Source organism: Paenibacillus nasutitermitis, assembly GCF_014641075.1.
Classification (GTDB): Bacteria; Bacillota; Bacilli; order Paenibacillales; family Paenibacillaceae; genus Paenibacillus_Z; species Paenibacillus_Z nasutitermitis.
Window position 1 is genome coordinate 1 of record NZ_BMHP01000016.1, and the last position, 57,671, is coordinate 57,671.

General features: G+C 50.4%; 43 protein-coding genes, 16 tRNA genes and 1 pseudogene (1 of these 60 running past the window's edge). 55 read left to right on the plus strand and 5 right to left on the minus strand.

The window, feature by feature from the left end:
- Positions 1–134: 134 nt before the first annotated feature.
- The 39 genes from IEY46_RS34740 to IEY46_RS34935 all read left to right on the plus strand — a co-directional run bounded on the left by IEY46_RS34740 (position 135) and on the right by IEY46_RS34935 (position 38,749).
- Positions 135–210, plus strand: a tRNA-Asn gene (locus tag IEY46_RS34740).
- Between the two features lie 3 nt (positions 211–213).
- A tRNA-Ser gene (locus IEY46_RS34745) sits at positions 214–304 on the plus strand.
- Positions 305–322: 18 nt separating this feature from the next.
- A tRNA-Glu gene (locus tag IEY46_RS34750) sits at positions 323–397 on the plus strand.
- 77 nt (positions 398–474) lie between these two features.
- Positions 475–550: transfer RNA gene (locus tag IEY46_RS34755), tRNA-Val, on the plus strand.
- Between the two features lie 27 nt (positions 551–577).
- A tRNA-Met gene (locus IEY46_RS34760) sits at positions 578–654 on the plus strand.
- 35 nt (positions 655–689) lie between these two features.
- Positions 690–766: transfer RNA gene (locus tag IEY46_RS34765), tRNA-Asp, on the plus strand.
- Positions 767–777: 11 nt separating this feature from the next.
- Positions 778–853, plus strand: a tRNA-Phe gene (locus IEY46_RS34770).
- Between the two features lie 23 nt (positions 854–876).
- Positions 877–952: transfer RNA gene (locus IEY46_RS34775), tRNA-Thr, on the plus strand.
- A gap of 5 nt (positions 953–957) precedes the next feature.
- Positions 958–1,043: transfer RNA gene (locus IEY46_RS34780), tRNA-Tyr, on the plus strand.
- Positions 1,044–1,052: 9 nt separating this feature from the next.
- A tRNA-Trp gene (locus IEY46_RS34785) sits at positions 1,053–1,126 on the plus strand.
- 16 nt (positions 1,127–1,142) lie between these two features.
- A tRNA-His gene (locus IEY46_RS34790) sits at positions 1,143–1,218 on the plus strand.
- A gap of 31 nt (positions 1,219–1,249) precedes the next feature.
- Positions 1,250–1,324: transfer RNA gene (locus IEY46_RS34795), tRNA-Gln, on the plus strand.
- Positions 1,325–1,331: 7 nt separating this feature from the next.
- Positions 1,332–1,406, plus strand: a tRNA-Gly gene (locus IEY46_RS34800).
- 15 nt (positions 1,407–1,421) lie between these two features.
- Positions 1,422–1,495: transfer RNA gene (locus IEY46_RS34805), tRNA-Cys, on the plus strand.
- 17 nt (positions 1,496–1,512) lie between these two features.
- Positions 1,513–1,589: transfer RNA gene (locus tag IEY46_RS34810), tRNA-Arg, on the plus strand.
- A gap of 7 nt (positions 1,590–1,596) precedes the next feature.
- Positions 1,597–1,678: transfer RNA gene (locus IEY46_RS34815), tRNA-Leu, on the plus strand.
- A gap of 152 nt (positions 1,679–1,830) precedes the next feature.
- Entirely contained in the window at positions 1,831–1,998 is a 168-nt protein-coding gene (locus tag IEY46_RS34820) for a hypothetical protein (protein ID WP_189000582.1), read from the plus strand.
- A 784-nt stretch (positions 1,999–2,782) separates the two neighbouring features.
- The gene (locus tag IEY46_RS34830) at positions 2,783–5,002 is read left to right on the plus strand and encodes a DUF6259 domain-containing protein (RefSeq protein ID WP_189000587.1); all 2,220 of its coding nucleotides are present in this window, start codon (positions 2,783–2,785) and stop codon (positions 5,000–5,002) included.
- Positions 5,003–5,069: 67 nt separating this feature from the next.
- A complete protein-coding gene (locus IEY46_RS34835) occupies positions 5,070–6,782 on the plus strand; it encodes a sensor histidine kinase (RefSeq protein ID WP_189000590.1) in 1,713 nt (570 codons plus the stop codon).
- 2 nt (positions 6,783–6,784) lie between these two features.
- The gene (locus IEY46_RS34840) at positions 6,785–8,359 is read left to right on the plus strand and encodes a response regulator (protein WP_189000593.1); all 1,575 of its coding nucleotides are present in this window, start codon (positions 6,785–6,787) and stop codon (positions 8,357–8,359) included.
- 96 nt (positions 8,360–8,455) lie between these two features.
- Positions 8,456–9,847 carry an extracellular solute-binding protein gene (locus IEY46_RS34845; protein ID WP_189000595.1) on the plus strand — a complete coding sequence of 464 codons (1,392 nt, stop codon included), beginning with the start codon at positions 8,456–8,458 and terminating at the stop codon, positions 9,845–9,847.
- Between the two features lie 84 nt (positions 9,848–9,931).
- Positions 9,932–10,828 (plus strand): carbohydrate ABC transporter permease, encoded by an 897-nt coding sequence (locus tag IEY46_RS34850; protein ID WP_229750743.1) that lies wholly within the window; start codon positions 9,932–9,934, stop codon positions 10,826–10,828.
- Positions 10,829–10,834: 6 nt separating this feature from the next.
- On the plus strand, positions 10,835–12,166 hold the full coding sequence (locus IEY46_RS34855) for a carbohydrate ABC transporter permease (RefSeq protein ID WP_189000598.1): 1,332 nt from the start codon (positions 10,835–10,837) through the stop codon (positions 12,164–12,166).
- Between the two features lie 218 nt (positions 12,167–12,384).
- On the plus strand, positions 12,385–14,592 hold the full coding sequence (locus tag IEY46_RS34860) for a glycoside hydrolase family 36 protein (protein WP_189000600.1): 2,208 nt from the start codon (positions 12,385–12,387) through the stop codon (positions 14,590–14,592).
- Between the two features lie 60 nt (positions 14,593–14,652).
- Positions 14,653–21,045: an S-layer homology domain-containing protein gene (locus IEY46_RS34865; RefSeq protein WP_189000603.1), complete on the plus strand. Its 6,393-nt coding sequence runs from the start codon at positions 14,653–14,655 to the stop codon at positions 21,043–21,045.
- Between the two features lie 168 nt (positions 21,046–21,213).
- A complete protein-coding gene (locus tag IEY46_RS34870; protein ID WP_189000606.1) occupies positions 21,214–22,146 on the plus strand; it encodes a DUF4432 family protein in 933 nt (310 codons plus the stop codon).
- Between the two features lie 64 nt (positions 22,147–22,210).
- Positions 22,211–24,424, plus strand: a complete 2,214-nt coding sequence (locus tag IEY46_RS34875; RefSeq protein ID WP_189000610.1) for a helix-turn-helix domain-containing protein — start codon at positions 22,211–22,213, stop codon at positions 24,422–24,424.
- Positions 24,425–24,613: 189 nt separating this feature from the next.
- Positions 24,614–26,338 carry a type 2 periplasmic-binding domain-containing protein gene (locus IEY46_RS34880; RefSeq protein WP_189000613.1) on the plus strand — a complete coding sequence of 575 codons (1,725 nt, stop codon included), beginning with the start codon at positions 24,614–24,616 and terminating at the stop codon, positions 26,336–26,338.
- Positions 26,339–26,406: 68 nt separating this feature from the next.
- Positions 26,407–27,330, plus strand: coding sequence for an ABC transporter permease (locus tag IEY46_RS34885; RefSeq protein WP_189000616.1), 924 nt, complete (start codon positions 26,407–26,409; stop codon positions 27,328–27,330).
- A gap of 16 nt (positions 27,331–27,346) precedes the next feature.
- Positions 27,347–28,246, plus strand: coding sequence for a carbohydrate ABC transporter permease (locus tag IEY46_RS34890; protein ID WP_189000618.1), 900 nt, complete (start codon positions 27,347–27,349; stop codon positions 28,244–28,246).
- 63 nt (positions 28,247–28,309) lie between these two features.
- Positions 28,310–29,704: a GH39 family glycosyl hydrolase gene (locus IEY46_RS34895; RefSeq protein ID WP_229750744.1), complete on the plus strand. Its 1,395-nt coding sequence runs from the start codon at positions 28,310–28,312 to the stop codon at positions 29,702–29,704.
- Positions 29,705–30,027: 323 nt separating this feature from the next.
- Positions 30,028–30,990, plus strand: a complete 963-nt coding sequence (locus IEY46_RS34900; RefSeq protein WP_229750751.1) for a C-terminal binding protein — start codon at positions 30,028–30,030, stop codon at positions 30,988–30,990.
- A gap of 41 nt (positions 30,991–31,031) precedes the next feature.
- The gene (locus IEY46_RS34905; RefSeq protein WP_189000627.1) at positions 31,032–31,142 is read left to right on the plus strand and encodes a hypothetical protein; all 111 of its coding nucleotides are present in this window, start codon (positions 31,032–31,034) and stop codon (positions 31,140–31,142) included.
- 44 nt (positions 31,143–31,186) lie between these two features.
- Complete coding sequence (locus IEY46_RS34910) at positions 31,187–31,405, plus strand: hypothetical protein (RefSeq protein ID WP_189000630.1); 219 nt, start codon at positions 31,187–31,189, stop codon at positions 31,403–31,405.
- A gap of 181 nt (positions 31,406–31,586) precedes the next feature.
- Complete coding sequence (locus tag IEY46_RS34915; RefSeq protein ID WP_229750745.1) at positions 31,587–33,281, plus strand: sensor histidine kinase; 1,695 nt, start codon at positions 31,587–31,589, stop codon at positions 33,279–33,281.
- A 23-nt stretch (positions 33,282–33,304) separates the two neighbouring features.
- Complete coding sequence (locus IEY46_RS34920) at positions 33,305–34,915, plus strand: response regulator transcription factor (protein WP_229750746.1); 1,611 nt, start codon at positions 33,305–33,307, stop codon at positions 34,913–34,915.
- A gap of 95 nt (positions 34,916–35,010) precedes the next feature.
- Complete coding sequence (locus tag IEY46_RS34925) at positions 35,011–36,003, plus strand: ABC transporter permease (protein WP_373288948.1); 993 nt, start codon at positions 35,011–35,013, stop codon at positions 36,001–36,003.
- 92 nt (positions 36,004–36,095) lie between these two features.
- Positions 36,096–37,040, plus strand: a complete 945-nt coding sequence (locus IEY46_RS34930; RefSeq protein ID WP_229750747.1) for a carbohydrate ABC transporter permease — start codon at positions 36,096–36,098, stop codon at positions 37,038–37,040.
- Between the two features lie 128 nt (positions 37,041–37,168).
- The gene (locus IEY46_RS34935) at positions 37,169–38,749 is read left to right on the plus strand and encodes an ABC transporter substrate-binding protein (RefSeq protein ID WP_189000633.1); all 1,581 of its coding nucleotides are present in this window, start codon (positions 37,169–37,171) and stop codon (positions 38,747–38,749) included.
- 132 nt (positions 38,750–38,881) lie between these two features.
- Here the strand turns inward: IEY46_RS34935 and IEY46_RS34940 are convergent, their stop codons facing one another.
- Complete coding sequence (locus tag IEY46_RS34940) at positions 38,882–39,433, minus strand: C40 family peptidase (RefSeq protein WP_189000636.1); 552 nt, start codon at positions 39,431–39,433, stop codon at positions 38,882–38,884.
- Between the two features lie 258 nt (positions 39,434–39,691).
- On the opposite strand from IEY46_RS34940, the gene IEY46_RS34945 reads away from it, so the two are divergent.
- The 6 genes from IEY46_RS34945 (at position 39,692) to IEY46_RS34970 (ending at position 43,885) form a co-directional block, all read left to right on the plus strand.
- The gene (locus IEY46_RS34945; protein ID WP_189000639.1) at positions 39,692–39,982 is read left to right on the plus strand and encodes a LiaF transmembrane domain-containing protein; all 291 of its coding nucleotides are present in this window, start codon (positions 39,692–39,694) and stop codon (positions 39,980–39,982) included.
- A gap of 49 nt (positions 39,983–40,031) precedes the next feature.
- Positions 40,032–40,730 (plus strand): PspA/IM30 family protein, encoded by a 699-nt coding sequence (locus IEY46_RS34950; protein ID WP_189000642.1) that lies wholly within the window; start codon positions 40,032–40,034, stop codon positions 40,728–40,730.
- On the plus strand, positions 40,727–41,242 hold the full coding sequence (locus tag IEY46_RS34955; RefSeq protein WP_189000644.1) for a PspC domain-containing protein: 516 nt from the start codon (positions 40,727–40,729) through the stop codon (positions 41,240–41,242). Before IEY46_RS34950 ends, IEY46_RS34955 begins: the two co-directional genes overlap by 4 nt.
- A gap of 1 nt (position 41,243) precedes the next feature.
- Entirely contained in the window at positions 41,244–41,963 is a 720-nt protein-coding gene (locus tag IEY46_RS34960; protein ID WP_189000646.1) for a PspA/IM30 family protein, read from the plus strand.
- 136 nt (positions 41,964–42,099) lie between these two features.
- Positions 42,100–43,185 carry a sensor histidine kinase gene (locus tag IEY46_RS34965; protein ID WP_229750748.1) on the plus strand — a complete coding sequence of 362 codons (1,086 nt, stop codon included), beginning with the start codon at positions 42,100–42,102 and terminating at the stop codon, positions 43,183–43,185.
- 49 nt (positions 43,186–43,234) lie between these two features.
- Entirely contained in the window at positions 43,235–43,885 is a 651-nt protein-coding gene (locus tag IEY46_RS34970) for a response regulator transcription factor (RefSeq protein ID WP_189000705.1), read from the plus strand.
- Positions 43,886–43,987: 102 nt separating this feature from the next.
- On the opposite strand, the gene mobB is transcribed toward IEY46_RS34970, so the two are convergent.
- Positions 43,988–44,611 carry a molybdopterin-guanine dinucleotide biosynthesis protein B gene (mobB, locus tag IEY46_RS34975; protein ID WP_189000649.1) on the minus strand — a complete coding sequence of 208 codons (624 nt, stop codon included), beginning with the start codon at positions 44,609–44,611 and terminating at the stop codon, positions 43,988–43,990.
- Between the two features lie 164 nt (positions 44,612–44,775).
- Between mobB and IEY46_RS34980 the strand changes: the two genes are divergently transcribed.
- Positions 44,776–46,089, plus strand: coding sequence for a molybdopterin molybdotransferase MoeA (locus IEY46_RS34980; RefSeq protein ID WP_189000651.1), 1,314 nt, complete (start codon positions 44,776–44,778; stop codon positions 46,087–46,089).
- Positions 46,090–46,182: 93 nt separating this feature from the next.
- On the opposite strand, the gene IEY46_RS34985 is transcribed toward IEY46_RS34980, so the two are convergent.
- Complete coding sequence (locus IEY46_RS34985; RefSeq protein ID WP_189000653.1) at positions 46,183–47,454, minus strand: hypothetical protein; 1,272 nt, start codon at positions 47,452–47,454, stop codon at positions 46,183–46,185.
- Positions 47,455–47,592: 138 nt separating this feature from the next.
- On the minus strand, positions 47,593–47,964 hold the full coding sequence (locus IEY46_RS34990; protein WP_189000655.1) for a hypothetical protein: 372 nt from the start codon (positions 47,962–47,964) through the stop codon (positions 47,593–47,595).
- A gap of 118 nt (positions 47,965–48,082) precedes the next feature.
- Between IEY46_RS34990 and IEY46_RS34995 the strand changes: the two genes are divergently transcribed.
- From IEY46_RS34995 to IEY46_RS35030, 8 genes are all read left to right on the plus strand, one after another.
- Entirely contained in the window at positions 48,083–48,886 is an 804-nt protein-coding gene (locus IEY46_RS34995; RefSeq protein ID WP_189000657.1) for a YwmB family TATA-box binding protein, read from the plus strand.
- 141 nt (positions 48,887–49,027) lie between these two features.
- A complete protein-coding gene (gene zwf, locus IEY46_RS35000) occupies positions 49,028–50,578 on the plus strand; it encodes a glucose-6-phosphate dehydrogenase (protein ID WP_373288951.1) in 1,551 nt (516 codons plus the stop codon).
- A 128-nt stretch (positions 50,579–50,706) separates the two neighbouring features.
- On the plus strand, positions 50,707–52,296 hold the full coding sequence (locus IEY46_RS35005; RefSeq protein WP_189000663.1) for a peptide chain release factor 3: 1,590 nt from the start codon (positions 50,707–50,709) through the stop codon (positions 52,294–52,296).
- Between the two features lie 18 nt (positions 52,297–52,314).
- Entirely contained in the window at positions 52,315–52,623 is a 309-nt protein-coding gene (locus IEY46_RS35010; RefSeq protein ID WP_189000665.1) for a hypothetical protein, read from the plus strand.
- A gap of 300 nt (positions 52,624–52,923) precedes the next feature.
- Positions 52,924–53,982, plus strand: a complete 1,059-nt coding sequence (locus IEY46_RS35015; protein ID WP_189000668.1) for a LacI family DNA-binding transcriptional regulator — start codon at positions 52,924–52,926, stop codon at positions 53,980–53,982.
- A 50-nt stretch (positions 53,983–54,032) separates the two neighbouring features.
- On the plus strand, positions 54,033–55,196 hold the full coding sequence (locus IEY46_RS35020; protein ID WP_189000671.1) for a Gfo/Idh/MocA family protein: 1,164 nt from the start codon (positions 54,033–54,035) through the stop codon (positions 55,194–55,196).
- 30 nt (positions 55,197–55,226) lie between these two features.
- Positions 55,227–55,853: a ThuA domain-containing protein gene (locus tag IEY46_RS35025; RefSeq protein ID WP_189000674.1), complete on the plus strand. Its 627-nt coding sequence runs from the start codon at positions 55,227–55,229 to the stop codon at positions 55,851–55,853.
- Positions 55,854–55,938: 85 nt separating this feature from the next.
- Entirely contained in the window at positions 55,939–57,018 is a 1,080-nt protein-coding gene (locus tag IEY46_RS35030; protein WP_189000677.1) for a Gfo/Idh/MocA family protein, read from the plus strand.
- 82 nt (positions 57,019–57,100) lie between these two features.
- Here the strand turns inward: IEY46_RS35030 and IEY46_RS35035 are convergent, their stop codons facing one another.
- Positions 57,101–57,337, minus strand: coding sequence for a small acid-soluble spore protein SspI (locus tag IEY46_RS35035; protein WP_229750750.1), 237 nt, complete (start codon positions 57,335–57,337; stop codon positions 57,101–57,103).
- Between the two features lie 127 nt (positions 57,338–57,464).
- Between IEY46_RS35035 and IEY46_RS35040 the strand changes: the two are divergent.
- Positions 57,465–57,671, plus strand: a pseudogene (locus IEY46_RS35040) (potassium channel family protein); its annotated part runs 474 nt beyond the window's last position; the annotation flags it as partial.

The window sequence follows — 57,671 nt, forward strand, 5'->3', positions numbered from 1 at the left end:
TGGAAGCGCAGAAATGCGTGCAGCTGACGAATACTAATCGGTCGAGGGCTTATCCTAACATATTCAACCTTCTAAACGTTTCGCAAACGTTCGTATCCAGTTTTCAGGGTGTAACTTACCCGATGTATAACCGTTCCCTGATAGCTCAGTTGGTAGAGCACTCGACTGTTAATCGAGTTGTCACAGGTTCGAGTCCTGTTCGGGGAGCCATCTGGAGAGGTGTCCGAGTGGTCGAAGGAGCACGATTGGAAATCGTGTAGGCGCTAACCGTGTCTCGAGGGTTCGAATCCCTCTCTCTCCGCCATTATCCTACTTTTAGTAAGGCCCGTTGGTCAAGCGGTTAAGACACCTCCCTTTCACGGAGGTAACAGGGGTTCGATTCCCCTACGGGTCACCAATTTTTTTAAAAAAAATCAATTATGGACTTGCAAAAAGCACTTAATATGTTGTATAGTATTAAATGTCGTCCATTATGGAGGCTTAGCTCAGCTGGGAGAGCATCTGCCTTACAAGCAGAGGGTCGGCGGTTCGATCCCGTCAGCCTCCACCATTAACTGCATAAGCAGATTTACAATGACGCGGGGTGGAGCAGCCCGGTAGCTCGTCGGGCTCATAACCCGAAGGCCGCAGGTTCAAATCCTGCCCCCGCAACCAACTTTACCTTCGGAGTCATCCGAGAACCATAATGTGGAGCTGTGGTGTAGTGGCCCAACATGCCTGCCTGTCACGCAGGAGACCGCGGGTTCGAATCCCGTCAGCTCCGCCATTTAACCAAATGGCTCGGTAGCTCAGTCGGTAGAGCAGAGGACTGAAAATCCTCGTGTCGGCGGTTCGATTCCGTCCCGAGCCACCATTTTTAAATGAAGAATTGAATTTGCCGTTGTAGCTCAATTGGTAGAGCAACTGACTTGTAATCAGTAGGTTGGGGGTTCAAGTCCTCTCGACGGCACCACTCATGGAGGATTAGCGAAGTGGCTAAACGCGGCAGACTGTAAATCTGCTCTCTTACGAGTTCGGTGGTTCGAATCCATCATCCTCCACCAGTTTACCTTAGGGGCATAGTTTAAAGGTAGAACAGCGGTCTCCAAAACCGTTAGTGTGGGTTCAATTCCTGCTGCCCCTGCCAAAAATTGAATACTGTGGCGGTCGTGGCGAAGTGGTTAACGCATCGGTTTGTGGATCCGACATTCGGGGGTTCAATTCCCCTCGTCCGCCCCATTTTTATCCTTTAAAGTGAGAAAACAAATGTTGGGGATTAGCCAAGCGGTAAGGCAACGGACTTTGACTCCGTCATTCTCAGGTTCGATCCCTGAATCCCCAGCCATTTATATGCGGAAGTGGCTCAGCGGTAGAGCATCGCCTTGCCAAGGCGAGGGTCGCGGGTTCGATTCCCGTCTTCCGCTCCATTTTTTTATTTTTTTGGCGCCATAGCCAAGTGGTAAGGCAGAGCTCTGCAAAAGCTCTACCCCCAGTTCGAATCTGGGTGGCGCCTCCACAATTTTTTTAATTGATGTGCCCTTAGCTCAGCTGGATAGAGCGTTTGACTACGAATCAAAAGGTCAGGAGTTCGAATCTCTTAGGGCACGCCATGACTATGCCGGTGTGGCGGAATGGCAGACGCGCGCGACTCAAAATCGTGAGGGAAACCGTGGAGGTTCGAGTCCTCTCACCGGCACCACAACTACGTTGATATGACGCTGACTGTACGCTATGTACAGCGGCGTTTTTTGCGTTTTAGGACGGTTACAAACGTCTGTAAATATCACGCAGATGACCGCCTAAAATCCCTGCCTCTTCGTACGACTAAAATCGTAGAAATGGGGCGTTACCATGGCACGACGCAGCAATAAACTGTCCGAATCCGAACATTCTCCGCAACTCAAACCGCTGTATGTAGTGGACGATTTCGAATCCGCTATGCACTTGTTTCTCCGCGACTGTAAAATCCGGAATATTAGCGAGCATACCATCACGTATTATAAAAACGGAGTTGAATAAATTCCGCAAGTTACTCGAATCCCAAGATGTACCCACCTCTCCCGATCGTATTACCACCGATATCATTTTCGGGCTGGCCAGCAGTATGGTGCTGGATACGAATTTCCTGGATCCCAACAGCACGCTTGCGCAGATCATTATTAACACGTTTGAGAAGCGAGGAGAATGCGGCTTCTCCAGATGATGCTGGTTAGGACAGTTGGAAATGAATAGATTCTGGGACAATCCATTCCTCGCGGCTGGCTGGAGAATGGAAAAACAACAGAAGTGCTGAACGCGCCTTCCAAATTCGGTCCTTTAAGCTATACAATGAACTCCAATGTAGCAACGAATAAAATAACCGTTACCCTGACACCTCCTGCCAGAAATGCACCAAGTGCTATAAAAGTAAAATTGCGCCATCCGCTTGGCAACCCAATTCAGAGTGTGACGGTAAAGGGAACGACGTATACAAACTATAGCGGAGATATGATAACGCTGTCGGGACTCACAGGACAGACTACTATAGTAGCAAACTACTAAAAGAAAGAAAGCTTGTCCAAAATCATGTACGAAGGAACCTTCAAAGCCACCAAAAAGTGGACTTGAAGGTTCCTTTTATGTAAGCGTCAAACTGAATCCACCTGTTAATAGCGAAGCCAATTTCTATTTGACGCTCACTTAAAAAAGATAATTTAGTCATATCGAATAGTTAAGGCTGCATATAACCTGCTGGCGTGCATTCCCTATACAATGGTGGTTAGCTCTAAAGTAGAATACATGAAACAGGAAAGGAAGATGTCTGATGATTATTGGCAACAGTCAGATGACGATACGTCTGGATGAGAATAACGGTTCGATTATTTCATTAAAAAGAGGGATGACCGAACTGGCGGGTGTATCCACAAGGAGCATCCCTTTGTTTGCACTTCGCTTTCGGAATGCGGCGGGAGAGATCCTGCTGGCAAGTGCCCATGAAGCTGGACGCTTTGAAGTGATGCATAAAGAAAGCTCTGACGAAGACACGCTAGAGCTTGTGTATGCCGAGGTGGGAGAGCTGGGTGCCACAGTGCATGTAAGCGTGCGACTGCCTTATGGTGACAATCGCAGCTACTGGCGGCTTGAGGTGGAACATCAAACGGAACTGACGCTTGAATGGATCGATTTTCCCGGCCTGGCGGTGGTGAACGGGCTTACCGGCACGAAGGGCAGAAGCAGATTGTTATGGCCTGGAAATGAAGGCGTGTTGGTTGATCAGTTGGACATTCGCGATGCGAACGATTGGATCGCTTACCAGGAGGCGGAATACCCGAGCCGAAGTATTGCCAGCATCTATCCGAGCGCCGTGCCGACACAATTTATGGCTTATTACAACGAGCATGCCGGTTTGTACATAGGGGCGCATGATGACAGAGGGCATGTGAAGATGATTGATTATTACGGGCTGGAAAAAGATATTCGGCTGCAATTCCGGCTTTACCCCGCAGCGGAAGGGCCGGGGCTGTACCGCATGGATTACGATATGGTGCTGGCGGTGTTTGAGGGCGACTGGCACGACGCTGCGGCGATTTATCGGTCGTGGTACCTGAGCGAATCAAGTGCGCGGCCGACTGCGCTTGCCAGTCGTCCCGATTTGCCGGAATGGTACGAAGATTCACCGGTCGTCGTGACCTACCCGGTACGCGGGACGCAAGATCTTGACAATATGGAGCCGAATGGCTATTTCCCTTATGTGCAAGCGTTACCCTATTTGGAGCAACTGGCAAATGTGTTCGACAGCCGGGTAATGGCGTTGCTGATGCACTGGGAAGGCACTGCTCCGTGGGCGCCGCCTTATGTTTGGCCGCCATACGGCGGTGAGGAGCCGCTTGTCGAATTTGCCAACGGGCTGCACGCCAAAGGGAATTTGCTGGGGCTTTATTGCAGTGGCATCGGCTGGACCGAACAAAGTCATCTTGTGCAGTCCTATAACAAAAAAGAGCAGTTCAATAACCAGCAGCTGGCTTCCGTCATGTGCTTGTCGCCGGATGGGAAGCTGCCTTATTCGGCAATCTGCACGGGACAGCGGAGCGGCTACGATATGTGCCCCACTCAGCCATTTGTTAGCGAGACTGTATTGAACGAAACGGAGCGGATGATTGCCGGCCATTGCGATTACATTCAATACTTCGACCAGAATCACGGTGGCAACTCGTATTTCTGCTACAGCCGCGAACACGGCCATGTTCCGGCGCCAGGACGCTGGCAGGTGGAGGCAATGAAGCATCTCATCACACGAATGAACGAAGCGTCGGAAAAGGCCGGGCGCAAGGTGATTTTCGGGTGCGAGTCGGCGGCTGCTGAACCGTTTATTGAAGGTCTGCTGTTCAATGATTTGCGTTTTAATATCAACTATACGATCGGACAGCCTGTGCCGCTCTATGCTTACGTGTATCACGAATATATCAATAATTTCATGGGGAATCAGAATCCTACGCAAGCAATTGTAGATTATGAGCATAGCCCTGAAAACTTATTGTATCGTCTGGCTTATTCCTTCCATGCCGGCGATATGCTTACTGTCGTGCTTAAGGACAAAGGGGAAATCACCTGGAGCTGGGGCACCGAATGGAACGTTACCGCTCCGAATCAAGAGGCTGTCATCACCTTTGTCAGAGCGGCAAACGCTTGGCGCAGGGGAGCGGGCAAAGCTTACCTGTTCTCCGGGCGGATGGAAAAACCAAACGAGTTGAAAAATGTTGCCCAGCTCGACATCGTCATGTTAGACGGGCGCCGTCTGACAGTACCAAGCGTGCTGACCAGCAAGTGGAGTGCGCAGGATGGAGGCCTGGTGCAACTAGTCATCAATTACACGACAGAGATAAGTGAGACGGACGTTGTGCTGCCCGAGCTGGCAGGCGCCGTGCTGACTGTTGTGGAAGATGCAAGAGGAGAGCGGATTAGAAAAGCCAAGGTATCTGCGGAAGGGCTGCTGCGATTGACGCTGGCTCCGTTACAAACGGTAATGATTGTTTTTCTGAAATAACGTCATCTTCTTCTCCAGGTTACTGATAATTGCTATATTGTAAGTAAAAAAGAAGGTAGGGGCATTCATGGGCGTAAGGTATCAGTTTCGCACAAAATTGCTGCTTTTGTTCCTGTCGATCATTTTGCTTACGCTTGTATCGATTGGGGTTATTCATTCCTGGAATTTGAAAAAAGAAGTGGAAAAAAGAGTGCGCGCCAGTGTCGAGCATATTATGCAGCTTCAAATCAACTCGATAGAGAGCAGCATGGTCAATACGGAGAATGCGGCTTGGCGGCTGTCCTATGACAAAAGTGTTCAGAATTATATGTCAGAGTTGGCGAATCCGCCTGCAGAGTTGTCAAGCCAGCTCGACCGCCGCATTCAATTTGAGCAGCAGCGTTCTCATATCGGTCGGTTTCGGTTGTTGGATTATAACGGAAACGGCAAGTCGTTTGGCACCAGTTTGTTCGTGCGATCCGAGGCAGATGAAATCCGTGATGCGGAAAGCATCCGGATTATGTCGGAGATGGACGACAAGAATAATCACTGGCGCATTGCCTCCTCTAGTCATTCGATCCTAAAAGAACTGCTCTTTATCAAGCCCGTCTTTGTCGTATCCAATTTTAAGCCGGCCGTGAATGTCGGTATATTACAGGTTGAGCTGAAGGCAGACTGGATTGTGAATAGTCTGAAGGATTTGAAAAAGCGGAATATTGGAGACCTCTATATCACCGCAGCGGACGGTCAGGTACTGCTCGCGGCGGATTCGGCTGGAATGGCGCTGACCAATGTACTTGCCAAAGGCGAGGATGACTTGGTCATGACTTCACGGTTTTCAATGACGGACTGGTATCTGGTTGCCCAGATCGATAAAACAATACTACTTGAAGGCTCACGCAAGGCGATGTGGCAATCGATTACGGTAGTGGGCGTCATCTTTCTCTTGGCAATTGGCATCACTGTAGCATTTTCCCACAAAATTACTAGACCTATCCTGCAATTGCGCCAAGCGATGAAGCGAATGGAAAATGGAGTTTTTGATGTGACTGTGCCGGTGAATACGAAGGATGAGATTGGGTATTTAGGCGCCAGCTTTAATCGGATGACGGAGAAAATAAACATACTTATTCTTGAAAAGTACCAGGTTGAGCTGGCTGGCAAGGAGGCGCAATGGAATGCGCTGCAGGCTCAAATCAATCCCCACTTTTTGTTCAATACGCTCAGTTCGATCGAAAGTTTGGTCATAAGCGGTAATGACCCCAACAAGATCAGCAAGATTATTCATTGTTTGTCGGATATGTTTCGCTATAGCATCAGCGCAGGAAAATACGGACAAATTGATGAGGAACTGGATCATATCCGAAATTATCTTTATATACAAAAAATCCGCTTTGGAGATCATTTGAGTTACGTGGTTGACATTGAGGAACAATTGGCAGGTATGCCGATGATCAAGCTGCTGCTTCAGCCTTTGGTGGAAAACGCGATCATCCATGGCATCGAGAAAAAGCAGGACGGCGGGTATGTCAGTGTGCAAGTATTCTCGTTGTCCGAGGACGCTTATGCGATTGAAATCGAAGATAACGGGGCTGGCATGGAAGAAACGGAGCTGCAGGAGCTATTGCAGAGACTTGGCAGGGCTGAAGAAATCGAAACGGATGGGCGCAGATCGATCGGCCTTAGAAACGTCGTACAGCGGCTATCCTTACATTATGGCGGAAATGCAGATTTTCAGATGACGAGTGCAATTCAATTCGGGACAGTCATGCGTCTGACGATCCCCAAGAGGGAGGGATGAGCATGTACAAGCTGTTGCTTATAGACGATGAACAAATCATTCTGGACGGTCTCGTTCAGAAAATAGATTGGGCCGGCCTGCGTATGGAATTGGCCGCCGCCGCTACAAATGCGGTCTCTGCACTGCAATTGGTTATTGAACTGAAGCCAGATATCGTATTAACTGATATCCGCATGCCGGGCATGGACGGCATAGAACTGATCAAGCGCCTGAAGGAGCTTCAGCCCCAGCTGCTTTGTATTATTTTGAGCGGATATGGAGATTTTGATTATGCCAAGCGGGCCATCCAGTATGGTGTCGAAGCCTATTTGCTGAAGCCGATCAAGGATGCAGAGCTAAATCGGACACTGGCTGAGATGGTTGGCAAGCTGGAGAGAAAAAAGCTGGAGGAAAGTTATGTTTCGGGTCTCAGGAAAAATTATCTGAAGCAGCAGCAAAGTATGCTTAGCTTTTCGCTGACGAGACTGATTTCCGGAAGCCCCCTTCCGGAGGATTTGGTGCAGTTGCCCGAATGGCTGCTTGCAGGGGCGGGCTACGCCGTCCTTGTCGACATGGATTCCATTGAATATCCGCATTTAGGTTTTCGCGAAGAGGAGCAATCGCTTTTTTACTATGGCATTCTTAATATTATTGAAAACTGCCTGTCCTTGCATGGGGTTCAGAGTGTTGTGTTCAAACATGCCTTTAATCGATATGAATTTGTTGCGCTGATCGCGTCCGTGACGAGCCGTGACAACGCAACATGCTGGCAGGAGGCGATTGCGCATATCGGCCGCTATATGCGCGTCCGTGTCACGGTAGGGGTCGGAACGGCCGTCAGGCACCCTGCAGATCTCGGCCGTTCTTACACGGAAGCGAGGCAAGCCAGTCTAAATAAAGTGCTGCGCGGTGGCGGGGTTGTCTATAGGTACAAGCCGGTTTCCCACCATACCGACCGGCATGTGCTAAGTGCCGACGAGCAGAGAATGCTGGTTCATTGTCTGGAAACGCATAAAGTGAAGGCGATTGGCGATTGGCTGCTTAAAAGGCTGCGCATGCTGGCGGAAGATAGCGCCGTTCGTTACCAGGAACTACAGCAATTTATTAAGCAAATACTGGAGACACTGCAGTTGTTTCGCCAAAAAAACGGGTTTGACGCTGCCATGGAAGACCGATCAGCCATTTTGCATCGCGAATCGGATATGGAAGCTATATATGCCGAGCTGCTGCAGTTATTCGAACATTTTGCATTGCGTCCGCTGGCTGGTAGCCGATTGACAGGCGAACAAATTGTGGAGGAAGTCATCCGCTATATCGAACAGCATTACAACGAGGACATTTCCTTGCAATGGATTTCGGCAACCTATTATATTCATGCCAACTACTTCAGTCGCATCTTCAAGGAGAAGGCGGGCGTCACGCTGTCGGAATATATTTTACAGACACGTATGAAGCAAGCGATGCATTTGATCAAGGAAACCCCGTTGCAGGTCAAAGAAATTGCACAGTTAGTCGGTTACGAGCAGCCGGCATATTTCAGCCTTATTTTCCGCAAAACATTTGGCATCTCACCGATTCAGCTGCGCGGTGCGAAATAGTTGAATTACTGATAGCAACGCGTTAATTCCCTGTATAACGCACCCATGGTTAAGTTTCTTATACTGAGATCGTAAGTAAAAAAGGGAGGCATTCATATGTGGAGAAAAAAGATAATCAGTATGGGGCTGATTGCAGTCATGTGCGTGTTGGCCGCTTGCGGGTCGACAGGCGGCAACAAGCCGGGGGAAAGTGCGGACGGCAGCCCGCCTGCCACGGCCAAGTCCGATAAAGCGGACAAGCAGGTAACGATTACAGTATGGGACAAATCGCCGGATGATGATGTGTTCAAGCCGATTATGGATGAAATATTCGCTGATTTTGATACTTCGCATCCCAATATTAAAGTCAATCATGTCGCATCGCCGCCAGGTACAAGCGTTAACGAAGTATTTATGACGGCCAATGCGGGTGGAGAAGGGCCAGACGCTTTTCATAATACCAGCTTTCCGGATATCGGTGATTGGGTGAAGGCGGGTGTTGTGCAGGATCTAAGCTCGTATTGGAACGACTATGCAGACAAGGATCAGTATTTGCCATCTGCTATGGAGCAAGCGACGATCGACGGGAAGGTGTATGGCGTACCTGCGGATATGTATTTGATGGGTCTGATGTACAGGAAGGATCTGTTCCGCGAAGCCGGGCTTGATCCCAATTCGCCGCCGAAGGATTGGGAGGAGTTTGCAGAAGTTGCCCAGAAGCTGACAAATCCGGACAAAAAGCAGTACGGATATGCTCTGCTGGGCATGGATTGGGCGGACTGGTTTTTTGAGTACTACGTCTGGCAGGCAGGCGGCGATCTGACTACGAAGAATGAGGACGGTAGCATTACGCTCGATTTCACTAAGGAACCGACCGTAACGGCCCTCCAATACTGGCATGATCTGAAGTGGAAATACAAGGTCGTGCAAAGCAATGTGGCGCAAAACTTTGACGATAACAAACAGGACTTCTTCCAGAAGCGAGCGGCGATGATGCTTGGAGCGTCCGACTGGTTCGGCGACTTCGCGGCAAACGGCGTAAGCCTGGAGGATGTAGGCTTCAGTTCGCTGCCTGCCGGCCCGTCCGGCAAGGCTCCGTCCCAGATGGGTGGAAGATACTGGATTATCAATCCGAAATCAGATAAGGAAAAGCAGGATGCGGCTTGGGAATACATCGTCTATATAAATTCCAAGGAAGTTCGTGACAAGCTGAATACATTCCGTCTGGACAATGGCATTATGCCGAATTTGCTGTCGACGCGCAAGGACGTCAATCCATTGGAGTTTACGTCGAACGTCCCGCAGGATCTCGTAGCGAATGTACAAAAGGCGGCTGAAGTCACGCAGCTGGAATATGCCCTCAAGAGTCGACTCAGTCCATACATTGTACCGGCGATTCAGAATGTACTGTTGAACGAGAAGGCAGATATTGCTGCCGAGCTGAAGGAAGCAGAGGATAAGGCACAGCGCGAGGTTATTAGTCCATACAATGCAGATATAGGCAAGTAGTGCAAGCGGTATAAAGACAGGCGGGGGATGTCTTCTGACAAGCGGACATCCCTCGTTTAAGTTGGGAAAGGAATGATCTTCTGTATGGAAAAAGTTTCACTCGCAGCCCCTCGCAAAATCGGAAAGAAAAAGCGATTTCCAGTGCTGGCAGCGATGTTCCTGGCTCCGTCGGTGCTGTCCTTTGTTGTTTTCAAATATGTGCCGATGCTTTATGCGATTTTCATGAGCTTGTTTGATTTCAGTATTATGAATCCACCGGGGCCGTTTGTCGGGCTGAGCAATTTTACCCATCTGTTTAAGTCCTCCTTGTTTCAGACGGCGCTATACAACACCTTCGTCATTGCTTTGTTATCGTTGGTCATGACGTTCTGGATTCCCATTATGCAGGCGATGCTGCTAATTGACATACGCAGAGGAAACATGTTGCTCCGTTTTCTGTATTTGCTGCCTGCAGCAGTGCCGTCGATTGCCGCAGTGCTGATCTGGAAGTGGCTGTACAATCCCGATTATGGCCTGCTAAACGCTATTTTGGAGCGGATCGGACTGCCTGCCGTAGGCTGGCTCAATGATCCGGCCATAGCCAAGTTTTCACTGGTGCTGCCAGGCGTGCTTGGCGGAGGCTTGGCTGTGCTCATTTATTATTCGGCGTTGCAGGGTGTATCGCGTGAGATTGTGGAATCGTCCACCATTGACGGGGCAGGGCCGTGGCGACGTATGGTTTCGATTTATTTACCTGGTCTGAAATTTATTATCGGTATTCAATTTATACAATTTTTGGCGACGGCTTTTTTGGCGTTTGACAATATTTATGTGATGACCGGCGGAGGTCCTGCCAACAGCACCAATGTCATGTCGCTAATGGTATATAACAGTGCATTTAAACAAAACCAATTTGGTATGGCCGGAGCCATTTCCTTCATCATATTTGTCATCGTAGCCATTATTACGTTCATTCAGATCAAGGTTTCCAACAAGGAGTAGGAGAAGATGAAACAGAGTCGAATCAAGGAAAAGGGCCAGACCAGCTTCAAAGCCTTTGCGTATGCCTTTTCGATCCTGTCCATTGTGTTACTGCTGTTTCCACTTGGGTGGGCGATCAGTTCCTCGCTGAAGGACCCGATATCGCTTTACCAGTTTCCGCCCAAATGGATACCGGAACAGCCACAGGTCGTTACGATTGCGGTAGATTACAGCGATTCGGAAATGAGCGATCAACAGGCATTGGAGCAGGATGGACTTAAGGCGATGTGGTTCAGCTGGAAAAGGAACCAAAATGAAGCGATCGGTGAAATGCGGGCCATCGGGATGAGAGACGGCCGAGTGCTCTACGAGATGAAGATGCGGGCGTTCGAGTTTAACGCCGGAAGAAGCTTTGTGCTGCCGACGGAAGTGTTCACCGATCAAATGATGAAAACAAAATACGCGCTAATCAAGGAACGAGGCTATTCGCACGTCACCTGGCATGGCCAGGATAGCAAGGCTGTATATGAACCGAAGCAGGGGGCGGTTTCGAGTACGAAGGATCACCTTTCTGCCAAGATCGATGCCTTTCTGCGAAGCTCGTCGTTTTTGGAGGGTGATGTGCGAACAGTTTCCCAAAGCGGGGAGTGGATCCGTCTCTTTGACAATTACTTGGCGATCTTTAAAGAGAGTACGCTCACAAGTAAATCGGCAACGATATTGAACAGCTTCATGAACAGTGTGTTTGTGGTGGTCCTGTCGATTTTTTCGCAGCTGTTGCTCGGCGGAACCGCAGCCTATGCCATATCGAAGCTGATTGGCAAGCGTTGGTCCAACTGGTGGACGTTATTTTTTGTGGCGACGATCATGATACCCGAGGTGGCCATCATCGTTCCGCTATATTTGGTCATCGGGGAACTTGGGCTGACCAACAACCTATGGGGGGTCATTTTGCCGCATACCTCATGGGGCATAGTCATTTATATGTTTAAGGGCTTTTTTGATCAAATTCCGGATGAGATGCTGCAAGCGGCCCGAATTGATGGGGCCAATGAATGGCGAATTTTTTCCAGCATGATCGTTAAGCTGTCCATTCCGATCTTTACGGTCATTTCCATTATGACCTTTATGGCGGTCTGGAACGAATTTTTATGGCCGCTAATTGTTCTGCGCGATGAAAGCTTGTATACCTTTACGCTCTATATTACCAATGAAGCATCGAGACCTAGGGCGGCTGGAACCGGCCAATCCACGATGGCCATGCTGCTGTTGGCGGCCATTCCGCTAATGGTTGTGTTTGCCGCCTGCCAGAGATTGATCGAGCGGGGCGTGAGCTGGAGCAGCGGGGTCAAGGGATGATCGGGTTATGACATTTGCGATCACGACTCTATGATCGAAGAGAATCCTCGCCCGCCCAAAACTAGATATAATTTTTATATTGAAAAGATAAATCACTATATAACGCCTCTTGCACATGCTTGATACGATGGATGCGTATTCATAACGATTTGTAGGGAGGGTTTGGGAATGGAGCGTCACATGCATCCTATTAATTAAGAAGAGAGGATTTTATGCAGATGGAAGTAATGACACAATCGGACCAAAGCTTTATTCAATGTCTGCATGAGAATATGGTGCTGCGGTTCGAACAAACGGAGAACGGATATTGCCAATCCCTGTTGAATACGGATGATGGACGGATGGCTCCGGGTCCGATCGCTTTGCCCGGCTTCCAGTTGGCCATTGCCGGAAGGCCGTATGGCGCGCTGTCTTCCATGGTTTCGGGCATGACCAGTTTACCGTCAGAAATGAAGTTGGAATCAATGAAGCAAGCAGACGAACAGCGCCTTATATTTCTTTATTTACATGACAAACTGCAGCTATCCGTTGAAGTGGAAATGCATTTTATTCCGGATGCAGCCATTATTCGACAATCGACAACCGTGCGCAATGACAGCAATCGTCCGATCGTCCTTACCCATCTGTCGTCGACGAGCATACAGGGAATCGCAACCGACGGTTGTCGGCCTTGGTACGATAAAAACAAAATTCGCGTTCATTATTGTCGTCAATCATGGAACGGCGAGGGTCAGTGGCGTTCTGGCGATCTGGAAGAATTGGGACTCTATCCTTCATCCGTTCATGGGATCGGAGCCGCGATTCATTTTGCTTCATACGGGAGTCAGAGCACAAGCCGGTTTCTCCCAATGATCGTGTTGGAAGATATGGAGACGGGCAAATCGTGGTACATGCAGATCGAGACGTCGGCGAACTGGCATATTGAAGTCGGGTATCGGGGCACCTCGGCATTTAACAAAGGCGCTCTGTTTCTGCATGCCGACGGCGCGAGCGAGAGATATGGCGGTTGGACGCATGAATTGCTTCCCGGAGAGAGCTTCACCGCGGTACCGGTTGCGGTCGGCTGCTGTACCGGCCATTTCGCCGATGCCGTGAAACAGTTGACCAAATACCGAAGATCCTTTTTGAAGCCTTCACATGCAGAGGAATTTGAATCGCCGCTAATCTATAACGACTACATGAATTGCCTGTGGGCCGATCCGACAACGGATAAGCTCATTCCGCAAATCGATGCGGCTGCTGCGGCAGGCGCCGAATGCTATTGCATAGATGCGGGGTGGTTCGCGAAAGCAAATCAAGCGTGGGGGACCGGCCTGGGCGATTGGAAACCAAGCGAGGACCGGTTTGGTGAAGAAGGACTTCAAGGCATATTTGACTATATTCGAAAAAAAGGATTGCGCATCGGCATATGGCTGGAAATGGAAGTGTGCGGCGAGGACGCCGAACTCGGCCAAAAGCCGGACTCCTGGTTTCTCATGCGCAACGGCGCCCGCGTCGGCGGCGGCCCCCGCTGGTTTTTGAATTTTACCAATCCCGAAGTAAGGGAGTATCTGCATCGCGTCATTGATCGGTTAGTCGGCATGGGGGCCGATCTCATTCGAAATGACTGCAACGACTGCATCGGGAACGGTGACGATCAGATCGCGCATTCGCCAGCGGGCGGATTGCTGGAAAATATGAGGGTCTTTTACGCCTTTATCGAAGAAGTAAGAACGAGGCATCCCCACATTCTGCTGGAAAATTGCGGATCAGGAGGCATGCGCTCCGATTACGGCATTCTTTCCCGCTTTCACCTGCACAGTACTTCTGATCAGGAAGCTTATTACAACAATCCTTCGATTATCAGCGGTTTACTGGCGGCAATATTGCCGGAGCAAGCTGGCTTCTGGACGTATCCTTATCCGCTGCTGTTCCATGAGAAGGAACAGCCGCAATTGCTGACGACTCATGACTATCAATCCAGCATGTCAAACGGCGAACAGACGATCTTCAATATGATTAACGGCATGTGTGGGAGCATGTATTTGTCGGGTCATATTGAAATGGCCGACGAATTGAATTGGCAGCTGATCCGGGAAGGCGTGGCTCTCTATAAGCGGGAAAGAAAACATATCCGTCAAGCCTATCCCATCTGGCCGATCGGCTTTACGCGCTTGAACGACAAGAACGGTTGGGCCTGCGTCGGATTGGCTTCCGAGGATCAATCCCGCATCCTGCTTGCCGTCTGGAGGTTGGGAAGCGCAGAGCCGTATATCGAGCTTCAGCTTCCCAACGGAGAAGGCAATAGGAAATCTTCAATCAAACAGTTATATCCATCGGGCGAGCAATACCAGGCAAGAACTTATTACAATACTTACAGTTGTAAGTTGACCGTTCATTTGCCCCAATCATTCCAGGCGCGCTATTTTGAAGTGATTCGGGAGTAGGCTGTACCGGCACCGAAGTTATCAGAACATGAAAATGATTGTATGGAGGCGATTTTAGCGATGTTGAAAAAAATAAGCGTTTGTTTGGTTCTCAGTTTAATCGTTTCTCTATTGTCATCATTGGTAGGGACCGATTCGGGCAAAGTGTCGGCTTCCGCTCAGCCGCTGCTTCCCAATCCGGAAAATTCGTTCTGGAAATTCGAATCATACGGGGGAGGCGATGTCGAATATTCCGTGGTTTCTGATGTCTATCATAGCGCGGCGGGTCAGCCCGGAGACCATTCACTGCACGTGACTAACCGCACGCCGCTCACACCGAATGTATTCACGCTGGCCTATCAGAAGGTTCCGGTAAAACCGAACACGACTTATGATCTCTCTTTATGGGTCAAGGGGGAGAATGTCAGGGGAGTTTCCGGGCCCAATTTCGCGATTCCGGATGGAATCTATGATTGGCAACAGATCAAAGCATCCTATACGACAGGACCTCAAGAGCACATCTACAGATACTCTATCATCGTGGAGGATATTACCGATAACGTCTGGTTGGACGATTTGTCGATGACCGAATCTGGGAGCAGCAGGAATTTACCTCGTAATGGCAGCTTCGAGAAGCAATTGCAGCCTGTGCTTGTGGATGGCTTCGAGAACCAGGATTTATGGCGAGGAAGTCAATCATTGGCCGGAACAGCTGAGGCTGTTCAAGTTACTGATCGAAAGAATGAAGGCGCTTACTCGGAGAAGCTCTCGTTTAAAATGAACGCGGGGGGATCACCTGGTTATATCAGCAGTTATTGGAGTCCGTTGCAGAATCTCGATTTATCCGGGGCTTCGACCTTGTTGCTGGATGTGTACGCCGAATCACAAACAAGCCACGCTATTGAACCGTTGATTATTAAAATCTACAATGCTTCGGGCGGTATTGTGTATGAATCGGCGATTACTCAGTTAACGTCTAATCAGTGGAATACGGTTAGCGTTGACCTTTCAGACTACCTTAGCTTGAGGAATCAGGTCCAGTCCATTGAGTTCTATGTGTACAGCGGATCCGAATCTATTGAAGGCAGGACGGAGATCAGCTATTGGATTGATAATCTCAGAATGCTGACGATGCCAGCGGTGCAGCCGGTGCAGGCCAGTCAAGGCAGCGGCGTGGTTCCAGCCGGTACGGAAGTTCAATTGTTTGCCGCTGATGATGCAATTATTTACTACACGACAGATGGCTCAGATCCACGTGTATCCATCACGCGTGCGGCTTATAATCAGCCAATCCGCATCGAAAGATCGATGGTAATCAAGGCATATGCCGAAGGGGATGTCGGGGATGCCAGCGTTGTGTCCGAGTTTGCCTATGAGATTGGAACTGGAATTCCAGGCGAGTCGTTGATCGACGTGTCTGATTTGATGGGCTCTCTAGGCAAGAGCAAGTATGTGCCGCTTTTCCATGCGGATGCTGATCTTCACCTTGACGGTACATGGGCTGGTTGGGAAGGATATGCCAGTCTGTCTTTGCCTGCGGATCCAAGCCAAATCCTCATCGATGGTTGGGCCGGTCAGGAGGATTTATCGGCGACTGCGCGATTTGCTTACGATGAAGAGGCGTTGTATGTCGGGGTCGAGGTGAAAGACGACACTCATGAGGCATACGCAGGCAATGAAATATGGAAGGGGGACAGCGTTCAAATGGCTTTCAGTCCGGATGGGGAGCATTACGGACCGGAATACGGTTTCTCCCATGCTAACGGATCTTCGCAGGTATGGAGATGGAACGATGGGACTGCCGTGCTGGAAGCGTCCAGCGTGCAGCTCGTTTCATCGCAGAACGGCAATGTCACGACTTATCAAGCGAAAATACCTTGGGGGGCCATAGGAGCGAACGGAAAACCCGCGAATTCTCTTTCCTTCACGTTTTTGGTAAATGACAATGACGGGAACGGACGCAGGGGCTGGATAGAATGGACGGGAGGCATTGGTAAATTCAAGGATCCCGCGCAATTCGGAAGCTTTGGCCTGATTCCGAAAGGCGACCAATGGCATACCCGGGTCGAGGGCAAAACCGTGCTGTCTTCAGGAGAGACTCAATCTTATCATTACTATATAACCAACTTCAGCGAAAATCCGATTGAACTGCGAGTCAACTCCCCGTCTCTGGAATGGGATCGGCTTCTCGAGCTGCCTGCCGGCACCATGCTGAAAAAAAGCTTTGATCTCCGTTTTTCGGACATCGGCAAGAAGGATATCGCGATTCAGGTGAGCGATCCTGCAACGGGGAAGATCAGGGAGGATCTGCTGCAACTGGTCGTGACGCCCAGCAAGGCGGATTTACATGCGCGGTTTGATCAACTGGCTGCAAGGATGCCGGGACTCGATCAGTTGCTGGCGGATGCTAAAGCACGTCGCATTCCGACAGATTACGAGCAGATTAACGCAAGCGTCATTCGCAAATTTTTGACTTATGGCAAAGATGATGCCGATCACAATATGCAGGAAAGGTCCATTTACGTTGCAGAACAATTGGAAGCGCTATATGACGAAGCCGTCGACCGGCTTCAGGGATATTTGAACGGTACCTTATCAGCGCGGACGGTTCCACGCTATAAAACCGGGGTAGAACGGCCATCCATACAGGGGCGGTCCTTCATTGCCGAAACAACGGAGGCAGGAACGGATCAGCCGAACAAATCAAAAGTCTTTTTCACAGGATACGGACACTTCAATCAGGTTCGTAAGGATGTGGCGGAATTCGAGGACCTGGGTACGAATATCATTCAGATTGAAATAGGACCCAACAGCATAATTAAACCATCGATTTGGGAGATTATCCGCGCCAGTGGCGTGCAAGGGAATATTCAATTTGATGCGAACGTTAAACATTCCGGGGACGCTTCGATGAAGTTGACGAATCAGAGTGTCATGACTCCGCAGGTGTATTTAGCTGTCAAACAGGGCGTTACCGTACAACCCAATACGTCCTATAAATTTGAAGCATGGGTTAAGGGCGAAGACGTGAATCAGGTCTGGTTCTTAGGCGGAGCGAGCTGGCTCTCGCGCCACGCATTCCCAAATGGAACCTATGATTGGCAGAAGGTAACTGCGGAATATACGACAGGACCGGATGAAACCTGGCTCGAGTTCCTCATTCTATCGGAGGACCGGACCGGCTCCCTGTGGGTTGATGATATTAGCATGACAGCAGAGGGTAGCGTCGTAAATATGCTTGATGATCCAGGATTCGAAGAGAGCACGAATACGGAAGTAACCGACAAAGGATATACGGTGTCGACTTCCGCTATTCGAAATGATGTTCAGAAAGTGCTGCAAGAGGCTAGCGATCATAATGTAGCGGTGAACCTGCTTCTATCGCCGCATTATTTCCCCGACTTCGCCTTGGCGAAGTGGCCGGAGCTGAAGAGCAATAATCCCCATTTCCTTAAGTTTAACCTTGATTCACCAAAGGCGAAGGAGATCATGTCCGATTATTTGAAAACGATCATCCCGATGGTTAAGGATTACCCTTCTCTCCACAGCGTTACCATATCCAATGAAGCGGCATACGAGTCAAACCGCGATTCGCAGCATTTGCCGAAATGGCATGCGTATTTGCGTCAGCTCTATGACGAGAAAATCGAAAAGCTCAATGCTCTTTATGGAACAAGTTACGAATCGTTCGATCAGGTGCCGATGCCTTCTTCCTATACACCGTCGGTCTACTATTATGATTGGACAAAGTTTAATAACGACTTATTCTCCGGATGGCATCGGTGGATGGTCGATATCATTCAAGGGATCGCTCCTGAACTTCCGGTACAGGTCAAAATCATGGGCGAGACATTGACCGCTGTTCCCGATATGTCATGGGGTGTCGGCGTAGATCTAGAGCAATTCGGCGAATTCACGCAAATCAACGGAAATGACAACAATAATCTTTTGGGCAAAGGGCCGGACGGGTTCCTGAGAGAACTCAAGTTCTACGATTTGCAGTCGTCCCTTAAAGCGGCTCCGGGGCTCAATTCCGAGGATCATATCATCGCGGATCGTGATGAACGCTACGATTCCCGGCAGGCAGATCACACCCGCACCGTGTTGTGGCAAGGAGCGATGCACGGGCTGAGTGGTGCAGCGCTCTGGGTCTGGGAGCGGTCATACGATAAGAATAGCGATTTCTATGGCAGTCTCCTTCATCGGCCCGATGTTGTCTCCACAGTTGGCAAGACGAATCTGGATCTTAATCGGTTGGCCAACGAGGTAAGTGCTTTTCAAGATGATGAACCGAAGGTGCACATCCTGTATTCACTTCCTTCGACGGTGTACGCCGCGCCAACCTATATGGATGCTCTTTATCGTGCTTACAAGGCGGCCAGCTACAGTGGCCAGAAGGTCGGCTTCATGTCGGAGAAACAAATCCGGGAGGACGGCCTTGGCAGCACGAGTGTGCTGATCGTTCCTCAAGCAACACACGTCGAAGCATCTACGTTGCAAGGGATTCATCAATATGCGGCCGGCGGAGGGACGGTGCTGCTGATGGGAGATGACTCTTTGCAATACGATGATCGTAAACAGCCTCAGAACGCTCAACTGCATCTGGAGCTGTTGGACAATTCGACTGTTCTGCCTGCTGACGTGTCCGCGATCGCGATGAGGGATCAATTGTTCGACATTTACGAACAGCTTAACCTGGACCAGGTACTGTTGATCGATAGAGACACGGACAAGCCGGTTATGGATGTGGAATGGCGCAGTGTGTTGCAGGATGGCAAACGCCTTATCAATATTGCCAACTATACCGAGGACGTTAAGAAAATATCGATTATGATAAATGGACAGCCCGCGGGAGAGCTAACCGACTTGCTGGGCGGGGCCAACTACGATGCGTCTGCGATGGATCTGCAGTTGCTTCGTCCTTATCTGCTTGAGACTGAATCACCATCGGCTTATTCCCGTATTGAATGGGATGCGGAATCTTACACCTTGGAAGTCGGCAGCTCCTTGCAATTAAAGCTATATGCGATCGACCGTAACGGAATCAGGCATGCCATTTCGACTGGTGCCGAATTCTCAACGTTTACTTCCGCTCATCCGGAGATCGCATCTGTAGACAGCACGGGCAAGCTGACAGCGCTGAAGGAAGGCGAGACGGTTATCACCGCCAAATTCAAAAGTTTCGAAGCAACAGCTAAGGTGACCGTACAAAGGGCTAACCCAGGCGATGGAGGAAGTGGATGGATCCCGCCTGTAGCTCTGCCAGGCATAAAAGGAATCCAGTTCGATGCGACACCGTCTCGCATCAAGCCTGGAGACGCGCGCAAGCTCACTGTGCGTGCCTTGTATGAGAACGGAAAGTCAGAGCAGTTGACAGCGAAGGCTGTATTTACTTCGTCTCATCCAGATGTTGTATCTGTGGATGCTGAAGGCAATATTATCGGGCGTTTAATTGGCACGGCGACTATTACGGCTAAATATGACAGCTTGACTGCAACAGTTGCGGTACAAGTGGTCGATGGCAGCAAACTGCAGCAGCAATCCAAACGATTCGAAGCGAATCAAGCGGGAGAATTAAAGCTGGGAAGCCAGTTGGTGGTTCGCATTCCCGAAGGAGCATCTGCAAAACCGATGACCGTTACGGCAACGATCATCGATAATCCGGGCGGCAATGCCGCATCGGGACTTCTACTTGCCAGTCCTGTATTCGAAATCGTCAAAGAACCGGCAGATGACTTTGCCAAGCCGATTACGCTTGAGTTGATGATCGATTCAGACAAACAAGGATATGAAGAGTCAGCAGTTTATTTCTTCGACAAGTTGAAGCAGGGGTGGGTGAAGCTGGAAGGACAAACGACTGGCAGGACGATCACTGTACAGGTGACCAGTGCCGGCGTGTTTGCCATCTTTGCTGCTAAGCCTGCCGATGCAGCCCAAATAGAATTTAAGGATACGGTTAACCATTGGGCAAGGAACGCCATCGCTGAAGCGGCTGCGCTCGGAATCGTCAAAGGCACAGGTGAGGGAACCTTCCGTCCGAACGACCTTGTTACACGCGCAGAGTTTGCAGCCATGCTTGGCCGCGCGCTGCAATGGGAAGCGGAAGATGCCGAAGCTGTATTCACCGATCCGATCCCTTCCTGGGCAGTTGGTTATGTCACAGCCGGAGCGAAGCTGGGGATCATTAGCGGCTATACCAACCAAACGTTCGGTGCCAAGCAGCAAATTTCCAGGACAGAAATGACAGCTATGATTGTGCGTGCGCTCAAGCTTCCTCTTGATGCCGGTGCCGAACCGCCGTTCAAAGACGCGAATCAGACCGCAAAATGGGCGAAGCCGTATGTATCTGCAGCAGCCAATGCGAATCTTATTCGCGGCAAGGGCGGTCAGCTGTTTGCACCACAGGATAAAACAACCCGCGCAGAAGCGGTAACGGTTATCATGAACATGCTGAACATGCTGGAAAATAAATAAAATGAGGGAATAGACTAGTCCGCAATGATTCGGAGGCCATCAGGGGGCTATCAACAATTAAACTGTTGTTTGATAGCCTACCCTTCCCTCCGTCCATTGCGGAATTATTTCGTCATCGGATCGTATCCGTGATATCGAACAAATACGCCAGTGGTTGAGGGAGTGAGAATGCTGATTACCCATAATGAAGAGAGTGGTTTTCCGGGTGTGGTGCTGGAAAATGATCATTTACGGCTTGCCTTTATTCCGCAATTAGGCAGCAAGATGATCTCACTTATGAATAAACGTACAAAACGTGAATGGCTGGATCGCCCTGCAGGCAGGGAGTTTCGCAAGCCAGATTACGGCTCGTTGTGGGGCGATTGGGATCGGTGTGGTTGGGATGAGATGTTCCCTTCTATCGATTCATGTGCTTATCCGGAAGGTCCTTGGGCTGGAATTGAGGTTCCCGATCACGGGGAGCTTTGGCCCTTGCCTTGGGAGCATGAAGTTGTCGATGACATGACCCTGTTATTCTCCGTCCACGGAGTGCGGTGGCCGTATCAGCTGCAGAAGCGGGTCCGACTGGAGAATAATCGGATACGCTTCTTCTATAAGTTAATCAACCTCAGTCCTTATCCACTCCCTTATATATGGGCCCCTCATCCGATTATTGCCGCCAAGCCGACGCTGAAAGTGAAGTTCCCCCTGTCGGTAGAGAAAGCGTTCGTTTCCATTTCTTCCAATGATTGGCTGGGGAATCGCGGCAGCGAGTTGTCTTGGCCGCAAGCGTGCCTGTCCGACCAAGAGGTGAAGCTTGACCAGATGCCGGATGCCGGCGCGTATTACAAGATCTATTCAGCTGATCCCGTGACGGAGGGCTGGTGCTCGATTGAGGACGAGGCGACGGGAGAATCATTCACATTTACCTATAATGCAGAGAGCCTTCCTTATTTGGGACTTTGGGTGAACGCGCGGGGATGGGGCGGAGAATATCATTTGGCACTGGAACCGTCCAGCGGACATCTCGATCATCTTGGCGAGGCCAGACGTCAAGGAAAGTGTTCAACGATACAACCCTATGCCGTGCAGCGATGGGCGCTTGTCTGTACGATCCAATGAACACGGTGAATTCAACGTTTGCTGCACAGTGATTTCAATAGTAATCACAATTGGGGGGCGAGCCGTGTTACATACTGGAAAAAGGAACGCCAGCGTATTTTACAAATATTTTTTGACCAATTTGACGATCTTTTTAATTCCCTTTGTCATTTTGGGATTGCTCACGTTTACGATGGCCGTCAAGCAGTTGAAAAAGGAGCTTGAACAAAATTTCGAAAGCCGCTTCACTCTCATCTCGGGGGATATCGACAAAAACATTATGGTCATGCGTCAACTTGCCATTAACATTGCGTACGATACGCAATTTTACCCGTACCAACTGAAGGATGTGTTTAATGAACAGAACGCCATTCGTCAGTTGCAAAAATATTTGAATTATACGTTTATTAGCAGCGATATCGTGTTGTACTACAAAGATGAAAGTGCATTATATTCAGCAAAAGGGAAATTTTCATATCAATCCTATTTTTTATATGAACAAAAAATCGCAAACGGTGATCAATTGCTCAAACGTATTAATCAAGCGGAAGAGCCGTTTTTATTCCGGGTCAAGCCTACTGTAAGCCAAAGTGCAGAGCAAGCCGTATATGTGTATCCGGTTGCAATAGGCGGAGTTAAACGCCAGGCGGCTGCGATCGTCTTCTGGCTATCATCCGACATGCTGGAAGGGCGGATTCGCAACGTGTCCGGCAAGCTAGACGGCAATTTCTATATACTCGATCAAGACAACCGGGCAATACTGTCGGCTTACAAGGATACAAGTACCGCTTTGGACGGGATCTTGTCCAAGCTCGATTTGTCGCGGTTGCCGTCCAAGGGGAGAACGGAGCTTGGCGGCAGAAAGTATAATGCGCTGATGGTGCAATCGGAAGGCAGCGACTCGCACTTTCTTACTTTGTTTTCCGCATCGGATTTACTGATCAATGCCGAGAATTTGCAGCTCCTTTTTAATGGAATACTGTTTTCCTTGTTTGTTCTGGGCATATTTGCCGCGGGGTATTTTGCCAGAAGGCATTACAAACCGATTAAGAAGCTGCATCATTCCGCCGGGGAACTATTGCTCGGAATGGATCATCCGGTGGAAGCGAGTAACGAATGGGATCGGATCGACCGGGCGTTGACGGTCACTACGAACAACAACGATCAATTGAAGGCAAAAGTGAGCGAGTTGAATTTCCATATCATCCAAAATATTTTGCTGTTGCTTATTCGGGGCAATATGAACGAAGTAACAGAAGAGCAGCTCGGTTCTTTGGGCCTGCATTTTCGCGGCAAAAATTATTGCGTGATCACAATGATGTCGAGAACGAAGGGGAATTTCCCATCGACCGTTAAGCATTTGACCTCATACGAGTCGTTGCATTTGCTTGATTTAACCCATGAAGGATATATGGTCTTCATCCTGAATGCGAGAACCCACTTGGATGATGAGGCGCGCAAGGTGGCTGAGCGGCTGCTTGAAAATCTGGGTGACGGCAAAAATCAAGTTGCGATCGGAATCGGAAATATGTACCGGCATGTGACCGGGATTAACTATTCCTATATTGAGTCGATGGCCGCCCTGGATTTCAATCATCAAACGGAAGGCAGCTCCATCTGCTTCTTCCATCACATTCCCACCAAATTTTCGAATTACTTTTGGCATCCTTCGGAAACGCTGCTTCGTCTGACTCAAGCCGTGAAGCAAGGCGATCGCGGACTCGCCATCGAATTGCTGCAGCGGTTGAACGCGGAGATGGAGGAGAAAAAGCTGACCGGCCTGAATGAGAAGCTCATTAGCTTCGATATCATCAACACTCTTCTGAAAACGGTCAACGATATGAAGCTGAAAATCAGCATTAAGGATTTCGGCGCGTTCGGGGCGACGGAAAACCGCGCTGAGTTGTTTGCCAAGGTGGAGCGGTTTATAGAAACGGTGTGCGAATGGATCGCGGAGCAGCGCCAATTGAAAAGTGAACAATTCGTCCGGGACTTGCTTCAATATGTTCACGACAATTTTGCCGATTACGAGCTGAGTCTGGAAAAAATGTCAGGCGAATTCTGCCTTTCGATCTATGCCATAAGCAAGCTGTTCAAAGAAGAAATCGGGATCGGATTCAAGGATTATGTCATCAATCTCCGCATGGATAAAGCGAAGGAGATGCTGCAGAAAAGCAACGAGAGCATCGGGGCGATCACGAGGCATGTCGGTTACGCGAACGATTCCCATTTCATCAAGACGTTCAAGAAAATCGTGGGTGTCACGCCAAGCCTGTACAGGGAAAAGCTGACGAAATAGCAACGATGAGGGATAGTGTTATTTTGCTTATAAGCCGCCTTATGCAAAAACGCGATACGTAACGTTCTTTTGCCATATCGGGCGCATCGGAAAATAACAGTCATGTACGGCAGGAATAGTAAGCGGTTACAGTTTGGTCGTGGCAATCGAAAGCGCGAATGTCACACGATCAATCGAGGAGGGGTTAAGTTGAGAAAAGGCAGTAAAATGTTGGGGTTATGTATGGCAATCTTATTAATCCTTGCATTAGCGGGAGGATGCACAAGCGAAGGCAAGAACAATGCGGGCGGCAACAAGACGAATACGGGTGCGGGAAAAGGCGAGTCCGGAGGTAATCAGGAAGCTTCTGTTTCTGAAGGCGCCGCGAATGTAAACCTGGACAGTCCGCTTCCGGTAGTCAAATCGCCGATAAAGCTGTCGCTCGTGACTTTGAAAGCCAGCAACAGCGGCCCCGCCGAGGGAATGTGGTTTTTCCAGTTCATGAAGGAAAAAGCGAACTTGAATTTCGACGTCAAGCAGATCGATAATACAGCCTGGAGCGAACAAAAAAATATTATGTTTGCCTCGAATCAACTCCCTGATATTTTTACTGCATCGTTCTCCATCGACGAAATTATGCGGTACGGGCAAATCGAGGGCCAGCTGTTGCCATTGAATGATCTGATTGAAAAGTATGCGCCAAATATCAAGAAATTGCTGGATGAAAAGCCGGAAGTGCGCGCGGCGATTACCGCCCCGGACGGGAATATTTACAGCTTGCCGTCGATCGGCGTCTCCGATTTGACCGTATGGAATTCATTCGCCATGAACCGGTTTTTTGTCAATCAGAAGTGGCTGAAGCAAGTAGGCTTGCCGGAACCGCAATCGTTGGACGACTTCTATGCGATGCTGAAGGCGTTCAAGGACAAGGACCCCGATGGCAATGGAAAGCCGGATTCGATCCCGTTCACCGGAACGTGGACGCAAGGGGTAGGGGATGCTTACGTCGTCTTGAACGCCCTCGGGATCAATGCGCGAAACGCCATGGAGCTGACGGTCAAGGACGACAAAGTCATCCTTGCCGGCGCAGATCCGCTGTACAAGGAGTATTTGAGTTATATGCACAAATTGAATAGTGAAGGATTGCTGGACAGCGAGATTTTTACGCAAAACGAAACTGCCAAATTTGCCAAAGCAGCCAACAATCAAGTCGGTGCGTTGAGCGGCGCAGCGCCGTTCGTATTTGCACCCGATTATGCTGCTGACTGGGTGCCGCTAACTCCATTAACGAGTAAATGGAACAGCAAGAAGATGTGGACGGACGGGAACCATGTGACTCCGGGACGAATCGTAATTACGAGCCAGGCCAAAAATCCTGAAGCCGCCATTCGCTTTGCCGATCTCTACTTTACCGAACTTTATAATTTTATATTTTGGAACGGCCCGATGAAAGATAGCGAAGAAGCATTGAGTTACGAAGGCTGGTATTTGGATGATAAAGGAGAGGTGACATACAACTTTCCGGACGGGATTACGAACATCTGGGATTACGTCAATGCGTTGAATCCCATTAGCGGCGCCCCGCTAGGGCCGTCTCCCGTCTATGATTCCATTAACAGTCTCTTCGGGCTCAAAGCTCCGGGATTGCCGGAATCGGAGTTGTCCTGGAGAAATCCGATTCTGGAAAAGGTGGGGCCTTATCTTGTGGCACCGTTCCCGGCAGTTTACTTGACTCCAGAGGCGCTGGCACGGCGCAACGAGCTGGCAACTCCGATCCTGGACTATGTAAAAGAGATGGAAGCCAGATTTATATACGGACACGAAAGTTTGGATAAATTTGATGATTACTTGAGAAAGCTTAAAGATCTCGGTATTGAAGAATATTTGCAGATCTATCAATCCGCGTATGATGCCTATGTTGCAAATATGAAGTAACTGCACATCCAACCTGGCCGGTTTCAATCGGTCGGGTTGGATAATCACCAAGCGGAGAGGAAGAAGAAATGAACAGAGCCAATAAACTCAACAAGAAGATGCGTAAAGTTGCGGAGTTTTATCAGCTATATCTGATGATTTTTCCAGCTTTAGCTTACATTTTGATATTTCATTACGTTCCGATGTACGGATTACAAATCGCGTTCAAGGACTTCCGCAACACATTGGGATTTAAGGGTAGCCCCTGGGTTGGCCTTAAGCATTTTGAGCGATTTTTTGAGCTTCCGTCCTTCTGGAATCTCATCGCCAATACGGTTCTTCTTAATCTGTATGAGCTGGCGGTCGGGTTTCCGATTCCGATAATATTGGCGCTGCTCATCAACGAAGCCAAAAACAAAATGATTCGAAAGTCGGTTCAAATGATCACCTATGCGCCTCATTTTATATCCGTTGTCGTGATGAGCGGCATGATCATGCTGTTTCTTAACAACGAGAGGGGGATGGTCAATCATTTCATCGAGATGCTTGGCGGCTTCAAAATTAGCTTCATGTCGGACCCCGGCTGGTTCAAAACGGTCTATGTTTTCTCGGGAGTCTGGCAAAATGCAGGGTGGGGAACCATCATTTATTTGGCTGCGTTGTCGGGAATCGATCCACAGCAAATCGAAGCCAGCAAAATCGACGGCGCGAACCGGCTGCAAAAAATATGGCATATCGATTTGCCTGGCATCGCGCCTACGATTCTGATTTTGCTCATTCTTGTCATGGGGAATATGTTTTCGATCGGTTTTGAGAAAATTTTGCTGCTGCAAAATCAACTGAACATCAGAGCTTCCGATGTGATTTCGACGTATGTTTACCGATTAGGCATTCTCGGAGGCCAGTTCAGTTATACAACCGCAATAGGGTTATTTAACGCTGTCTTGAACTTCCTGTTGCTTATTTTCGTGAACGCATACGCCAAGAAACGCACGGAAACCAGTTTATGGTAGATCGGAGGGGGACGGGATGAGAGAGACTCAGTTTGATCGCATTTTTTATATTGCGAATTATTTGGTGCTGTCGATCGTCATGTTGGCGATTTTATATCCTTTATATTTTATCGTCATTGCTTCGATAAGCGATCCGGAGCTTGTGTCGACCGGGAATGTGTGGATCATACCGAAAGGTCTGAATGTGGAAGGTTATCAAAACGTATTTAAGAACGACATTATCTGGACGGGTTATGCGAACACGATTATTTATACGATATTGGGTACGGCTGTCAACTTGGTCGTTACCGTCATGTGCGCCTATGCATTGTCTCGCAAACATTTGCCGGGAAAAGGAATATTGATGGGTGTTTTTGTGTTGACGATGTTTTTTGGAGGAGGATTGATTCCGTCTTATATTCTGATAAAAAGTTTGGGGTTGATCGATACCCGAGCCGCTCTTATCATCCCGGCGGCGATGAGCGTATTTAACATGATCATTACCCGTACGTTTTTTCAGTCCACAATACCAGATGAAATTCATGAAGCGTCCAAGATGGACGGCAGTTCGGAATGGCATACGTTTATTCGCATCGGCCTGCCATTGTCCGCGCCGATCATTGCTGTCATGGCCTTATTTTACGGAGTAGGGCACTGGAATCAATATTTTTCGGCGCTGCTCTTTATTTATGACCAGAAATTATATCCGCTGCAGCTTGTCTTGCGCAATATTCTGGTCTTGAACCAGCAGTTGAATATGGATTTCTCGAGTGTAAGGTCGACGGACGAAATTAACGTTCTCGTCAGGCAAGCCAACATGGCGGAATCGATGAAGTACGCCCTCGTGTTTATTGCCAGTTTCCCGGTGCTTGCCGCTTATCCGTTCGTGCAAAAGCATTTTGTCAGAGGCGCTTTGATCGGTTCCTTGAAGGGATAGGGACAGTTGCCTATAGTGACAAGTTAGCTGTCCATTTGCCACAAAAAAAAGCAGGAGGCGGTAATGATGGTCAAGCGGTATTTTCGCTGTTGTTTGCTGGTTGTGTTGCTGGTTGCTTCTTTAGCGGGATTTTCGGCAACGGGGTATGCAGCGACGTCGGTTACGGCAAACTTTTCTGTTCATAACGGAACAGGCTATGCCAACAATTTTGGGGGAGCCATCAATCAGTTGGATAGTCCGGCCGATGTGGATACGCTTCGGTCAATCGGCATTAATTTCGCTAGAAGGGATGCTTATCTCGTTCAAATTGTGCCCAATACGACTGTTGCCGACTATAAGAATAACGTAGGCAACGTTGCCGATCCAAGCACATGGAATTGGAGCGCTTATGATTGGGTTGACACCTATCATAACAAAGGAATCAAGACCATGCTGATTATGAGCTACAATATTCCGTGGTTGTCCCACAGCAATACGATGCATGGAGTTCCCAAAGACTGGGGGGTCTATCAGGATATCATTAAGAAAATTTACACGCACTTTAAAGATAAAGTAGACTATGTGGAAATTTGGAACGAACCTGATTTGAATTCTTTTCTGGACAGGACGAACAGCGGATATGCGAATAATTTGACGGCCTACAAGGATATTTATTATTATGCGGCAAACGCGATTCGCTCCGTGGACAGTTCTGTTCCGATCGGCGGACCGGCAACGGCTTCCGCGAACGCTACCAACTGGGCGGACTCCCTATTGAGCGATTCCCGCATCAGCAATAATATTAACTTTCTGAGTTACCATTACTATCGGCAAAATCCGGACGGAGAGCCACAGGCGACAGCTTGGCGCAATGTGGCGGCCGCTCATGGCAAACCGGATATGCCAATCTTCGTAACGGAGTGGAACTATGATGCCTCGTACACGAAGATCCCGATGAACAACGAATCCGTTGATGCGATCCCCTATTTGGCCCAACGATTAAGCGATTTTATAAATGCTCGTGTTAATGGCAACGGTTATTTTGCTTTCAACAAAGGCACGCCAGGAACTGATGACTTTTTCTCCCTATACTCTGATGGTTCCTTGACTCCGAAGATGACGGTCTATCGTTTAATGTCCAAACAGCTTGGATTAGGGGACGGAGATTTTGCGTTAAAAGGATTGTCATGGATGAATGGAAGCGCTGCCGTCCTTGGCGGGGCCGCGATTAATTCCAGCGGGAATCCGGTGGCTTGGATCGTAAATACTTCAGGAAACGGGGACAACACGAATGTCAGTTTCAGCGGATTAATTCCAGGCAAGCAGTATCGAGCGGATTTGTATGAAGCAAGCCGTTGGCAATTTGCCTCCGCTGTCAGAGAGTCTTTTATATTTACGGCGACAAGCGGCAGCGGCAGCATCAATTTTTGGTTACCTTATAAGTGTGCAGTGGGGATTAAGCTTACCCCTATAAATTAGGTGCTGCTCTACAGAGCTGGTGCCATGAGGCAGGAGCATCAGACTGAGGCCCCCAAAAACGGATATAATCCTCATATTCAAAAGATAAATCACTATATAACGCCATGTGCGTCTGATAAGTATAATGAGAGCGTATTCATTAGAGCTTACACCGTTAACGACGCTGATCCGGTTGAAACACGATCCGAGCTCGAGTACAAATAATGTTTGCCAGACTTGCGGATAAGACCATTCCAGAAAGTAAAGTATTCGTAATTCCCTAACGGAGGCGATAATATCGAATCTTTATGGAAGAAATGAAAGGAGTAAGATTCATTTTGAAAGTGTATGCAACACCCCATCATTTTCCACATCTAAACCAGGAGAGGGCTATCCTCTCTCAACTTGGCGTTGATCTGCTGGAACTGAAAACAAATGATCCTGAGGAGATCGGTGCACTAGCTAAGGACGCTGTCGCCCTTTTTGTGCAGTACACGTGGATTTCGGAAGCGACGATTCGACAATTAGAGCAATGTCAGGTAATTGTCCGATACGGCATTGGGTATGACAATGTTGACTTGAAGAGTGCAGGAGAACAAGGCATCTATGTATGCAATGTCCCTCATTATTGTGGTGAGGAAGTGGCAGATCACACGATGAGTCTGCTGCTCGCCGCTGCCCGGAAGCTGGTGAAGCAGAACGACCTCGTCAAGAACGGAGAATGGTCCTTTGTCGACCGTATTGCAGTCCCAAGTTTGAGTAGTTCCGTATTGGGATTGGTCGGACTCGGATATATTTCGCGTCACGTTGTGCGTCGCGCTCAAGCGTTCGGGATGAAAGTAGTCGCCTATGATCCATGGTTTCCAAAGGATCAAGCGAATGCGCTTCAGGTAGAGCTTGTGGATTTCACTGAATTATGCGGTTTGGCGGATTTTGTTTCCCTGCACGTTCCATTGAACGACGAGACCAAATATTTAATTCGCAAAGAAACCATTGCATCCTTAAAGGATGGGGCGGTCATCATCAATACGGCCAGAGGCGGATTAATACATGAAGAAGATGTTGCGGAAGCCATTCATTCGGGCAAGCTGGGAATGGTGTGTTTGGATGTGCTGGAACAAGAACCGCCGTCACCTTCACACCCTTTAATCGGGCTTGAAAATGTCATTCTCACTCCGCACAGCGCCTATTATTCCGATCGCTCCTTGCCGAGGCTACAGAAAATGGCGGCAGAGGAAGTGGAACGGGTGCTGCGAGGAGAAGACCCGAAAAATGCGGTTAATCGGAAATGGTACACGAAAAAATAGGAAGAGGCGGCGGCATACGAAACGATTCGTAAATAAGGAGCATGGCCATCGATTACGCCAAACAAGGGATACGCGTCAATGCAGTTCTGCCCGGAGCGACAGCTACATCCATGCTGGACCGTGAGGTTCGAGTCCTCTCGCCGGCACCATAAAGACATTATAAGTAACTTCGATAAATGCCGATACGGAAGACTGGATGGAAAGACTGCTGGAATGGGGTCATCGAATCCGTTGCGGCAAGCCTGCGTTTGGGCGTTGCCCCGAACTGGAGGCGAAATGGAAATGGAGCGCTAATACCATGAAGGCTTTTCCGGCTGCGGGCGTGTCCCGCGGCCTTTTTAGCTTAAAAAGGCCATTCTCCTCTGATTACGGCAAAATCAACAAACCGGCAATCGTCGAAATCAGTCTGGCTTGACAGGATGGGATATGAGAATGGATAAGACGAATCAGATAAACCCTACCGAATAATAGGAAGTTCTCTGATTGCGCAACCCACCTGCTCCTGATAAACTTACATTAACTAGAAAATAAGGGAGGGAGAAACTAAGCTGAGACGCTCCGTCAAGACACAGCTCATCATTAGTTTTTTTGCCGTTATGCTGCCGGTCGTCGCCTTTCTGGTCGTCAACAACTGGTATGCCAAAAATATCGTGCGTGACAAAGTGTCGGAGACCTATCAGAATACCCTCAATATGTTCGTCAGCCAGACTGACCGAAGCCTGATGGAAGTGGATGACTACTTGAAGAAGCTGGCTGTACTCGACTCCGATGTTGGACTGCTGATGTCATTTCCTTACAGAAGCGACAATTACGTGCTGACTAAAATCAGGATTTTAAATAAACTGAATCGGGATATAGGATTTTACAAACCGATCAATACGGTTTTTTTGTTTCATGAAAGCGATATCATATTTAGTACCTCGGACCCTTATACAAGCACGATGCAGGTCCTGAAGAATAATGCCTCGCTTATTGTCGGCAACCAACAACCGGCAGAACTGAGCCAATGGATGCTCTGGGAAGACGACTTGATTCCGGGGCGGGATTTTCTGGTCAAGGTATTTCTGGTAACGGATGGACTTTATGTTGGAGCGATCATCGATATTTCCGATCTTTTGGAACTATTGTCCATTCAATGGGATTATGGAGATATCGGGGAGAGCGCGATTTATCGTCACAACGGTACCCGGCTGGCGGAGTCGCTGGCCAACCCTAACCCCAAGGTGCCTCTTAATAATCTCGTCCTGTTGAACAAACCCTACCAAATCATTACGAACAAAAGCGATAACAAGCCTTATATGGTCATTGAGCGATCCAGCAAAATCGCCGATATGACGGTCAGCATCACAATACCGGAAAGTTATATGCTGCAGGGTCTGCCTTATTTCCAGAAAGCTACGTACTTCATGGCGTTAGGATTCATCGTGGTCCTGATTTTGTACCTGCTGTTTATCAGACAGATGATCTTTAATCCGCTTCAGCAGCTGATCAAAGGCATGAAGAAGCTGTCGCTCGGTATCCTGGATGTCAGGCTGCATACGAATGAAACCATCGAGTTTGTTTTTCTGGCCAATACGTTCAACAATATGGCGCAGCAAATCGAAGTTCTCAAAATCGGCATGTACGAGGAGCAGATCCGTGCCCAGCGTATGGAGCTGAAGCAGCTGCAGGCTCAAATCAATCCCCATTTCTATATGAACAGCCTTAATATTATTTATAATTTCGCCGCATTGAAGGATTATGATTCGGTGAAAAAAATGTCGCTGCATCTTGCCGATTATTTCCGCTTTATCATGAGAATCAACCGTGATTCCATCACGCTGGGCGAAGAGCTGAAGCATATCGAAAGCTATATGGAAATTCAAAAATTTCGGTTTCCAAACAAGCTCAGCTGCGTGTTTGATATTCCGCAACCTCTGAATTCCGTCCTGTTGCCGGCATTGTCGCTGCAGCCGTTTGTTGAAAATGCCATCATTCATGGCTTCGTCAACCGGAAGGAGCCGTTCACGATTCAACTGAGCGGACATGTAAGTTACGAAGGCGAGCAGCGGTTCGTATGTATTGCGATTGAAGATAACGGGATAGGTTTCCCGGGCGATGTGCTGGAGAAATTGAATGGGGACGGCATGCTTCCCCAGGCAAAGACAAGCAGCCGGCTTGGCATCCTTAATGTGATCCAGCGTCTGAACCTTCGATATGAAGGAGATGCGGAGGTCACCTTTGGCAACAGGGAAAGCGATGGAGGGGCGGCTGTTCGAATCAAGCTGCCGCTTCAGAGTGCGGATTCTTAGTTCGCGTCTAAAAGAAGGAGAGGATGTCGCTGTACAATCTGTTGGTTGTTGACGATGAAGAGATCGCCATTCGGGGGATTGTGGAGGGCATTGACTGGTCCATGCTTCCGATCCAGAATATTTACAAGGCATATGACGCTGAGGAAGCGCGTCAGATATTCGCCCGGCATCCCGTTCATATTCTGATTTCGGATATCGACATGCCCAATGAGAACGGAATTGAGCTGCTCGCATGGGTGAATGAGCATTCGCCGGATACCGCGACTTTGTTTCTGACCGGTCATGCTGATTTTCTGTATGCCCAGCAGGCGATTCAGCTCAGCAGCTTTAACTATTTGCTTAAACCGATCGATCATGACCTGCTGCGGGACAGTGTAGGCAAAGCGATCGAGAGCATCCGCGCACAAGCGCAGAAGGATTCTCTTCGCAAAACATACGAAGTCTATAATGAGCAATGGAACCGGCAGCTGCCTCTGTTGATTGAGCGTCTGTGGCAGGAAGTGCTGAATATGAGGATTCCAGCTGCCGCAGCCAAGCTTGAGCCGTTGTTCGCTCTTTATAGCATGCCGCTGGATATGGACAAGAGTATTCTGCCCGTGCTGATCAGTATCGAGGAATGGAAGCAGGAATGGAATGCCCGTGATGAAGAGATTATGACCTATGCCTTGAAGAACGCGGCAGCGGACATCCTGCTGAAAGACCGGCCCGGAAATATGATCAGCGATCAGAACGGGTTAATTTTTGCGCTGTTGTATGATCCTGTGGAAGATGAAATGGCGGAATTGCCGTTGCGTTGTGAGGAATATATCCGCAAATGCAGCGAATATCTGTACGGTGTCGTTTCCTGCTATATCGGAGAACCCGTAAAGGCAGGAGAGTTGCGGGCCTGCTCGCAGCTGTTGGCGGAGATGGAAAGATGCAATGTAGGCCAGACGGGAGCGGTGCTGCGCCTGGATGCATTTAAGAAACCCAAAAGCCAGACCTTGATGGCGCCTAATTTCCATGATTGGGCCATTTTGATCGAGCAAGGCAAGAAGGACGAGCTCAAACAGAAAGTCGTGGAGCTGTTTGAGCGCCTGAAGCATGAGCAGGTGGATCAGAATTACATGGCCGGCTTCTATTATGGGCTTGTTGCAGCCGTGTTTCAGCTGCTGCAGAAAAGACTGGCTACACCCACGGAGGTTTATCTCCATGACGAATGGAAGAATGGGGAGCCGGAGCATGTGACGTTAGCAGGGATGAAGGTCTGGACGCTGCTGTTTGTAGATACGGCTGCCGACTATCTGGTTTCTCAAGGCGGCGAGGTATCCCTTACGATTGCCAAAGTCCGGCAGTTCATCGGGGATAATCTGCATAAGGATATGAACCGGGAAATGATTGCGGATCATGTGTATCTGAACCCTGCCTATCTGTCGAGGCTGTTCCGGAAGGAAACCGGGCAGTCTTTAACGGATTTCATCGTCGATTTGCGTCTGACCAAGGCGAAAAAGGAGCTGGAAAAAACCAATATCAAGATCAGTGATATTTCCCTGTCTGTCGGCTACACCAATTTTTCGCATTTTTCCAAGCTGTTCAAGAAGGCTACCGGTCTCTCGCCCCAGGAATACCGCAAAAAGTATCAGGATGTGAGGTGAAGAAGTCACCATAACGTTAATGATGTCACGATGCCGATAGATAAGCGGCATCGTTTTTCATTATGATGGATTTATCAGAAAAAAGAAGGAGGAGGATGACGGTGGAGAGTTCCACAACTTCGAAAGCCAGTGATAACATTCACCATACATCAGAGCGTCCGGCTATTTTGACATTCACTTTTTTTCGGACGATCAGAAAGTTTTGGATGTTCTATCTGATGATGCTCCCGGCCATTATACTACTGGTGCTGAATAACTATATTCCCATGTTCGGCATTATTATCGCTTTCAAGACGGTCAATTATACCGACGGAATCCTTCGTAGTCCCTGGGCGGGGCTGACCAACTTTGAATATTTGTTTAAAACCTCGGATGCCTGGATTATTACACGCAATACGCTGCTTTACAATTCCCTATTCATTGTTCTGAATCTGATTTTCCCGGTCGCGTTTGCCATAATGCTCAATGAAATGAAGAACCGGTTCTTCTCCAAAGTCCACCAAACGATCATGTTCCTGCCTTATTTTCTGTCGTATATCATTATCGCTTATCTGGTATTCGGATTTATGAGCGACGAGCACGGCTACTTTAACGGAACGCTGCTGCCCGCGCTTGGTCTGGACCCGATCCGCTGGTATTTTACCAAGGAAGTATGGCCGTTCATTCTGCCGATTGTTAACCTCTGGAAAGGAATGGGGTATTACACCGTCATCTATATGGCAGCAATTATCGGCATTGACGATGAATATTATGAAGCCGCCACAATCGACGGAGCAGGCAAGTGGCAGCAGATGACGAGCATAACGCTTCCGCTGATTGCGCCGATTATCACCATAATGACCTTACTGCAGATCGGAAGAATTTTTAATGCGGACTTTGGATTGTTCTTCCAGGTGACAAGAGATTCGGGCGTATTGTTCCCGGTGACCAATGTGATCGACACCTATGTGTACCGGACGTTCCTTTCGGTTGGCGATATCGGCCTCTCATCTGCTGCGGGGCTGCTGCAATCGGTTGTCGGGTTTATTCTGGTCTTCCTGGCCAATTGGGTAGTCCGCCGGTTTAATAGCGATAACGCCTTATTCTAGCAAGCTAACAGGGCCACAATTCCCTGGCGGCTTCCGAACGAATGCCCGAGGTTTTCACCGGTAACAAAAATCTGACTCCAAGGAGGAACGCAATGGAAGCCGAAAACGCCGTGAAAGCTAACCTCCCTTCCATGTCCAATCCGCAAAACAAGCTGCCTGCTGCAGCATCATGGAGCATTAATCTGTTCTTCATTCTATATTCAGCCTTGTGCGTGATACCGCTGCTGCTGATCATCTCGGTTTCATTCTCCAATGAGCAGTCCATCGTTCGCAGGGGATACAAGTTCATACCGGAGCAATTCGACTTAAGCGCCTATAAGTTTCTGCTGCGGGATATTCATCAAATCCTTCATTCGTATGGCATCACCATTTCGGTTACGGTCATCGGAACCCTCCTGAGCATGATTATCATCGCCATATATGCTTACCCCATCTCCAGAAGCAACTTTCCGCATGCCAAGTTTTTCACCTTCTTCGTTTTCTTCACGATGCTGTTCTCCGGAGGGCTTGTGCCCTGGTACCTGGTCTATGTGCAGATGCTGGATCTGAAGGACACCTTATGGTCATTAATTATGCCGCTGATCGTTTCTGCGTTCTTTGTGCTGATTGTCAGGACCTTCTTTCAGACGACCATTCCCTCGGCGGTACTGGAATCCGCCAAAATCGACGGTGCCGGCGAAATGAGAATTTTTCTTCAAATCGTGATGCCGTTATCGCTGCCGGTGCTCGCAACAGTCGCCTTGTTTCAAACGCTGACCTATTGGAATGACTGGTTCCTTAGCCTGGTGTTTATCACGAATGACGAGAATATTTCGGTGCAGTATCTGCTCTATAAGATGATGGCCAATGTTCAGTACCTCGCAAGCAATCCGACAGCAGCTGCGGAAATCGCCAAGGCAGGGGGGATGGTTAATTTTCCCAGCGAGACGGTCCGCATGGCAATGGCGATCGTCGGGGTAGGCCCGATTGTGCTGGCTTATCCGTTCTTTCAGAAATATTTTATTAAGGGGCTGACGGTCGGTGCGGTAAAAGGTTGAGGATGTACGAGACAGTGCGGAAGGCTTCATATCTGGCTCGGCAAAGTCAGGGGAAATGTAAAAATCGGCTACAACCGGTCGTACCGGATTAGCATATAAACAAAAGACTGAGGGAGGTTTATCCGCTCATGAAACAACAGAACGGCAAATTATCGATTACGGGTATGCTCATGTTGGCTATTATTCTGGTACTCTCGGCATGCGGAGGAACAAGCAATAACGGCGGCGGCGCAAATAACGGAGGCAGCAAGCCGGCTGCAACGGACCAAACAAAAGAAAATGAGCAAGGAACAGAGAAAGAAGCAGACGCCCCCGCAGCACCGGAATCGGATTTGAAACCCTATGTACTGAAGGTTGTATACGAAGGTCCTCCACAGCCGGATGAGAAAAAAGTGGAAGCGGCCATGAACAAGCTGCTGACAGAGAAAATAAATGCGACCATTGATTTGATGCCCATCGATTGGGGAGCTTGGGACGATAAAATGAACCTGATGATTGCATCCCGCGAACCGGTGGATGTATTATTCACAGCAGCTTGGAATGGTTATGCCAAGAATGTCGCCAAAGGAGCCTATTTGGAGATAGGCGACTTGATCAATGAACATGGCAAAGGGATTCTGGAAACGCTTGACCCGGCATTCCTGGAAGGATCCAAAATCAAAGGGAAAAACTACGGAATCTCGACAAACAAAGAGCTTGCCGCAGTTGGCGGAATCGTATACCGCAAAGATATTGCCGATGAATTGGGCCTGGATATGAGCAAGGTAAAAACAGCCGAAGATCTGGATGCAATCTATAAAGTGGTCAAAGAAAAGAAACCGGACATGACTCCGCTCTATACGACAGCAGCGCTGTTTACTTCCCATTTCTTTGCGGAAACCGATTTTCTGGGAGACAGCACCATTCCGGGAGCCATCATCAAAAGCACGGACGACACAACGGTAAGATTGGAGCAGGATCTTGATATCTACAAGCGGTATTTAAAAGTCGCCCGTGATTTCTATGTGAAGGGCTATGTCAACAGTGATGCTGCAACAACCCAACTGGCCAGCGGCGACGCCTATAAAGCCGGCAACATATTCTCCACCGTTGAATCGCTGAAGCCGGGAAAAGCAGCAGAGGTAGCCAATGCTGCCGGATTGTCCGGCAAGCTGGACCAGATCGAGATGACGGGCAAAACGGTCTCGACAGCTGAAACGGCAGGTGCCATGTTGGCTATTTCTTCGACCTCCAAGGACCCGGCCCGTGCCATGATGTTCATTAATCTATTGCATACCGATAAGGACCTCGTCAACCTGATCAATTTCGGAATCGAAGGAGACCATTATACGCGCAAGGGGGAAATGATCTCGGCAACCCCCAATGCCCAGCAGTATGCCCCGGGCGTCGCCTGGGAGCTTGGCAACCAGTTCCTGAACTATGTATGGGATTCAGAGGATCCGGATAAATGGGAAAAATTCCGTGAATTCAACAGGAACGCCAAATCTTCGCCAGCCCTTGGCTTCGTGTTCGACAGCGCCGATGTGAAGTCCGAAGTAGGCGCGATTGCCAACGTCGACAAGCAGTATAAGAAAGCGCTCGAAACCGGTTCGGTCGATATCGACAAAGTAATGCCGGAATATATGGCTGCTCTGAAAGCGGCCGGCGTGGATAAAATCATTAAAGCCAAGCAGGAGCAATTCGACGCATTTCTGGCAGCGAAAAAGTAATCCTTAACCGGCGATTCAACCCGTGTTCCTATGAGACACGGGTTTTGTTCAGGACCAGACCACAATAAAGCAAAGCCGCCGCAGACTGATCGCCTGCGGCGGCTTTGCTTGTGCTGACCATAGAAAATTCAGTTATTTTACACTTCCGCCAAATAAAAACCGGTATTCCCAGCTCGTGCCGGCAATATCATCGGTTCTTACACCCCCGCTTGCCTGGGAATAGGTCTGAAGCATACGGCCTTCGCCAAGATATATGGCGACGTGGGTGATGGTCTGCTGGGATTTAGCGCCCGTATAATCGGATTCGGATGAGCCGTTATAGGAGCGGAAGAACATCAAATCGCCACGCTTCAGGTTATGCCAGTTGCCGGTTATCGCTGAATGCGTTTTCACATAATTCCCTTGTGTGGCCGATGTGGAAGGCAGCGATATCCCTGCCCCTTTTTCAAACATATAATGAACCAGATCCGAACAATCGAATGTGCGCGTATTGCTCCGGTCGGAACCAAATTGATAGGGAGTTCCCAAATAAGACAAGCCAATTTTTATCGCCTTCTCGACACCGCCCGAGGATGCCGCGGATACCTGGTCCGGCTTCGATATGAGCGGATTCAATACGATCAGAAGCATGAGGATGGCAGACAGCATGATTTTGCCGACCCATGATGTTTGCTTACTATTCATTTGGCATGCACCTCCTGCACAAACCTACTGTAACACAAGGAAAAAGCCATGTTTAGCTGTAAATCTTGCCACATTCGGTCCATGGGTGGGGTGAATCCCCGACTGAGGTCCAGTAACAAATACCGTCGCGGGTCCGTTTTGAAAACCCTGAAAATCACCTACAATAAGTACATAAGCAAGCGGTGAAACAATTTCAAGCGCAGCGGCGGTGACAATTAAAAAAAATATAACAAAGGTTGAAAGGCGGTGACACAAACAATGAACGGAAAATCAGCTCTTGGTGCTATACTTGTTGTTGTCGGTGGTCTGGTGGCCATGAAATTCTTCGGTATTCATCTTGGCGGGATCATCGGATTTCTAATGCCATTCATTCTGATCGGGCTTGGCGTAGTGGGTGTGAAGAATGACAGCAAGCTGATCGGCGGAACTCTAATCGTGGTTGGAGCATTTATGCTGATGGGCAAAATGATGGGATTGATTACGCTTTTGCTGGCAATCGGCCTGATCGTATGGGGCGTATCCATCTTTAAACGTGAGAGACGCGCTTAAGAATATCCGGTATGATAAGAAGAAACAACGGGACTAAGGAGGTATACCGATGAGTATTATTCGCAGGGTTCGCGACATCACGGTCGCAACACTAAATGAACGGCTCGAAAAAGCCGAAGATCCGGTTAAGCTGATCGATCAGTTTCTATGGTCGACCCGAGAAGAGATCATACAGGCGGAGCGGCTCTATCAACAATATACGGGACACGGGAACCACCTGAAGATCCAGTGGTTGCAGTCGGAGCAGATGAGAGATAAACGGGAGCAGCAGGCTATCATTGCGCTAAAGGCCGGTGAAGAGCAGGTTGCGCGGATCGCCCTTCAGGATAAAGCGGGAAGTGAAGAACGTGCCCAGCAGTACCGCGAGTTATATGAACAGACGCTAACCAATATTCAGGACCTTGAGCAGCAGCTTCGTGAGCTGCGAAGCGAATATCAGGCCGTATACGATAAACGGGAGTATTACGCCGCAAGAATGGAATCGCTTCGACTCCAGCAGCGGATGAATGCTCGGTATGCCGGCGGAGGTGCGGGAGCTTCAAATCCGGGACAACAGCCTTCAGGGATGTTCCGCAGATTGGAAGACCGGATTTCCGATATGGAGCTGGAAGCCAAAAGCCTGCGTGATGTGCGCCGGGCGGGAGCTGAGTTTATCGCTGAGGCGGGATCGACCATTCAGTCGGCTATTGAACGGGAAATGGAACAATTGAAACGCAAATTGCAGCAGGAAGGATGGAAATCGTCATGAAGAAACTGTATCGCTCGCGTCGGGACAAAAAGCTCTTCGGATTATGCGGCGGCATCGCCGAAATGCTCAATGTGGATGCGACGCTGCTGCGGATTCTTCTGATTGTCCTGACTGTATTTACCAGCGGCGCATTAATCCTGGTTTATATTTTAGCCGGCTTGGTCGTTCCGAAGGAGCCCACCCCTTATAACGGATTTGGTCCCGGAGGTTTCGGTCCCGGTCCTGGCGGATATGGAGGCGGTAACTACAACGGCGGCTGGAACAACGGCAATGGCGCAGGAGGCTACCACTCCAATCCGGGACAAGGCCAGAGCTATAACGGCTCTTATGCGAATACAAACACGAACATACCTCCGTCCGGTCAGCAAGGCGGTCCTGCCGGATGGCAGCAAGGACAACCCGGACCATCCAATATTGATGCGATGATGGAAGAACTGGAAATCAAGGCGCTGCGCCGTGAAGTAGAAGAACTGAAAGCCAAACTAGCCAAGCAAGAGAAGGGAGAGTTTTAAAATGAGTATATTTAAACGTATGAAAGATATGACGAAGGCATCCATGCATGAGCTTTTGGACAAAATGGAAGATCCGGTGGTAATGTTGAATCAATATTTGCGCGATATGGAGGCTGAGATCCATCAGGCTGAGCTGACGGTCGCCAAGCAAATGGCCAATGAGCGCCGGATGAAACAGCGCCTGGATGAAGCGGTACGCAGCGCTGCAGACCGCGAAACAAAAGCGGAAACAGCTATCCGCGCCGAGCAGGAAGAGCTTGCCCGCAAACTGCTGGAAGAAAAAATCTTCTTCGATCAAAAGGTATCCGAATATAACGATATGCATGCAGGGGCAAAATCGCAAGCCGAAGAACTGATGCAGCAGCTGCATGGCATGAAAGATGAGTTCTACCAGCTTCGCAATAAACGCAATGAGCTGGCGGCCCGCGCCCAAATGGCGAAAGCCAAGAAACAGATGTCGCAGGTTGCAACGGTACATTCCATTGAAAGCGGAAGTGCTTCGCGCGGCTTTGGCCGGATGGAAGAAAAAATCATGCAGATGGAAGCGGAAGCCGATGTCATGCGCGTACCTTTCAGCTCCAACAGCAGCAGCGCGTCCGCAGGCATTGTGGATCCTTCGAAGCAGCTGAAAGTGGAAGAGCAGCTGCAGGCGCTTAAGAACAAACTAAATCCTCCATCATCCACTCCGTCGCTTGAAAAAGCAAACGTAACGGAAGAATAAGCATAACAAGCAAAACAGTCGGGGCTTCTCTTGGAGAGGTCCCGGCTGTGGCTTGTTTATCGCCTGTGAGATCGACTAATCCAAACGAACAAGTCAGGTTCAGCTTGCCGTTTTACATAGAGAGGAGCTGTCATGAATGGCAGACAAGTCGCCTCCGGATTTTCCGCCAGACGGCCCATCGCATCAACCCGGGAGAACGAATAGGGATGGGGAGCCGGTAGCTCCGATGGTGTTCCGCAATGATGGCGGAGCTCAGCCCGGGCAGAGGAATCAGAACAAACGGGGAAATGCGGCCGAGACGGTCATTTGGCTGCTTGTTATCCTTGGCCTGATTGTATTGGTTATGCAGGGGACAAATTATGTGCAGTTGTTCGCGTTGCAGACAAAAGCTGCGGCGATCGGCCTTTCCGTCATCGGAGTGGGACTTGCCGCCGCTGCGGTGTACAGCTATTTGCAGGGAATCAAGCTGAGGGCGGCTATTAAACGGCTGACTGACCAGCAGCGCCGCAAGAAGCAGCGGGTCACGCTTCCTTCGGGAGACCATGAAGCGGGAGCGGATGACGAGATGACCAAGGATGAGGAAGTATGGACCGAGCAGGTCCGGTTTACGGCGGTTATTGAAGAAAGAGAGCGGCTTGCCCGCGAGCTTCATGATGCAGTCAGCCAGCAGCTATTCGCGATTTCCATGACGGCGACGGCGGTCAGCCGGACTCTGGAGAAGGATTGGGAGCGGGCCAAGCGCCAGGTTCAGCTGATCGAGGAGATGGCGTCCGTTGCCCAATCGGAGATGAGAGCCTTGCTGCTTCATCTGCGACCGATTCATTTGGACGGCAAGAATCTGGGGCAGGCGCTTTACAGTCTCGTCGAGGAGCTGAAGCAGAAGGTGCCGATGCATATTACGCTGGAGGTCGACGATTCCATCAACCTGTCCTCGGAAGCGGAGGACCATTTATTCCGCATTGCCCAGGAAGCGTTGTCCAACACGCTGCGCCACTCCAAAGCGGAGCAGGTTCTCATACGGCTTCGGGGCTATGGGAGCGACGTGCAGCTGACTTTTCAGGATAATGGGGTCGGATTCGATCTGGAAGCAAAGAAACAAACTTCTTACGGACTGCTGACCATGGAAGAACGGGTCAATGTGCTGGGCGGTTCCATCCGTCTGACATCTGCGCCAGGACAAGGCGTACATATTGACATCAAGGTTCCTGTTACGGTTCAATGAAGAGAGGGGGAATCGCACCCGGATGGAGGCGACGAATACATTGGATATGATGGAACAACCGATAAAGGTGCTGCTGGTCGACGATCATGAAATGGTAAGAATCGGCTTGGCTGCCGTTCTTAACACGGAGGATGGCATTGAAGTCGTTGGGGAAGCCAGCAACGGGATGGAAGGCATTCGTTTAGCACAGGCTTATAAGCCGGATGTGGTGCTGATGGATCTTGTTATGGAGGGCATGGACGGGGTCGAAACGACCCGCAGGCTTCTGGAGCTGTATCCCGACTGTAAAGTTATTGTATTAACCAGTTATCTGGATGACAGCAAGATGTATCCGGTAATCGAGGCAGGAGCTTTCAGCTATCTGCTCAAAACCTCGCGGGCGAACGAAATCGCCGATGCGATTCGCGCGGCGGCCAGAGGACAATCCGTGCTGGAGCAGCAGGTAGCCGCGAAAATGATGAACCGTTTCCGTCAGCCGAAGGCGGATGCCGTACGCCCGGCCCATGAACAGCTGACCGAGCGGGAAATGGATGTTTTGAAATGCGTAGCTAAAGGACAATCCAATCAGGAAATTGCCGAGACGCTGTTTATCGGCATTAAGACGGTCAAATTTCATGTCACGAATATTTTTGCCAAGCTGGGCGTGGACGACCGGACGCAGGCCGCGATTTATGCGCATAAACAGGGTCTGGCAGACTGATCGAAGCAGCCGGTCCTGGAGCCAAGGCTGATTTGAACACGATAAAGACAGCAAAAGGACCGCTCCCTTCTTATCGGGGCGGCTTTTTGAGGTTCGCCCGGATCAATGCCCGTTCTGGCGCTGCGTCACTAGAAGCGAATGGATCCATAGAAAGATGCCAGCCGTGTCGTGCAGCCGAAAATGCTTCAGGTTGTCCGCAAGCTGGCGCGCTTCCCCGTCGGTAAGGGGGTTGGCATCTGCCGGCTCAGCTAGCCACATCGGCTCATCGCCGTCAGGCGCTGGGGATGCGGCAGGCCACCACGCGGCTCCCGCTACGAAGTTAAGCTCACTTAGAAGAGGGAGGTCGCCTGCTTCGCGCAGCAGTACCAGCTTGCGGTGAGACTCGTGCTTAAAGCCCTCAACGAGGACAAGATCCACATGCTCCATCCCGGCAAGCAGACGGCTAAGCGGCTCCGGGCTGTTACTCATCACGGCGGTACGCCAAGGCGAGCTGATCGCCGTAATATCGGCGCCGGCCTGCTGATGTTTCCAGGAATCCGTGCCCGGCCGGTCGATGGAAAAATCATGGGCGTCGTGCTTGATCGTGCCGACCCGGAAGCCAAGCTCCTTGAATCGCGGAATCAGCGCTGTAATCAACGTGGTTTTGCCGCTGTTCTTGTAGCCGACAATCTGAAGGACAAAAGGCGCAGTAGTAGTGGTGGACAGGTTATCATTAGCGGTCATCATGACTTTACTGTATCACAGGACAGGGATTAAAGACGATCCTTTTTCTGCTCTTGCTATGGAGCGGATGTGCTGCTAATGATACAATCAGAAAGCGGAAGATCACAAGCGACATTGATAGCGTTATCATGATAGATCATGCATGACAGCAGGAGGAGGGCGATGACATGCAGGAGCTGCAGGGATCGTCGCGTTTTGACAGACGCGCGGTCAAGGTGGATGAAGCAGCGCGTCTGGTGCTTGGGGCGGCCATGCCCGGGCGGCGGGAGAGCGTGCCGCTTGGTCAGGCGGCAGGGCGCCGTCTGGCGGAGCAGGCTTCTGCCAGCTGCGACTGGCCGCCCTTCGCGCGTTCCGGACTGGACGGGTATGCCGTCCGGAGCGCCGATACGGCGCAAGCCACGCCGCAGTCCCCGGCGGTGCTGCGCGTGGTTGGGGCTGTAGCCGCGGGGGAGCTTGCCCGCGCGGCTGTCGTGCCGGGAACCGCCATGCGGATTATGACAGGCGGGGCGGTTCCCGAAGGGGCGGACGCCGTCGTCATGCTGGAGCAGACGGCGGATACGCTGGAGAACGGGCAGCCGGTGGTGCGGGTGAAACGCGCCGCCGGGCCCGGTCAGAACATTGCGCAGCCCGGCGAGGAATTCCGCCGGGGGAGCCCGCTGTTTGAGGCCGGCACGCTGCTGCGGCCCGGCCATCTAGCGCTGCTCGCCACCTTCGGCTATGCCGATGTGGCGGTGTATGCGCGCCCGCGCGTAGCGGTGCTCGCGACCGGCGCGGAGCTGCTGCCGGTCGCTGCGCCGCTTGCGCCCGGAACCATCCGCGACAGCAACAGCGTGATGGTCGCGGCAATGGCCGAGCAGAGCGGCGCGGCTGCGCTGCCGCTCGGAAGGCTTGCGGATGACCGGGATGCGGTCACCGATGCCTTGGAGGCGGCGCTTGCGCAGGCCGATATCGTCGTGACCACCGGCGGGGTATCGGTGGGCGATTACGATATTATGGCTGCGATTATGCGCGGCTGGGCGCCGGATAGGCTTGCCGAGGCATCCGTGAACAGCAGCCTTGCGGAAGACAGGCTGCTGTTCAATAAAGTAGCGATGCGCCCGGGCAGCCCGACCTCCGCTGCCGTCGTTAAAGGCAAGCTGGTGATTGCTTTGTCCGGCAATCCCGGCGCCTGTTTCGTCGGCTTTGAATGGTTTGTGCGCCCTGCCATTCTCCGTATGCAGGGGGCGGCGATAGAAACAGCCCTGCCCGAGGCCGTGACGGCTGTGCTTGATGCGGCGTATGAGAAGGGAAGCCCGCATGAACGATTTGTCCGCACCCGTCTGTATGTGGAGCAAGGGGTCCTGCATGCCGACCCGCTTGCTTTCGGCAAATCCAGCATGATGGCTTCGATTCCGGATGCGGACGGCTTGATCCGGATTCCATCGGGATCTTCCGGGCTGCCTGCAGGTTCTCTGGTCGAAGTGCTGCTTCTCCAGGGATAACAATTTGCAACCATTCTCAACCCTCCACACAAAAAAACCGCTTCCCCTGTCTGTGCAGGAAGGAAGCGGTTTGCGCTTTATGTGGACTGATAATTATATCATGGAATTAACGAGAACTCCGTTCATCTGCAGCTGCAAATAGGACTGCATGGAAGACTGATACGCCATAAACGACTGGAGCTCATCAGAGGAGGTGCTCAAGAGGGCATCGGCAGGCAGCTGCTCGAAGCGGGCAAGGGACTTGACCAGGCGCGGCGCGATCCCGTCGAGCCCTGCTACTGTAGTCCGCACCTCCTCAGGCTGCCGGGTAATAGCCGACTTCAGCCTCTCTGCATCAAGCCTCCATTCACCGGAATCGGACTGTGTGATGCCTATCCACGCGGATGACCGGAATGCCTGATCGACGTTCTGCTTCAATGATTCATTCAAATAATCGGACGCATGACTATAAGCGGCATTGAGTTTATTCGCTTGACCAAGCAGTACGGAGAGCTGCTCAGTTATTGCATCGGCGTTGTAGCCGACGGTCACCTTGACAGGGGTTCTCGTTGTTTCAAGAAGCTGCAAGGATGCTTTGCCGTCTTCAAGCATAATCTCGTTGTTTGGCGAACTGAGAGCCGGGCCGTTATTCAAACGGTACACGGCATTCGTTCCGGAAACAAGCACGTTACCGATTCCCGTAGCCGCTATCAGGCTTCCGCCAAGATCGCTCAGTGAAAAGGATTGTTCCGGACCCGTCTTGTCCGCTATCGCTTCCAGCCGGGTCGTACCTGCCGCATTGTCTTCATTTACGATGACGGTTATGCCGAGCTTCGCGCTGTTGATCGCGTCGCGGATCTTCCCGAGTGAAACGGCATTACTGTCCGATGTCCCCACTGAAACGGAAACAATACGCTGATGTCCATCCACATCCACTATGAAGCTGTGCTTACCCGCACTTACAATAGACGGTGCCGATGCGGCAAAGTCATATCCGGCATTGCGCTGAGGCTGGGCAAGGGCTAATGCCTGAATCTCATATCCGGTACGGCTGGCTTCGGAGGTCGCTTCGCCTGATACGATGCCAGCTTGGCTGGATTGGATGGAACGCTTCTCGAAAGCGGAGGTGCTTTTGTTTGCCAACGTGTTGGCAGCCGCCCTCAGCTCATAGCTCTGGCGCAACCATGAAGCGGCATAATCAGCGGCGTGATCCATTGTTTTTTTTGCGCTGGAAGGAATATGGAAAGATCTGTTATTATTATAGGAGCCTCCCCTGTTCAAAGGGGACCGGTCTTCCTCGTATGTAAATGGATATTGTTCGGCAGACAGGACAGGCTGTACGGGATAGAACGTACTGCGGGAAACGGGTGCAATGGAACGAATCATGATTAGAACACCTCCGGGCTTATTAGCTGGCTTGCTCAGGGGACGGCGCTCGCTGCTGCGCAGAATCTCTCTCGCACATTCATCTGGACTTGATCGAATCCCCTGAGAGCATCAGATTTTCTTGCCAAGCATTTATAGTTATATAAGAAGAAACAAAAAGGCGAGAAAGGCTAAATCGATAAAAAATGAACCTCCGAAGGGACCATATCCATAATACGGATCATAAGGCGTAAAGGCCTGGGTCTGGGCTTTGGGAGCTGCAGCTTCAGTCTTGATTTTCGTTTTAGAGGATTTGCCTTTCTTCTGTGAGGTTTGAGGTGTTTGCATGAGCGTGCTTTGAAGCCCTGCCGAGGCATGCTGCTGGCCAACTCTTTCGTTGAAAAAGAGCCTGCCGTCCTCGCATCTGCTCAAAATCCCGGCATGGCGTCTGCCGTCACGGGTGACGGCGCATACCGGCATTCCACAGAAACGGTTAATATGCTCCTCATGAAGAGGATAAATGGGATTCATCCTTCTTAGTACCTCCCTGATTGCTTTTCAACAGTGTATTCAATCAGGGACGGATATGTATGGTTATTTACCCACTATGCTGCTAATTTGAAGCTGTTACCTAAGGAGGAAATTCAATATGGGAAGCAGGTCTCAGAAACAGCAGAGCCCAAGTCCCGGATCCGCAAGCCGTATAGGTATTCTTGCAGCCCTCTTCATCGTTGCTGTGGCAGCTGCGGTGGGCTTCTGGCAGACCCGGGATAGCCGGTCCGGCCCTGCTGCGGACAGCCTGCTTCACGATCTCAGTGCGGTATGGACATGGGGCGACGCTGAATTTGCCGGGGGAGCGGCGGGAGCCGTCTGGTCATTCCGCTGGGATGGAGAAGCGGACGCCGCCAGCGCCAGACGATTTGGAGAGCGATTCGACACGAAATGGACGCTTGTCAAAACTCCGCTTGGAGAAGCCTATCAAGGCGAAGCCGAAGGCGGCCTCTCTATATGGTACAGGCAACATAAGGAAGATTCCGGAGGGAATCCGCAGCAAGCTGACGGGGAAGACGCTTCTGTTGAACTCATCATATTGCTCTCCCCTGCTAAAGGCAGCCAATTGGAGATGATCAAGACAGCGGCCGCAGGGATCGAGGAAGGGGCGCAAGCGGAAAAGCTATCCTTAAAAGGAAGCTTCACCATTCGCGCCGATCCGGCGGACCGCGTTTCGGAGAAGTCCATCGCAAGACTTGCTGCTGCCCGTCAGGTTGAGGAATATAAGGATGCGAACACGCAAAGCGCCACCTATTCCAGTCCTGCATTGCGCACCCGAATTATGAGCGGCAATCAGAGCGTGAACATGCAAATTGCCGTTGTTCGCTCCGGCCAGCAGGAGAAGGTTAAATTGGTCATTGGCATACCCTTAATTACAGGGGACTACACAGCGGAAAATTAGGATTATTTGAAGGTTTAATCAGTTTTTTTTATGGCGGGATGAATAGCATCTCGCGTTCTGTTATGCTAAACTACATATCATGATCAATGAAGGCACACAGCTGAGTTGCCTAAAATACATAAGAGAGAATGAGGTATGACCGTGAGCAAACATGAATCAATTGCTGCAGCGGGTGCGGTTTATTATTTGTTCGGGGCTACCGGGGATTTAGCGCGGCGGAAGCTTTTTCCCGCACTCTTCAGCTTATATAAAGAGGGCAAGCTGGCCGAAGACTTTGCCGTTGTTGGGCTGGCCCGCAGACCTCGTACGAATGATGAATTTCGCGCCGACGTTTATGAATCCATCAACGAATTTTGCCGGTATAAGCAAGGCGATGACGAAACCTGGAAGAAATTCGCAGACCACTTTGTCTATATGTCACTGGACATTAATAATCTGGATGGCTTCCGCGAGTTGAACAATTTGACGGAAGAGCTGGACGCCAGATTCGATATTCCCGGCAACCGCCTGTTCTATCTGGCGTTGTCTCCGGAACTGTTCGGACCGGTATCGCTTAACCTGCGCGACGGCGGCCTGCTGGAATCCAAAGGGTGGAACCGTCTCGTAATTGAGAAGCCGTTCGGTTATGATTTGCAATCGGCTCGGGAACTGAACGAACAGCTCAGCCATGTATTCAAAGAAGAAGAGATCTTCCGGATCGATCATTACCTGGGCAAGGAAATGGTGCAAAACATTGAGGTTATCCGCTTTGCCAATGCTTTTTTTGAGCCGCTTTGGAATAATAAGCATATTGCCAATGTTCAAATCACCTTGTCCGAGACTGTCGGTGTAGAAGAGCGGGGAGGCTATTATGACAAGTCCGGTGCTCTGCGCGACATGGTACAGAATCATCTGCTTCAAATGCTGGCGATGATTGCCATGGAACCTCCGAGCAGACTTCATCCCGAAGATATACGCGACGAGAAGGTCAAGGTGTTCCGGTCGCTCCGTCCTTTTGCGAACAGCGAAGAAGTCAGACGCGACGTCATACGCGGTCAATATTCGGAGGGCTCGTCCAGGGACAAGCGTCTGAACGGGTACCGTCAAGAAGATTCCGTGAATCCGGAATCAAAGACGGAGACTTATTTTGCGGCCAGGGTATTTGCGGATAACTTCCGCTGGGCCGGTGTGCCCTTCTACATTCGCACAGGCAAACGGCTTCCCGTCAAAACAACGGAGATCGTGATCGAGTTCAAAAATGTCCCGGATAATATCCTGTTTGCCAGGAGGCATGATCTTTCCCCCAATCTGCTGGTCATCCGGGTAAATCCGATGGAAGGCATCTATATTAAAATCAATGCCAAGAAACCGGGCGTGGACAATACCGTTCAGCCGGTATCGATGGAATTCTGCCAGAGCTGCCAGGTTGGCCTGAATACGCCCGAGGCTTATGAGCGCTTGATCTATGATGCCGCGCGCGGCGAGTCAACGTATTTTACCCGCTGGGATGAAGTGGCGCAGGCCTGGTCCTTTGTTGACCGGATAGCCGAAGCCTGGAGGGAAGACAACGAGAGTCTGCAGTTTTATCCGGCGGGATCATGGGGTCCGGAGCAAGCGGATAAACTGCTGGCTGAGGACGGCTTTCATTGGTGGCCGGTAAATGGCCAGGATGAGGATAATGTCATCTGGATATCGGGAAGCAGCTCCAATTAACAGCTTCAAATCGCTGATCACCTGCATCGATTCGTCATATCCGCATTGGGATATTGCGGATCGATGCTTTGCTGCATAGGTTAATCTAAGATCTGGCAGCGTCATGCAAAGAAGAAGGGAACAGGGCAATGAGCAAAAGCTTAAAGGACGAAATCAGGCAAGAAGTGGAGAAAAGGCGTACCTTCGCCATCATCTCCCACCCGGATGCGGGGAAAACAACCTTAACAGAGAAACTGCTGCTTTTTGGCGGCGCGATACGTCTTGCCGGATCGGTTAAAGCGCGTAAAGCCAGCCGTCACGCAACAAGCGACTGGATGGATATTGAGAAGCAAAGGGGTATTTCGGTTACTTCTTCCGTCATGCAGTTTGATTATAACGGACATCGCGTTAATATTCTGGACACCCCCGGTCACCAGGATTTCAGTGAAGACACTTACCGGACACTGACAGCAGCGGACAGCGCCGTGATGCTTATTGACGTCGCCAAAGGCGTTGAGGCACAGACCATCAAGCTGTTTCAGGTATGCCGCAAGCGGGGCATTCCGATATTCACCTTCATTAATAAGCTGGACCGTGAAGGACAAAGTCCTTTTGATCTGATGGAGGAGCTGGAGCGGGTTCTGGGCATCCGTGCCGTTCCGATGAATTGGCCGATCGGCATGGGCCGGGAACTGTGCGGCGTATACGACCGGATGAAGAACCAAGTCGAGCTATTCAAGGGCGATGACGATCACTCCAGCATCTCCGTACGCAAGGTGAATGATTACAACGATTCCATCATTCGCGAGATGGCCGGCGATTATCTGCATGATCAACTGGTACAGGACCTCGAGCTGCTGGATGTTGCCGGCGACCCGTTCGATTTCGATAAAGTGCGCGCCGGCGAGCTGACACCGCTGTTCTTCGGCAGCGCAGTGAACAATTTCGGTGTGCAGACGTTTCTGGAGAATTTCCTCCAGCTCGCGCCGGCTCCCGCTCCGCGCAATACAACGGACGGACCGCTTGATCCGACGAACGAGAAATTTTCCGGCTATGTGTTCAAGATTCAGGCAAACATGAATCCGGCACACCGTGATCGCATTGCTTTTCTGCGGATTTGTTCCGGGCGCTTCGAACGCGGCATGAGTGTGAAGCATACGCGTGTAGGCAAGGAGATCAAGCTCGCGCAGCCGCAGCAGTTTCTGGCTCAGGACCGGGATATCGTCGAATCGGCTTATCCGGGCGATATCATCGGGTTGTTTGATCCCGGTATATTCCGCATCGGGGATTCGCTATCCCAGGGAAGCGAGATCGTCTTCGACGAGCTGCCGACCTTCTCGCCCGAGTTGTTTGCCAAAGTAACTGTCAAGAATGCGCTCAAGCATAAGCAGTACCAGAAGGGCATTGACCAGTTGACGGAGGAAGGGACCATTCAGGTCTTCCATTCCACAAGCGGCTTCGATGAAACGATTCTGGGCGTGGTGGGACAGCTGCAGTTTGAAGTGTTTGAATACCGGATGAGAGCGGAATATGGCGTGGAAATTCAGCTTCACCGGATGCAGTTCCAATTTGCCCGCTGGATTGTCGATGAGAAGATCGATCCCTCCAAGTTTCGGATCAATTCCTCACTGGTGAAGGATAAGAAAGATAATTATGTAGCATTGTTCGAAAATGAATATGCCATGCGTACGGCAATGGATAAGAATCCGACTTCCAAATTCCTGGAGATGGCTCCATAGACAGGGGAGAAATTGCGTATGAAAATATCACGGGTCCTGCGATTTATTTCGGCAATACTGGAAGCTTGTCTGGGCATTCCCATTGTGGGCGGTTTATTCGTTATCTCAATGTCGTATTCGCCGCTGATGTTTATGTTTGTCCTGCATCTGATCACCTTGTTCTTCTGCTTCCGGGAACGAAGCGGGAAGATTGGGAGCATCGCGGGGATCGTGACTTCCCTGCTGGCGTGGATACCGATCTTAGGGATGATTATGCACATACTCAGTGCAATTATTCTCTTCATCAGTGCCGCCAGCGACAGGGAGTCTCGTAATTTGAGGCAGTAAGCAAATGAAGAACAGCTTCGCGAATTCATCCGCATGGACCGGATCTGCTGCTAGCACAGACAGCCGGTAAGATTATTCGCGATATCGAGCAGCATGGCGCACCTTCTGGAATTCACATGGGGGATTGTTATCCCATTGTGAAATTTTAGGAGGTGTTTTTTTTGTCCATCTTCAAAAAAGAACAACTTGGCGATTGACAGTAAGGCGTTTACATGAGAAAATGTACGCGCGTACACTAATGCTGTTTCTATTTCTTAAAAGTCAATCTATGTTGGCAATCTGGGTTTAACCCCGGCAGAATTGGAGGAAGGACTTATTCGCAGAAGTGAGGTCGCAAAGCTTGCGGGCGTGTCGGAGGCTACCGTTTCGCGGGTGCTAAACGGAGTTGGACCGATAAAGGAAGAGACACGGGATCGCGTGCTTGAGGCTGCCAGACAGCTGAATTATGTTCCCAGCGCGCTTGCACAGCGGTTTGCCCGCAGCAGGAGCGGCAACCTTGGCGTGATTCTGCCGCTGCTGCCCAAGGTCAATCTGTTCTCGACGTTTTACTTTTCGGAAATCCTGAGCGGAATCGGCGTAACGGCCAAGGAACATGGATATGATCTGCTGCTCTTGTTCCGCAAGCCGGAAGAACCCAGAGATTATGCGAATCTGTTCAAGTCGCAGAAAGTAGACGGCTGCATCATACTTGGTGCGCAGAATGTTCCTGGCGAACGAGCGGCGTTGAAGGAGCTGCAGGAGGGGAATTATCCTTTTTGCCTGGTTAATCAGCGGTTCGACGGCGAATCGTATAACACGATTGATGCCGACCAGCGCATGGGCAGTCATGAGGCTGCGAGGTCTCTCATCCGACAGGGCTACAGACGGATACTGTTTCTGAATGGTCCCGCTGTCTATTCGAATAGCGTGGATCGGCTGAAAGGGTATCATCAGGCCCTAGAAGAAGCGGGGCTGCCCATTACGCCATCTATGGTCCTGGTTGGCAATTACAGCAGGACCAGCGGCTATCAGCATGCAGAAGCTATTGCGGGCATGATCCGCGGCGGACTTGCCGATGCCGTCATTGCCGCAAATGACCGGATGGCAATCGGACTGCTACAAGGTCTTAAAGAACGTGGGCTGCGGGCAGGAGAAGATGTGGCGATTATCGGCTGCGACGACTCCGACGGTGCAAAATTGACCGACCCTCCGCTTTCCTCGATTGTCGTCCCGTTCTACCAGATCGGCTGCGAGGCAGCGTCGAAACTTCTGGGTGCCGTTGCGGCAGACCCTCAAGACAAGAAGCTTCAACCTGTTATTCAGGTTAAACTGCCTGTACGGCTAGTTGAACGGGCATCTTCATCTGTGATTTCGACATAACCATACATCTGGAATGATCCATATACCCTATGAAAGAGGTGGCACGAGGTATGAGCAAGATACGTGTCGGTATGATCGGCTATAAATTTATGGGCAAGGCCCACAGCAATGCCTATCGGGCGCTGCCGATGTTTTTCCCGGATGTGCCGAAGCCGGAGATGAAAGCGATTTGCGGCCGTGATCCGGAAGGTCTGGAGCAGGCACGCGCCCAGTTCGGCTGGGAATCGGCAGAGACGGATTGGCGCGATTTGATCGCACGCGACGATATTGATCTGATCGATATCAATGCACCCAGTGATGCCCACAAAGAGATCGCGCTTGCGGCAGCGGCAGCAGGCAAGCATATTTTCTGCGAGAAACCGCTGGCTCTGAACCTGGCTGATTCCGTGGAGATGCTGGAAGCGGCCGAAAATGCCGGAATCAAGCATCTGGTCGGCTTTAATTACCGTTTCGCACCCGCTGTGCAGCTTGCGAAGAAGCTCATTGCGGAAGGCCGGATCGGCAAAATTTATCACTTCCGCGGTTTGTTTCTGCAGGACTTTATTGTAGACCCGGAGTTCCCTCTTGTCTGGCGTCTGCAGAAGGAAATTGCCGGTTCCGGCTCCCACGGCGATCTGGGCGCGCATGTGATCGACATGGCTCGTTTCCTGGTAGGCGAATTCCAGGAAGTGATCGGCATGAGCGAGACCTTCATCAAAGAACGCCCGATTCCTTCAGCGATGACGGGACTCAGCGCCAAAGGCGACAAAGACGCCCCGCGCGGCCCTGTAACCGTTGATGATGCTACACTGTTCCTGGCCCGTTTCGCAGGTGGAGCGCTGGGCAGCATTGAAGCGACCCGTTTTGCGCCGGGACACCGCTGCACGAATTCTTTTGAAATTAACGGAAGCAAGGGCAGCATCAAATTTGATTTTGAACGGGTCAATGAGCTTCAGGTCTATTTCACCGATGACGCTCCCGATGTGCAAGGCTTCCGCCGCGTGCTGGCAACAGATCCTGCACATGCCTACAGCGAAGCCTGGTGGCCGCCGGGCCATACGATCGGCTATGAGCATACATTCACGCATGAGCTGCATGAGCTGATGCTTGCTCTTTCGGAAGACCGCCAGCCGGTGCCGAATTTCCATGACGGGGTTGCCTGTCAGGCTGTTCTGGAAGCGGTGGACAAATCCATTGAGGAACGCCGCTGGGTATCGATTTCCGAGCTGCGGTAGAAACAGACAGACTAAGAGAGGTGTGTTGAAATGAGAAAGGCATTGATCGTATGGGGCGGATGGGATGGCCATCAGCCTAAGGAAGTCGCAGCTATTTGTGCCGATTTATTGCGCAAGGAGGATTTCGAGGTTACAGTATCCGATACGCTGGATGCTTATAAGGATGCGGGATTGATGCAACAGCTGGATCTGATCGTTCCCGTGTGGACCATGGGGACGATCGAACAGGATCAGCTGCGTCCGCTGCTGGATACTGTCCATGCCGGCTGCGGCATTGCAGGCTGCCACGGCGGGATGTCGGATTCCTTCCGCAACGAAGTCGAATACCAGTACATGGTCGGCGGTCAATGGGTGGCTCACCCGGGCAATGACGGCGTGCTGTATGAAGTGAATATGATCGATTCCGAAGATCCGCTGACTCAGGGAATTGGAGATTTCGAAGTAACCTCAGAGAAATATTATATGCATATTGATCCTGCCGTTAAGGTTCATGCGACGACCTCCTTCGGCGATGTAAAAATGCCTGTGGTCTGGAGCAAAACCTGGGGCGAAGGCCGTGTCTACCACAATACGCTTGGCCATCAGGCCAATATTTTGGAAATCCCGCAGGTATTGGAGCTGATGCGCCGCGGATTCCTGTGGGCTGCACGCAGTTAATTGGCACGTGGCTAGGTAATTTTGCTTAAAGGATATGCTGGCTCGGCATCGTCTATTTCTGTAAGTAACTTAGGAGGGTTCCCATATGAAGCGGGTTAAAGTCGGTATTGTCGGCTGCGGTAATATCAGCCATATTTATTTCACGAATTTGCAAAAGTACCCTGAGCTTGAACTTGTTGCGGCGGCTGATCTGGACCTTTCCCGCGCCCGGCAGCGCGCAGAGGAGTTCAAGCTGGATAAAGCTTATACCGTCGACCAGTTGATGGCCGACCCGGAGATTGAAATTGTCGTGAATCTGACCATACCCAAGGCGCATGCATCCGTCTGCCTGCAGGCATTGGAAGCGGGCAAGCATGTGTATGTGGAGAAGCCGCTGGCTGTAACCCGCGAGGAAGGCCAGCAGGTGCTCAAGCTGGCGAAGGAGAAGGGGCTGCGTGTAGCCAGCGCGCCGGAAACATTCCTCGGCGGCGGTATTCAAACCTGCCGGAAGCTGATTGACGATGGCGCAATTGGGACGCCGATTGCGGTCAGCGGATTCATGATCGGCGGAGGGCATGAGAGCTGGCATCCGGATCCTGAATTTTTCTATGAGCTCGGCGGGGGACCGATGTTTGATATGGGGCCGTATTATTTAACGGCTTTTGTCAATTTGTTGGGCCCAATCCGGCGCGTGACGGGATCGGCGGTTATCTCTTATCCGGAACGTACCATTACCAGCGAGAAGAAGCGCGGACAGAAGATCAAAGTCGATACGCCGACGCATATTGCCGGGGTTTTGGATTTTGAAAGCGGGGCAGTTGGAACGCTGATTACCAGCTTTGACGCCAAGGGGGGCACATCGCTGCCGAACATTGAAATCCACGGCAGCAAAGGCACGATGCTTGTCCCGGACCCCAATGGCTTCGGCGGTACGGTGAAGGTGAGAAAAGTAGGCGGCGATTGGGAAGAGATAGCGCTGACCCATGGTTATACGGAAAACAACAGGGGCATCGGCGTTGCCGATATGGCCCGTGCGATCAACGAAGGCGGTCCGCATCGCGCAAGCGGCGAGCTCGCTTATCATGTGCTGGAAGCGATGCATGGATTCCACGATGCTTCGCGCGACGGCAAGCACTACAATATGCACAGCACCTGTGAGCGTCCACAGCCGATGCCGGCACTATAAGCGCATTCCATATAAAAAAAGCACAAATCAGCTTGCCAGCATGGCAGGCTGATTTTTTTGGGGATATCCAGGAGTACTGCTGTCAGCTTGGACTTGGAGGCGTGTTTTCCGCAGTATGCAGGTGATTATACAACGTAGCAACCATCCGATTCTGATCGGGAGAGGAACTGTTCTGCCAGATCATCTCAAACAGGACGCCAAGGCCGGGGAGCGCCCGCTCATCCGTGCCGATGGAGCCTTCTATGACGTCAGTTAGTTCTTCACCGGTTTTGTCGTGCACGCGCTGGACAATTGCCTGGCGCAAATCGAGTGTGTTCAAAGGAATCCCTCCATTATCAGTTTCCGGATTAATATTTCCCGGAGCGCCCGGTTTCATCCTGCCGCAGCGACTTCGGATAATGGAAGAAGCTGTGATATAATAAGAAAACAATAACCACCAGAGAGCAAGGAGTGTGCGCACGTTGGCGAAGAAGCAGTTTGCAGTAATTGGAATGGGACGTTTTGGATCCAGTGTTGCCAAAGCATTGTCAAATCTCGGCTTTGAAGTGCTGGCGATCGATGCGAATGAACAACGAACACAAGAGGTGGCCAACATGGTCACGCATGCTGTTTCAGCCGATACGACAGATGAGGATGCATTGCGCGCGCTGGGC

Excerpts from the sequence above, each read along its gene's own strand:
- IEY46_RS34820 (WP_189000582.1), top strand. The coding sequence starts at position 1,831 with ATGGCACGACGCAGCAATAAACTGTCCGAATCCGAACATTCTCCGCAA.
- IEY46_RS34830 (WP_189000587.1), top strand. The coding sequence starts at position 2,783 with ATGATTATTGGCAACAGTCAGATGACGATACGTCTGGATGAGAATAAC.
- IEY46_RS34835 (WP_189000590.1), top strand. The coding sequence starts at position 5,070 with ATGGGCGTAAGGTATCAGTTTCGCACAAAATTGCTGCTTTTGTTCCTG.
- IEY46_RS34840 (WP_189000593.1), top strand. The coding sequence starts at position 6,785 with ATGTACAAGCTGTTGCTTATAGACGATGAACAAATCATTCTGGACGGT.
- IEY46_RS34845 (WP_189000595.1), top strand. The coding sequence starts at position 8,456 with ATGTGGAGAAAAAAGATAATCAGTATGGGGCTGATTGCAGTCATGTGC.
- IEY46_RS34850 (WP_229750743.1), top strand. The coding sequence starts at position 9,932 with ATGGAAAAAGTTTCACTCGCAGCCCCTCGCAAAATCGGAAAGAAAAAG.
- IEY46_RS34855 (WP_189000598.1), top strand. The coding sequence starts at position 10,835 with ATGAAACAGAGTCGAATCAAGGAAAAGGGCCAGACCAGCTTCAAAGCC.
- IEY46_RS34860 (WP_189000600.1), top strand. The coding sequence starts at position 12,385 with ATGGAAGTAATGACACAATCGGACCAAAGCTTTATTCAATGTCTGCAT.
- IEY46_RS34865 (WP_189000603.1), top strand. The coding sequence starts at position 14,653 with ATGTTGAAAAAAATAAGCGTTTGTTTGGTTCTCAGTTTAATCGTTTCT.
- IEY46_RS34870 (WP_189000606.1), top strand. The coding sequence starts at position 21,214 with ATGCTGATTACCCATAATGAAGAGAGTGGTTTTCCGGGTGTGGTGCTG.
- IEY46_RS34885 (WP_189000616.1), top strand. The coding sequence starts at position 26,407 with ATGAACAGAGCCAATAAACTCAACAAGAAGATGCGTAAAGTTGCGGAG.
- IEY46_RS34890 (WP_189000618.1), top strand. The coding sequence starts at position 27,347 with ATGAGAGAGACTCAGTTTGATCGCATTTTTTATATTGCGAATTATTTG.
- IEY46_RS34895 (WP_229750744.1), top strand. The coding sequence starts at position 28,310 with ATGATGGTCAAGCGGTATTTTCGCTGTTGTTTGCTGGTTGTGTTGCTG.
- IEY46_RS34905 (WP_189000627.1), top strand. The coding sequence starts at position 31,032 with ATGGCCATCGATTACGCCAAACAAGGGATACGCGTCAATGCAGTTCTG.
- IEY46_RS34910 (WP_189000630.1), top strand. The coding sequence starts at position 31,187 with ATGGAAAGACTGCTGGAATGGGGTCATCGAATCCGTTGCGGCAAGCCT.
- IEY46_RS34915 (WP_229750745.1), top strand. The coding sequence starts at position 31,587 with ATGCTGCCGGTCGTCGCCTTTCTGGTCGTCAACAACTGGTATGCCAAA.
- IEY46_RS34920 (WP_229750746.1), top strand. The coding sequence starts at position 33,305 with ATGTCGCTGTACAATCTGTTGGTTGTTGACGATGAAGAGATCGCCATT.
- IEY46_RS34925 (WP_373288948.1), top strand. The coding sequence starts at position 35,011 with ATGACGGTGGAGAGTTCCACAACTTCGAAAGCCAGTGATAACATTCAC.
- IEY46_RS34930 (WP_229750747.1), top strand. The coding sequence starts at position 36,096 with ATGGAAGCCGAAAACGCCGTGAAAGCTAACCTCCCTTCCATGTCCAAT.
- IEY46_RS34935 (WP_189000633.1), top strand. The coding sequence starts at position 37,169 with ATGAAACAACAGAACGGCAAATTATCGATTACGGGTATGCTCATGTTG.
- IEY46_RS34940 (WP_189000636.1), bottom strand. The coding sequence starts at position 39,433 with ATGAATAGTAAGCAAACATCATGGGTCGGCAAAATCATGCTGTCTGCC.
- IEY46_RS34945 (WP_189000639.1), top strand. The coding sequence starts at position 39,692 with ATGAACGGAAAATCAGCTCTTGGTGCTATACTTGTTGTTGTCGGTGGT.
- IEY46_RS34950 (WP_189000642.1), top strand. The coding sequence starts at position 40,032 with ATGAGTATTATTCGCAGGGTTCGCGACATCACGGTCGCAACACTAAAT.
- IEY46_RS34955 (WP_189000644.1), top strand. The coding sequence starts at position 40,727 with ATGAAGAAACTGTATCGCTCGCGTCGGGACAAAAAGCTCTTCGGATTA.
- IEY46_RS34960 (WP_189000646.1), top strand. The coding sequence starts at position 41,244 with ATGAGTATATTTAAACGTATGAAAGATATGACGAAGGCATCCATGCAT.
- IEY46_RS34965 (WP_229750748.1), top strand. The coding sequence starts at position 42,100 with ATGGCAGACAAGTCGCCTCCGGATTTTCCGCCAGACGGCCCATCGCAT.
- IEY46_RS34970 (WP_189000705.1), top strand. The coding sequence starts at position 43,235 with ATGGAACAACCGATAAAGGTGCTGCTGGTCGACGATCATGAAATGGTA.
- mobB (WP_189000649.1), bottom strand. The coding sequence starts at position 44,611 with ATGATGACCGCTAATGATAACCTGTCCACCACTACTACTGCGCCTTTT.
- IEY46_RS34980 (WP_189000651.1), top strand. The coding sequence starts at position 44,776 with ATGCAGGAGCTGCAGGGATCGTCGCGTTTTGACAGACGCGCGGTCAAG.
- IEY46_RS34985 (WP_189000653.1), bottom strand. The coding sequence starts at position 47,454 with ATGATTCGTTCCATTGCACCCGTTTCCCGCAGTACGTTCTATCCCGTA.
- IEY46_RS34990 (WP_189000655.1), bottom strand. The coding sequence starts at position 47,964 with ATGAATCCCATTTATCCTCTTCATGAGGAGCATATTAACCGTTTCTGT.
- IEY46_RS34995 (WP_189000657.1), top strand. The coding sequence starts at position 48,083 with ATGGGAAGCAGGTCTCAGAAACAGCAGAGCCCAAGTCCCGGATCCGCA.
- IEY46_RS35005 (WP_189000663.1), top strand. The coding sequence starts at position 50,707 with ATGAGCAAAAGCTTAAAGGACGAAATCAGGCAAGAAGTGGAGAAAAGG.
- IEY46_RS35010 (WP_189000665.1), top strand. The coding sequence starts at position 52,315 with ATGAAAATATCACGGGTCCTGCGATTTATTTCGGCAATACTGGAAGCT.
- IEY46_RS35020 (WP_189000671.1), top strand. The coding sequence starts at position 54,033 with ATGAGCAAGATACGTGTCGGTATGATCGGCTATAAATTTATGGGCAAG.
- IEY46_RS35025 (WP_189000674.1), top strand. The coding sequence starts at position 55,227 with ATGAGAAAGGCATTGATCGTATGGGGCGGATGGGATGGCCATCAGCCT.
- IEY46_RS35030 (WP_189000677.1), top strand. The coding sequence starts at position 55,939 with ATGAAGCGGGTTAAAGTCGGTATTGTCGGCTGCGGTAATATCAGCCAT.